This window comes from Brachybacterium sp. UMB0905, from assembly GCF_002871795.1.
Classification (GTDB): domain Bacteria; phylum Actinomycetota; class Actinomycetes; order Actinomycetales; family Dermabacteraceae; genus Brachybacterium.
In genome coordinates this window covers 260,755-315,667 of record NZ_PNHL01000001.1, presented here as the reverse complement: position 1 = coordinate 315,667, position 54,913 = coordinate 260,755, and the positions used below count along the sequence as shown (strand labels likewise).

Annotated in this window: 38 protein-coding genes and 1 pseudogene; 25 read left to right on the top strand and 14 right to left on the bottom strand. The window is 70.2% G+C overall.

The genetic code is table 11. The features are described from left to right. On the top strand, window positions 1-1,009 hold a 1,009-nt coding region (locus CJ197_RS15470; protein ID WP_233190577.1), incomplete at its 5' end, for a S1 family peptidase. An 18-nt stretch (window positions 1,010-1,027) separates the two neighbouring features. Continuing rightward, the gene (locus CJ197_RS14825) at window positions 1,028-1,432 is read left to right on the top strand and encodes a hypothetical protein (protein WP_146007680.1); all 405 of its coding nucleotides are present in this window, start codon (window positions 1,028-1,030) and stop codon (window positions 1,430-1,432) included. Between the two features lie 194 nt (window positions 1,433-1,626). Here the strand turns inward: CJ197_RS14825 and CJ197_RS01380 are convergent. Continuing rightward, a pseudogene (locus CJ197_RS01380) lies at window positions 1,627-2,880 on the bottom strand (IS1380 family transposase); the annotation flags it as partial. Window positions 2,881-3,030: 150 nt separating this feature from the next. On the opposite strand from CJ197_RS01380, the gene CJ197_RS01375 reads away from it, so the two are divergent. Continuing rightward, window positions 3,031-5,871, top strand: a complete 2,841-nt coding sequence (locus tag CJ197_RS01375) for a DNA polymerase III subunit gamma and tau (RefSeq protein WP_102234962.1) — start codon at window positions 3,031-3,033, stop codon at window positions 5,869-5,871. A 23-nt stretch (window positions 5,872-5,894) separates the two neighbouring features. On the opposite strand, the gene CJ197_RS15060 is transcribed toward CJ197_RS01375, so the two are convergent. Then, entirely contained in the window at window positions 5,895-6,425 is a 531-nt protein-coding gene (locus CJ197_RS15060; protein WP_158239330.1) for a transcriptional regulator, read from the bottom strand. Next, window positions 6,422-7,762: a glycoside hydrolase family 125 protein gene (locus CJ197_RS01365; protein WP_102234961.1), complete on the bottom strand. Its 1,341-nt coding sequence runs from the start codon at window positions 7,760-7,762 to the stop codon at window positions 6,422-6,424. The genes CJ197_RS15060 and CJ197_RS01365 overlap by 4 nt, the downstream gene beginning before the upstream one ends. Before the next feature lie 127 nt (window positions 7,763-7,889). Here CJ197_RS01365 and recR point away from each other — a divergent pair, with 127 nt between their 5' ends. Then, on the top strand, window positions 7,890-8,483 hold the full coding sequence (gene recR / locus CJ197_RS01360; protein WP_102234960.1) for a recombination mediator RecR: 594 nt from the start codon (window positions 7,890-7,892) through the stop codon (window positions 8,481-8,483). 23 nt (window positions 8,484-8,506) lie between these two features. Beyond that, entirely contained in the window at window positions 8,507-10,231 is a 1,725-nt protein-coding gene (locus CJ197_RS01355; RefSeq protein ID WP_102234959.1) for a hypothetical protein, read from the top strand. 44 nt (window positions 10,232-10,275) lie between these two features. Here CJ197_RS01355 and CJ197_RS01350 read toward each other — a convergent pair whose 3' ends face one another. The 6 genes from CJ197_RS01350 to CJ197_RS01325 all read right to left on the bottom strand — a co-directional run bounded on the left by CJ197_RS01350 (window position 10,276) and on the right by CJ197_RS01325 (window position 16,837). Continuing rightward, window positions 10,276-11,457 (bottom strand): ABC transporter permease, encoded by a 1,182-nt coding sequence (locus CJ197_RS01350; protein ID WP_233190576.1) that lies wholly within the window; start codon window positions 11,455-11,457, stop codon window positions 10,276-10,278. Then, complete coding sequence (locus tag CJ197_RS01345; protein WP_233190575.1) at window positions 11,457-12,443, bottom strand: ABC transporter ATP-binding protein; 987 nt, start codon at window positions 12,441-12,443, stop codon at window positions 11,457-11,459. The genes CJ197_RS01350 and CJ197_RS01345 overlap by 1 nt, the downstream gene beginning before the upstream one ends. Window positions 12,444-12,515: 72 nt before the next feature. Further along, on the bottom strand, window positions 12,516-13,856 hold the full coding sequence (locus CJ197_RS01340; RefSeq protein WP_102234957.1) for a sugar ABC transporter substrate-binding protein: 1,341 nt from the start codon (window positions 13,854-13,856) through the stop codon (window positions 12,516-12,518). Window positions 13,857-13,887: 31 nt separating this feature from the next. Continuing rightward, window positions 13,888-15,048, bottom strand: a complete 1,161-nt coding sequence (locus CJ197_RS01335; RefSeq protein WP_102234956.1) for a hypothetical protein — start codon at window positions 15,046-15,048, stop codon at window positions 13,888-13,890. 34 nt (window positions 15,049-15,082) lie between these two features. Beyond that, window positions 15,083-15,964, bottom strand: coding sequence for a carbohydrate ABC transporter permease (locus tag CJ197_RS01330; protein ID WP_102234955.1), 882 nt, complete (start codon window positions 15,962-15,964; stop codon window positions 15,083-15,085). A 9-nt stretch (window positions 15,965-15,973) separates the two neighbouring features. Then, complete coding sequence (locus CJ197_RS01325; protein WP_102234954.1) at window positions 15,974-16,837, bottom strand: carbohydrate ABC transporter permease; 864 nt, start codon at window positions 16,835-16,837, stop codon at window positions 15,974-15,976. 162 nt (window positions 16,838-16,999) lie between these two features. On the opposite strand from CJ197_RS01325, the gene CJ197_RS01320 reads away from it, so the two are divergent. The 7 genes from CJ197_RS01320 (at window position 17,000) to CJ197_RS01290 (ending at window position 25,298) form a co-directional block, all read left to right on the top strand. Further along, complete coding sequence (locus tag CJ197_RS01320) at window positions 17,000-18,517, top strand: mannitol dehydrogenase family protein (protein ID WP_102234953.1); 1,518 nt, start codon at window positions 17,000-17,002, stop codon at window positions 18,515-18,517. A 285-nt stretch (window positions 18,518-18,802) separates the two neighbouring features. Further along, a complete protein-coding gene (locus tag CJ197_RS01315) occupies window positions 18,803-19,786 on the top strand; it encodes a hypothetical protein (RefSeq protein WP_146007679.1) in 984 nt (327 codons plus the stop codon). Window positions 19,787-20,008: 222 nt separating this feature from the next. Beyond that, window positions 20,009-21,484 carry an aspartate kinase gene (locus CJ197_RS01310; RefSeq protein ID WP_102234951.1) on the top strand — a complete coding sequence of 492 codons (1,476 nt, stop codon included), beginning with the start codon at window positions 20,009-20,011 and terminating at the stop codon, window positions 21,482-21,484. Beyond that, on the top strand, window positions 21,481-22,626 hold the full coding sequence (locus CJ197_RS01305; RefSeq protein ID WP_102234950.1) for an aspartate-semialdehyde dehydrogenase: 1,146 nt from the start codon (window positions 21,481-21,483) through the stop codon (window positions 22,624-22,626). The genes CJ197_RS01310 and CJ197_RS01305 overlap by 4 nt, the downstream gene beginning before the upstream one ends. Next, window positions 22,623-23,477, top strand: a complete 855-nt coding sequence (locus CJ197_RS01300; RefSeq protein WP_102234949.1) for a TetR/AcrR family transcriptional regulator — start codon at window positions 22,623-22,625, stop codon at window positions 23,475-23,477. Before CJ197_RS01305 ends, CJ197_RS01300 begins: the two co-directional genes overlap by 4 nt. A 61-nt stretch (window positions 23,478-23,538) precedes the next feature. Next, window positions 23,539-23,937: a PRC-barrel domain-containing protein gene (locus tag CJ197_RS01295; RefSeq protein ID WP_102234948.1), complete on the top strand. Its 399-nt coding sequence runs from the start codon at window positions 23,539-23,541 to the stop codon at window positions 23,935-23,937. A gap of 32 nt (window positions 23,938-23,969) precedes the next feature. Then, window positions 23,970-25,298: an ROK family transcriptional regulator gene (locus tag CJ197_RS01290; RefSeq protein ID WP_233190574.1), complete on the top strand. Its 1,329-nt coding sequence runs from the start codon at window positions 23,970-23,972 to the stop codon at window positions 25,296-25,298. Here the strand turns inward: CJ197_RS01290 and CJ197_RS01285 are convergent. Beyond that, window positions 25,243-26,754: a polysaccharide deacetylase family protein gene (locus tag CJ197_RS01285; protein ID WP_102234946.1), complete on the bottom strand. Its 1,512-nt coding sequence runs from the start codon at window positions 26,752-26,754 to the stop codon at window positions 25,243-25,245. The two genes, CJ197_RS01290 and CJ197_RS01285, sit on opposite strands and share 56 nt — an antisense overlap. A 143-nt stretch (window positions 26,755-26,897) precedes the next feature. Here CJ197_RS01285 and CJ197_RS01280 point away from each other — a divergent pair, with 143 nt between their 5' ends. From CJ197_RS01280 to CJ197_RS01260, 5 genes are all read left to right on the top strand, one after another. Next, window positions 26,898-28,319 carry a phosphoglucomutase/phosphomannomutase family protein gene (locus CJ197_RS01280; RefSeq protein ID WP_102234945.1) on the top strand — a complete coding sequence of 474 codons (1,422 nt, stop codon included), beginning with the start codon at window positions 26,898-26,900 and terminating at the stop codon, window positions 28,317-28,319. Then, a complete protein-coding gene (locus tag CJ197_RS01275; RefSeq protein WP_102234944.1) occupies window positions 28,316-29,107 on the top strand; it encodes a sugar phosphate nucleotidyltransferase in 792 nt (263 codons plus the stop codon). Before CJ197_RS01280 ends, CJ197_RS01275 begins: the two co-directional genes overlap by 4 nt. Then, on the top strand, window positions 29,104-30,381 hold the full coding sequence (locus CJ197_RS01270; protein ID WP_233190573.1) for a galactokinase family protein: 1,278 nt from the start codon (window positions 29,104-29,106) through the stop codon (window positions 30,379-30,381). Before CJ197_RS01275 ends, CJ197_RS01270 begins: the two co-directional genes overlap by 4 nt. Beyond that, the gene (locus CJ197_RS01265; RefSeq protein WP_102234943.1) at window positions 30,378-31,733 is read left to right on the top strand and encodes a M20/M25/M40 family metallo-hydrolase; all 1,356 of its coding nucleotides are present in this window, start codon (window positions 30,378-30,380) and stop codon (window positions 31,731-31,733) included. Before CJ197_RS01270 ends, CJ197_RS01265 begins: the two co-directional genes overlap by 4 nt. Window positions 31,734-31,869: 136 nt before the next feature. Next, a complete protein-coding gene (locus CJ197_RS01260) occupies window positions 31,870-32,802 on the top strand; it encodes a hypothetical protein (RefSeq protein WP_102234942.1) in 933 nt (310 codons plus the stop codon). A 31-nt stretch (window positions 32,803-32,833) separates the two neighbouring features. Here the strand turns inward: CJ197_RS01260 and CJ197_RS01255 are convergent, their stop codons facing one another. After that, a complete protein-coding gene (locus tag CJ197_RS01255) occupies window positions 32,834-33,967 on the bottom strand; it encodes a Gfo/Idh/MocA family protein (protein ID WP_102234941.1) in 1,134 nt (377 codons plus the stop codon). Then, window positions 33,964-34,728, bottom strand: coding sequence for a sugar phosphate isomerase/epimerase (locus CJ197_RS01250; RefSeq protein WP_102235005.1), 765 nt, complete (start codon window positions 34,726-34,728; stop codon window positions 33,964-33,966). Before CJ197_RS01250 ends, CJ197_RS01255 begins: the two co-directional genes overlap by 4 nt. A gap of 170 nt (window positions 34,729-34,898) precedes the next feature. Here CJ197_RS01250 and CJ197_RS01245 point away from each other — a divergent pair, with 170 nt between their 5' ends. Beyond that, entirely contained in the window at window positions 34,899-35,564 is a 666-nt protein-coding gene (locus CJ197_RS01245) for a TetR/AcrR family transcriptional regulator (protein ID WP_102234940.1), read from the top strand. Here the strand turns inward: CJ197_RS01245 and CJ197_RS15465 are convergent, their stop codons facing one another. After that, window positions 35,565-36,539: an LPXTG cell wall anchor domain-containing protein gene (locus CJ197_RS15465; protein ID WP_102234939.1), complete on the bottom strand. Its 975-nt coding sequence runs from the start codon at window positions 36,537-36,539 to the stop codon at window positions 35,565-35,567. A 200-nt stretch (window positions 36,540-36,739) separates the two neighbouring features. Here CJ197_RS15465 and CJ197_RS01235 point away from each other — a divergent pair, with 200 nt between their 5' ends. From CJ197_RS01235 to CJ197_RS01225, 3 genes are read left to right on the top strand one after another with little or no spacing between them, the layout of a single operon-like run. Next, window positions 36,740-37,735: a MoxR family ATPase gene (locus tag CJ197_RS01235; protein WP_102234938.1), complete on the top strand. Its 996-nt coding sequence runs from the start codon at window positions 36,740-36,742 to the stop codon at window positions 37,733-37,735. Further along, a complete protein-coding gene (locus tag CJ197_RS01230) occupies window positions 37,732-39,000 on the top strand; it encodes a DUF58 domain-containing protein (RefSeq protein WP_102234937.1) in 1,269 nt (422 codons plus the stop codon). Before CJ197_RS01235 ends, CJ197_RS01230 begins: the two co-directional genes overlap by 4 nt. Continuing rightward, the gene (locus CJ197_RS01225; protein ID WP_102234936.1) at window positions 38,997-41,426 is read left to right on the top strand and encodes a transglutaminase domain-containing protein; all 2,430 of its coding nucleotides are present in this window, start codon (window positions 38,997-38,999) and stop codon (window positions 41,424-41,426) included. The genes CJ197_RS01230 and CJ197_RS01225 overlap by 4 nt, the downstream gene beginning before the upstream one ends. Here the strand turns inward: CJ197_RS01225 and CJ197_RS01220 are convergent. After that, window positions 41,386-42,822: an NAD(P)/FAD-dependent oxidoreductase gene (locus tag CJ197_RS01220; RefSeq protein WP_102234935.1), complete on the bottom strand. Its 1,437-nt coding sequence runs from the start codon at window positions 42,820-42,822 to the stop codon at window positions 41,386-41,388. The genes CJ197_RS01225 and CJ197_RS01220 overlap by 41 nt on opposite strands. 287 nt (window positions 42,823-43,109) lie before the next feature. On the opposite strand from CJ197_RS01220, the gene CJ197_RS01215 reads away from it, so the two are divergent. The 4 genes from CJ197_RS01215 to CJ197_RS15050 form a co-directional block, all read left to right on the top strand. Next, complete coding sequence (locus CJ197_RS01215; protein ID WP_158239328.1) at window positions 43,110-47,273, top strand: phosphodiester glycosidase family protein; 4,164 nt, start codon at window positions 43,110-43,112, stop codon at window positions 47,271-47,273. Between the two features lie 50 nt (window positions 47,274-47,323). Further along, on the top strand, window positions 47,324-49,243 hold the full coding sequence (locus CJ197_RS01210; RefSeq protein WP_102234933.1) for an S-layer homology domain-containing protein: 1,920 nt from the start codon (window positions 47,324-47,326) through the stop codon (window positions 49,241-49,243). A gap of 186 nt (window positions 49,244-49,429) precedes the next feature. After that, window positions 49,430-52,024 carry a 5'-nucleotidase C-terminal domain-containing protein gene (locus CJ197_RS01205; protein ID WP_102234932.1) on the top strand — a complete coding sequence of 865 codons (2,595 nt, stop codon included), beginning with the start codon at window positions 49,430-49,432 and terminating at the stop codon, window positions 52,022-52,024. Window positions 52,025-52,140: 116 nt separating this feature from the next. Next, on the top strand, window positions 52,141-54,913 hold a 2,773-nt coding region (locus CJ197_RS15050), incomplete at its 3' end, for an ExeM/NucH family extracellular endonuclease (RefSeq protein WP_102234931.1).

Below are 54,913 nucleotides of genomic sequence, written 5' to 3'. Positions count from 1 at the left end.
CCGTCAAGATGCAAGGAACATTATCAGCGACCAGGAGGTAATTCTTTCGGTTGCGAATGAACTTGGGTTTGAATTTGACGAGGACGAGTCAGTTTATTTCGAGCCACACGGGCGAACTCAGACCGCAGTCGTGCATTCGAGCGACGAAGAGCACATATCCGCCTTTGCCGTCCTGCCCATCTCTGTCAACACAAAGATGCGAATAGAAGATGTCGATATTGAGTCGAGGATTCCGCTAGAAGTGTCCGACGAAACTGTGGCTGAGGTCAAAGAAAGTATCCCCGGTGTTCAGGGTGTATACGTTCGCGAGTCGGATGGCGCTTTGATGGTCGACGCAGTACCAACAACAGATGGTGCCCGGGCCTCCCGGGATCCTGGCGTACTTAAGGTGCGCGGCTATTCTACAACCATCGTGTCATACGGTGATGAGGCCGCAGATTCCCTACCAATTAGAGGCGGAGCCGCGATGAGCAAATGTACCGCTGGGCTTCCCGCCAAATATGGATCTTACAAAGGGTTCATTTCCGCTGCCCACTGCGACGATGTAACCAGACTGTTCGGCTCAACAAAGAACTCGGGGGTTTCAACCCGAGCAACCATGCGGAAGCAAATCCATAACGCCAATGCCGACATCGCATTCTATAGCGTATCTAGTTCTAATACGTTAACGAGAACCCGCTATGCCTCCTCGGCAACCTCGCCCGTTCGCGTTGGAGCCCCTGCAAGTGTCGGACCGGGAACCGTAGTATGCCACCGTGGTATGACCACGGGGTATCAGTGCGGGAGGGTTACTTCCATTGCATACAAGCCAACCTATAGCGGCGCATGTCCCGGAGGGACCTGCAATTCCGTGTTCGTGAGGGTCTCGGCGAAGCAGGAAGGGGGTGACAGCGGTGGACCTTGGGCTGCAGGATCAAGGCCAATCGGTATCCACAAGGGCGGTAGCTCGACCTTCAGCATTTACTCCAAGCTCCATCGGGTTCCCTCGGGAGTTCAGATTCTGTCTTAGGTCCAGAAAGACTCGATATTGAACGCGAAGAACCGCTTCGGATTATTACTGCTAATTGCTGCCGTCGCTTTATCGAGCTGTGTGTCTGCTGACCAAGGCGGCCACCCGGGAACTCCCGACGATACCTCCAACTTAGAGTGGATCAAGTACGCGGATGCCGGGGATGGCGGTGATGGTGCAGAGGTGTCAGGGGTCATCGTCAGCGTGGACGGCTGTCTTGGAATTGATAGAGATGATTCTGACGACCGCGCGATAATACTGCTAGCTTTTAGTGTCAAGGATGAGCGCCCAGCGTCGCTTGCTGAGGGTGATAAATTCGTTGGAGCTGGAGGTGAGATTCCGGCGCCAAAGACAGACGATTTCGAGTATCCAGCCTCTTGCAGCACCACGGGTTCCGTCTTCGTAGTGTCAATGAAGAGTTAGTGTCGGTCAAGAAACCTAGCCTCGATGTTTCATCGGGGTCGTGAGCTGGCTCGGGTGGCGTCGTTGCCGGTGTCCCGGGGGCTGATTCTGGTATGTGGGTGTGACGTTGTGTCGCAGTGTCCGTTGCGGGCGGCCCGGGTTCCACTGCCGGGGGTGAGGGTGCTGCTGGTCGTAGGGACGGTGGAGCGGGCGCGTCAGGTCTGGGCCACGGTGGTGCGTAGTCGGTTGATGCCGGTCAGGACGGTGGCGGCTTCCGGGGCGTGGCGGGCGAGGTGAAGGACCTTGTGACGGCAGCGCCGCACGAGCGTCGCGGGGATCTCGAACAGCCTCGCGCGTAGCCGTTTGGGCTCCCATTTCCGGGCATCATCGCTGGTGAAAGCGATGGTCTGCATCCATGCGACCAGCTCGCAGGCGAGCTGGATGATCTGGCACCAGATCTGGTTTTGGGTGAAGGACTGCAGCGGTAGCTTCAGCAGGCCCATGTCCTTGGCGTGACGGATCCGGTCCTCACACCGTGCCCGGCGACGGTGGCGCAGCTCCAGGACGGGAAGCTGTCCGCGGACGGTGTTGGTCGCGAACGCGGTGCTGCGCATGCCCTCATGATCGGTGATCCGCAGCTGCGCTCCGGGGTGCGGGCGTTCCTTACGCACGATCACCCGCATTCCCTCCGGCCAGCCTGTCAGGTCCAGCAGCCCGGTCAGCTCCGCCACCCAGGCTCCTTCACGGATACCGTCGCTATCGGTGTCATAGGCGGCAGTCCACGCCCCCGCCTCATCGATGCGCTCCAGCAGGTCAGGGGTGTTCGCTGGGAGGGTGAACCCGACCGAGTAGGCCAGTCGCTGCCGGTTAAGCCAGCCCACGAAATCCTTCGTGCCACCAGCCCCATCGGTGTGGATCAGGATCTTCTTCGAGCCCCGCCCGTCCCGGGAAAGCAGTCCCGCGGGCAGCTGCGCGAGGGCCTCACGGGTGAGGGCGATGTGATCAGCAGCGGTGTTCGAGCCCGCGTTGCCCGGACGCAGCTGGATCGCCAGCGGTTCACCGGTCCCGCCGCTGCCATGGTCGAGGAACGCGCACAAAGGGTGGTAGCCGAAACCACGTGTGAACGTCGGGGCGGCCTGCTCCTTCTGGCTGTGGACGTTGATCAAGGTGGCATCCAGATCGATGACCAGCGGGGTCTTCGCACTGGCCCCTCCGGCTGGGGAATGCTCCCCAGCCAAAGCCCAGGCTCTCTCCCGCGCGGCCTGGCGAGCTGTGGAGATCGCTGCGATCATCGCCGGGGCGTCGTCGGCCAGGGTCCTGAGCGTGCGGGAGATCGTCGGGGTTGAGGCCACCGGACCGAACAGGCCCGGCTCGCACCGCAGCAGATCAGTATCCCGAGCGGTGTCGCCACCGATCGCGCACGTCAGGGCCAGGTCCAGCAGAACCTTCACCGCGTGATGCTCCGCCAACCCCAACTCGATGACCTAAGTCAGGTCGGACGGCTCCCGCCGCTGTCGCAGGGCGCCGAAGGCGCCATGATCCCGGGGCGCTCATGGCGATCATGTGAGCGCCGACGAGAGCTGTGATAGTCCGCGCGCGCCCTGAACTAGCCTGTACGGGTGGCCACCGCTCTGTACCGTCGTTACCGCCCGGAGTCCTTCGCCGAGGTGATCGGCCAGGACCACGTCACCACGCCGCTGCGGCGTGCGCTGAACGCGGGCCGGGTGGGTCACGCCTACCTGTTCTCCGGGCCGCGCGGCTGTGGCAAGACGACCTCCGCCCGCATCCTCGCGCGCTGCCTGAACTGCGCCGAGGGCCCCACCGACACCCCGTGCGGGACCTGCGACTCGTGCCGTGACCTGGCGCGCGGCGGTGCCGGCTCCCTCGATGTGGTGGAGATCGACGCCGCCAGCCACGGCGGTGTGGATGATGCCCGTGAGCTGCGTGAACGCGCCTCCTTCGCTCCCGTGCGGGACCGCTACAAGGTGTTCATCATCGACGAGGCCCACATGGTGACCTCCGCCGGCTTCAACGCGCTGCTGAAGCTCGTCGAGGAGCCGCCGGAGCACGTGAAGTTCGTGTTCGCCACGACCGAGCCGGACAAGGTCATCGGCACCATCCGCTCCCGCACCCACCACTACCCCTTCCGCCTCATTCCCCCGCAGGTGCTCGGCCCCTACCTCGAGGAGGTCTGCGCCGCGGAGGACGTCTCCGTGGGCGAGGGCGTGATGCCGCTCGTGGTGCGCGCCGGCGGGGGCAGCGCCCGCGATTCCATGTCGGTGCTGGACCAACTCATGGCCGGCTCCGGGGACGACGGCCTCGACTTCCCGACCGCGATCGCGCTGCTGGGCTTCACCGACACGGCCCTGCTGGACCGCGCCATCACGGCCGTGGCCGAGCACGACGCGGCGGCGCTGTACGGCGCGGTCGAGCAGGTGCTTGCCACCGGGCATGAGCCGCGGCGCTTCGTGGAGGATCTGCTGGAGCGGATCCGGGACCTCATCGTGCTGGCTGCGGTGCCGGAGCGGGGCGCGGATCTGCTGCCCCAGGTTCCGGCCGATGAGCTCGAGCGCATGCGCGAGCAGGCCGCCGCCTTCCAACCCGCGGACCTTTCCCGCTGTGGTGACCTCGTCAATGAGGCGCTGTCCACGATGACCGGTGCGACGTCGCCGCGACTGCACCTCGAGCTGCTGGCCGCGCGCCTCGTGCTGCGCGCCGAGCGCGCTGCGGGGGCAGCGCCAGCGGGTGCAGGGGTGCCGGCGGGCGCGGGGACGCCGGGCGGATCGGGGCCGACGGGGGAGCGCGGCCGGTCCGCCGCGCCGGGTGGTCCGGCGCCGACGGGTGCAGGCGGAGCCCGGGAGGAAGCCCGGCGGATCGCGCAGCAGAAGGCTGAAGCTTCCCGCCAGGCTCGTGGCGGCCGGCAGCCCCAGCGCGGGGCAGCTGAGGGGGCGCCCGCGCAGCAGCGCCCGGGTGCGGCGCCGCAGCAGGTCCCGGCAGAGCAGGTGGAACAGCAGCGCGCCCCGCAGGGCCCGCCAGAGGCGGGGCCGGGGCCCGAGGCAGCACCGGCGCCGTCCGCAGAGCCCGCCCCGCAGGCCAGCGGAGTCGGTGGTACCGGGGCTGCCGGGGTTGCCGGGGGTGCCGATGCTGCGGAGGAGCTGCGCGGGCACTGGTCCGCGATCCTCGATGAGCTGCAGCAGATCCGTCGGCCCGCCTGGGCGCTCGTCTCCCAGAACGCCCACGTGCATGCCGTGCAGGGCAGCACCCTGGTGCTGGGCTTCCGCACCGAGGGGCTCGTGGCCGCCTTCCACCGCGGCACCGCGGCGCAGAACGTGGCCGATGCCGTCCGGCGCATCACCCACCAGGAGCTGACCGTCGACGCTGTCGTCGGCGAGGATCCGGGCCCCGGCAGAGGCGGCCCCGATGGCGGGCCGCGGGGCGACGGCCCCGTCGGTGGGCCCGCCGGGGGAGGCCCCGGCCCGGGCGCGTCCCCTGCTGCCCCGCCGCGCCAGCAGAGCCCACGCGGCGGCGGGGCCTGGGGCGATGCCGCCGCGGCCATGACCCCCAGCCGCCCGGCACCCCCGCGCGAGGAGGCGCCTGCAGCCTCCGCCGGGCAGCGCGCTTCCGAGCGAGCGATGCGCGCCGCCGAACGAGCCTCCGCGGCACGAGCGAACGCCGGACCGTCGCCCGAGGACTTCCCGCCCGAGCCCGATGACCCCTACCCGCCGGAGCCCGAGGACGCCTACCCCCCGGACCCCCGCGAGGACACCTACCCGGCGCCTGCCCCCGGTGGCCCAGCACAGGCTGCTCCGGGATCGCGCGCCGAGGAGGGGCAGGAGGCTCGCGCGAGCAACGACGCCCAGCCGCGGGAGGCAGGCCGCACATCGCCGCAAACCCCGAACGACCCGGCACCCGAGGTCGAGGACGAGGGGCGAGATTCTCTGCCCGACGGTGAGCCGCGCACTTTCGGCCAGGCCGCGCTGCGTCGCGCGATCGCCGAAGGCCGCGTGATCCGCTCCCGCCCCGCACAGAATTCCCCGACCAGCCCCGGGAGCGGCCCCGCGCAGGATGCCGGGAATGACGAGGCTGACGCCCCGACCGCACCGCCGAGCCCGACGGAGTCCGGGCTCGCGGCCCCGCCCATCCAGGGACCGGCGGCGGACGGCCCCGCAGAGAGCACGTCGGCAGCGCCCGCCCCGACGGAGCCCGCGCCCGCTGAGCCCGCGCGCAGTGGGGCAGCGCTCGTGCGGGAGGCCGCGCAGGCCTCGCGGGCCGCGCATGCGCAGCGCGGCCGTGGCTTAGCGCGCACCGCCATGGCCCCACCGCCGGAGGAAGACCCCACCGGCGGTGCGACCCGCGATGACGAGGACGCAGTGATCACCACCCGCTCAGGCCGTGAGGTGATCGAGCAGGTGCTGGGCGGCCGCGTGCTCGAGGTGATCGACGAGACCGCGGGCCGCTGACCCCGTCGGCCCCACTTACCCGCTCAGCCCTCCCGCGGCTCGAGCAGGCTCACCAGATCCGTGCGCAGCGTCGCCGGGTTCACGTCCGGGCCCGGCATCGTCACGTAGAACTCCCAGAACGGGAAGATCATCTGCTCCCCGGCCTCCCCGATCTCTTCGGTGAACGCCCCCCACGCCTCGGCGAGCCCGCCATAGGCCCCGCGGTGGGAGATGCGAGCCACGCGCCCGCCCGGCAGCACCGATCCGGTGACCACATACCCGCTGGGCAGCTCGATCTCGCCCTCAAGCACCCGGCCCACCGGGAAGCCCACCTCGCAGTCCGCCGTGGAGACCGGCTGACGGTGATGCAGCGCCAACGCCGGGCCGATCGGCGCGATAGCTGCCCCGGCCAGCGCCTCGGCCAGATGCGTGAACGTGCCATCCATGAGGGAGGCCATGTCGTACATCGGGAAATCCTGCTGGCGCACCACCGCGGTGGGCACCTCGGGCGCCGTCTCGATCCGGCAGTGCTCCAGGGCCTCCGTATCGCCGTACGGCGTCGGCATCGCCGTCATCGCTCGGCCTCCTCGCGGGAGACACCGGCGAGATCCAGCGCCAGCTCGCAGAACATCGAGTTGGACCAGGAGAACCACTCGCGCGTGAAGATCGTCGGGTCATCCACGTGCACACCCTCATGCATCATCCCGGTGCCACCGTCGGTGCGCATCAGCTGCTCGAGCAGGCGCAGCTTCTCAGCCGGGTCGCTGAGCGTCAGCCCCTCGACCGACTTCGCGATCGGCCACACGTGATCCTTCGGGGTGTGCGGGGAGCCGACGCCCTCGAGGTACAGGCCTGCGAAGAAGAACGGGTTGGTGCGCGAGAGCACCGCGGCGCGGGTGGCGCGGTAGGTGGGATCATCCTGCTCCACGCAGCGCAGGTAGGGCAGGGACAGCAGGCTCGGCACGTTCGCGTCATCCATGAACAGGTGCTGGCCCATGCCGTCGATCTCATACGCCCAGATCTGCTCGCCATCGGGCCCGTCGATCCGGCCGTGCTCCTCGAGCGCCGCGCGGATCTCCCCGGCCAGGCGACGCGCGGTCGCGGCATCGTCCGCCTCCCCGGCGACGTGCTCCAGCAGGTCCCCCAGCCGCTCCAGCGCGAGCGCCAGGAAGAAGTTCCCGGGAATGTTGTAGCCCAGCTCGCAGCGATCATCGGAAGGCCGGAACCCCGCCCACACCAGGCCGTTGGGCACCGTCTTAGAGCCCTTGCCATCACGCGCCAGGGTGTCGGACGGCGGGCAGTTCTCGCGGCGGAAGAAGTACTTTGAGCGCTCCTCGTGATGCTGCTCGGTCTGCACCACCTCGAGGATCGCGCGGGCGGCCGGCAGGAACTGGTCATCGGCCCACGACGTATCCCCGGTCGCGCGCCACAGCCGCCACGCCAGATCCGGGCCGTAGGACAGCGAGTCCAGCTCGAACTTGCGCTCCCACGCCCACGGGTTGTTCAGCTCGGTGTCATCGCTGTCCCAGTGGGAGGCGTCCGCGGTGCGGTTGAAAGCATTGGCGTACGGGTCGATGACGAGGTACATCCAGTGCCGCCGCAGCAGCCCGGCCAGCACCTCCACCAGCTCCGCCCGGTCCGCGTCCGAGCCCACGCCGCCGACCACCAGGCGCAGCAGCGGAGTCAGCTGGGCCGCGGAATCCCGCAGCCACATCGCCGGGATGTCCCCGGTGATCACGAAGGTGGTGCCGTCCTCCTCCCGGCTGACGGTGGTCTCGGCCGTGTTGCGCAGGTAGCCGATGACCCGCTCGGCGATGGCCTCGCAGGTGGGGGCCGGGGCGTCGGTCGCCGCGGCGATGCCGGAACGGACGCGCTCGGCCACGTCATCGAGCAGTGCGGAAGGGAGCTGCACAGTGGTCACCTCGTCACAGGATGGTTGGTGGAGAACCAGGCTAGCGGCACATCACGCCGACGGGGCGCAGTGCCCCCGACGCCGACGGGGCGCAGCGTCCACCGCGCCGCCCACTACAGTGGCCTGCGTGTACGAAGGCATTGTCCAGGATCTGATCGACGAGCTCGGCCGCCTGCCGGGCATCGGCCCCAAGTCCGCCCAGCGCATCGCATTCCACCTGCTGGACGCGGACGATGCTGCCGTGCGCCGCCTCGCGGACGTCCTCATCCAGGTCAAGGACACCGTGCGCTTCTGCGAGATCTGCGGGAACGTCTCCTCCGCCGAACGCTGCCGCATCTGCGCCGACCCCCGCCGCAGCGAGGAGGTCATCTGTGTGGTCGAGGAGTCCAAGGACATCATCGCCATCGAACGGATCCGCGAGTTCCGCGGCCGCTATCACGTGCTCGGCGGCGCGATCGACCCCATCGGCGGCGTGGGCCCGAACGACCTGCGCATCACCCAGCTCATGAGCCGCCTGGGCACCGGGGAGTCCACCGAGGTGATCCTTGCGCTGGACCCGAACATCGAGGGGGAGGCCACCGCCGCGTACCTCTCGCGCCTGCTCGCGCCGCTCGAGCTGACCGTGACGCGTCTGGCCTCCGGCCTGCCGGTGGGCGGGGACCTGGATTACGCCGATGAGATGACGCTTGGGCGCGCCTTCCTGGGCCGCCGCAGCGTATGAGCTGACGACCGGACAGCGCCGACGTGACCTCCCCGATGCTGCACCCGAACCAGCGGGCCCTGCCGCCGCTGCGGAACCTCCCGGCCCCGCCACGGGTCCCGGAGGAACCGGCCTCGCTCGTGCCGCCCGCCGAGATCATGCTGTACTCCCGCCGCACCCTCGGGGCCCGGGTGCTGCGTCGCCTCTGGGCGCCCGCCCTCGTGCTGCTGGCCCTGTGGTACCTGCTGCTGGTGATGTACGTGCTGGGCCCCTCGCCCACCCTGTGGTTCTTCGGGGTGCTGTTCTCCCTGGCCGATGCATCCATGCTGACCTCGCTCACCACCCAGATGGGCTTCTCCGGGACGTCGCTGGCCTGGTCCTTCGCCCTCGTCCCGCTGATCGCGACGGCTGTGAGCCTGCTGCCGGCGCTCGCGGCCCCGCCGCTGCTGGGCGCGATGCGACCGCGCGAGCACCTGAGCGAGGAGACGTTCCGCCGCGCCGCCGCGAACCGCCTGACGCTGCTGCTCATGGCGGTCCCGATCCTCACCGTGGTGCTGCTGCCGCTGGTGACCGCGCTGCCGCTCGGCCAGCCCTGGCAGACCCTCGGGCCCGGCCACCTGTCCATGTGGTGCCTGGCGCTCGCGGTGCTGCCGCTGGCCTGGGTGCTCGTGCGCGCCACGCTCGCGATCCACCGTCTGCTGGGGCTTGAGCGCATGGAGACGCTGCGCAAAGCCGCGATGCTCGGCAGTGACCGGGAAGTGCTCGAGCAGCGCCGCGCTGCCCTGTGGGCGCAGGACCGTCGGCACCTGCCACCCACCCCCGGCAGCCCCCAGGACGGCGCAGAGCTGAGCGGCCGCGGCATCCTCACGGCGCTGCTGGCCATGGGCCGCTCCGCCCTGGTGTGGGTGCTGCCCGCCGCGGCACTCACCGGCTGGACGATCTTCGGCCTCACGGACTTCATCGCCCTGTTCACGGGGCTTGCCGCCGAGGACCTCACGCAGCTGCGCACCCCGGTGCGGCTGCCGCAGCTGCTGCTGGCCGCCCCCGTTCTGCTGCTCGCGACCGCGCTCGGGGGACTCGCCCCGGTGGCCGCGATTCGCCTGTCCACGGCGCAGCGAGCCGAGGTCCGCGATCAGCGCACCGTCCCGCAGTGGGAACGTCGGGCCCGTGCGAACCCGTGGGAGGCGCGCGTCTGCGGCCTCGCCGGCTGGCTGGTGGCCGCCCTGCAGCTCGGCGCGTGGCTGCTCGTCGGCGTGCTGCTGCCCGTCACCGGGCTTGCCAGCGGCGTCACCTGGGCCTGGGTGGTGTTCGCCGTGCTGCTGCTGGTGCCGCTCGCAGGCGGGGCAGCGGCCTTCGCGATGCGCCGCAACCTGCGCGATGTGCTCTACGGGCCCGCGGGTGCGTATATGCGTCGGCCCGCCCCGTATGCCCTGGTCGCCCCCGATATCGGCACCCGGGCGGACCGCGCGCGGGACCCTGCGGTGCGGGCAGCGCTGCGCCAGCGCCGACGGGCCGAGGGCGGCGAGTACGACCTCGAGGCCTTCGACCTCGATGCGGCCGATGACCGGCTGTGGGTGGACGATGATCTGCCCGGCGCGACCGACACCGAGATCCGGGAGGCGGACCTCGCCGCCGGGCGGCTGCCGGACTTCGGCGGCGAAGGGTCGGCGTTCACCGGCGGCGGGCGGGCGGCCGGCTCCCTCGAGGGGGCCGACGGGGGCGCGAGCCACACGATTCCCGAGCAGATCGGGCCGCCGTCCCGCGGCTGAGCAGCCGGTTGCGCGGGCCCGGGTCAGGTGCGCGCGAGCTCGACTCAGGCGATCCGGGTCCCCTTGCCCAGACGCCCGATCGGCACGCCGATACGGTGCACCGCGAGCACGAGCGAGCCACCCCCGGCGAGCATCCACATCGCCAGGCCCATCGGCCACAGCGGTCGGTTGGGCGGCGTCGCGAGATGCTCCGGGTAGCCGGGATCCTCTGGGGAACAGTTCACCCGGTGGGAGGGGTGGTTCGATGTGGCGACGGTCCGCATCCCCGCTTTGAGCAGCACGAGCGCATCCATGTCGGGGCCCTCACTGGCGTTGATGTCCATATTCACGCGGGGCGCGGCCTCCGCCAGCAGCACCACCGGGTTCGCCCACATCAGCGGCAGCGAGAGATCTGCCCGCACCACGCGGCGCTCCCGCATCTGGGGCTCGCAGATCCAGCGGTCGCTCGAGCTGTCGTAGGTCCCGCGATACGTCTGGACCGTCGTGTCGTACTGGAGGAACGCCGCGGAGGTCGCCCAGGTGATCGGCGCTACCGCTGTCACCCCGAACACGAGGGCATACATGAGCACCACGGAGCCCAGCTGCCGTGCCGTCAGCGCCGAGAGCCCCAGCCCGATCGAGGTCACGCACAGGGTGAGCAGGCTCAGCACCAGCACCAAGCGCAGCATGTAGAAGATACCTACCTGGCCCAGCAGCGCCAGCGGCACCACCGACGGCAGGGCGAGAACCTGGAAGGCGAGCCCGGTCGCGAAGCCCGCAAGGAGCTTGCCGAGCACCAGCTCGGCGGGGCTCAGCAGGCTCACCTGCAGCGTCGCGAGTGTCCCGGCGGTGCGGTCACCATTGATCGACCCGGCCGAGAGCGCCGGCACCACCAGCAGCATCGCGAACAGCACGAGGATCATCTGCAGGCTGAACAGCACCCGCGCGGTGACGCGCACGTCCACCCAGGAGCCGCTGTACATCATCGGGCCCAGCGCCAGGAGGCCGATGCCCAGCAGCACCAGCGTCCACACGCCGAGCGCGATGTACCAGCGCAGGGAGCGCAGGCGCTGCTTGAGCTCGAGCGCGGTCACCAGCCACACGCCGCGCGGCCGCAGCTGCCAGCGCCCATTGGCGAGCGGCCGCTTCCGCAAAGCCGCGGGTGGGGACGGAGGCAGCGCATCCCCGCCGGGCGGCAGCGCGGAGCCGGGCGGGGGCCCGGAGGGTGAGGGCATCATCGCGGTCATCACAGGGCTCCCTCACGTCGGGCGGCATCGGAGGCGAGGTAGGCGGCCTCCAGGGTGCCGGTGGCGGGCGCGAACTCGATCAGCTGCGCCTGCTCAGCGGTCAGATCGGCGAGCAGTCGGGCGGCGGTGCGGTCATCGGGCAGGGAGATCAGCGCCTCAGCATGCCCGGAGATCGTCTGCTGCGCGGGCATCACTCCGCCATGCCGCACCCCGAGGCGATCCAGGGCCACCTCGAGCGCCTGATGGTGCAGCGAGCCCACCCGCCAGGTGCGCGGCCGCGCGGCGAGCTCGTGCACGCTCGCGGCGTCCACCACCTCGCCGGCATCCATGAACACCACGTGGTCGGCCATCTCCTCCAGCTCGGAGAGGATGTGGCTGGACAGCAGCACGGTCGATCCCTGGGCGGCGCGCGTCCGCACCACCCGCAGCAGGCGGCGCCGGGAGGCCGGATCCAGCCCCGAGGCGGGTTCATCGAGGATCAGCACCGAGGGGTCATGGACGAGCGCCCGCGCGAGCCCCAGCCGCTGCTTCTGTCCGCGTGAGAGCACATGCGCCCGCTGCTGCGCGAGGCTGGTCAGATCCAGCAGCTCGAGCAGATGATCCACGCGCTCACGTAGCTGCGCGGTGGGTAGGAAGTAGGCCCGCCCCATCGTCTCGAGCACCTCGAGCACCGTCAGCGAGTCCCAGGCGCCGAACTGGTCCGGCATCCAGCCCACGCGGGCCCGCACCGCGGGGGAGTCCTCGGCGGGGTCGATGCCGTCCACGAGCACTCGGCCGGTATCCGGCCGCAGCAGCGAGGCCAGCATCAGCATGAGCGTCGACTTCCCGCAACCGTTCGGCCCCACGAGCGCGGTCACCGCCCCGCGCGGCGCGGTGAAGGACAGGTTCGCGACGGCCTGCACCGCCCCGAAGGCCCGGGAGACCTGCTCGGCCCGCAGCCCGTCGGCCGCGGGGCTCTCCGGACCGGGCTGAGGGGATCCGGGCACGCCGAACCACGGCCCGTCGGCCTCGTATCCGTGGGTCCCCGGCCTGTCTTCCCCCACCCCGGTCATGGGACCTCAGCCCTCCATCGCCGCGTTGCCGGCTTCCTGCGCCTGCGGGACGCCCTCCTCGGCGGGCAGGCGGCCGATGAAGATCTCCTGGAAGATCGGGATCGCGGCCATCAGCCCGTCGTTCGCGCGCTCGCCGGTGTCCGCGGGCGCTGGATCCTTCGCCGCCTCGACGAACACCGAGACATCCACGCCCTTGTCCGCCCAGAAGTCGATGAACGCATCCTGCGCATCCACATGGCCGGGGAAGGAAACGCCCTGCTCGCCCAGCGGCAGCTGGCCCTCCTTCGAGCCCAGCCAGGTCAGCAGCGCGGCGATGCCCTCCTGCTGGTCCTCGTCGGCCTTCGCGTTGCCCACCGCGACCACGCCGTGGACCAGGGACTTTGCGCCCGCCGGGCCCTTCACGGGCGGGGCGATCGCCCACGGGAACGAATCCGCGACCCCCTCGCTGATGGCCAGCAGGTTGTACGGACCGGACTGGAACAGCCCCAGCTTCCCCTGCGTGAACAGGTCTCGGGAGAAGTCACCGTTCTCATTGGTGTCCGCGGCCGACGGGGCCACGTGATCCTCGTTCACGAGCGCCTGCATGTAGTCGAAGGCCGCGATGCCCTCCTCGGAGGCGAAGACGTAGCGGTCATCCTCCTGCCAGGTCGCACCGTTGGAGGCGAGGAAGGGGCCGATGATGGCCTGTCGGTCTGCGGCGGAGTTGAAGCCGTACTGCTCGCGGGCATCGGCCGCGAAATCGTCCTCGCCCGGGTGGCGGCCGTCCTTGTCGAGGGTCAGGGCCCGCGCGGCGTCGCGCAGCGAGTCGGTCTCCGCATCCGGATCGAACTCCAGGGCCTCGGGGTCCACGTCGGCGGCCTCCACCAGGTCCTGGTTGTAGAACGTCGCGATCGAATCCCAGATCTGGGGGACGCCCCACAGCTTGTCGTCTCGCGTGTACAGGTCCACGACGGACTTCTCCCACTGGTCGGCGCCGCCCTCGACGACGTCATCGATCGCCAGCAGATGCCCGGCATCCGCGTAGCGCACGAAGTTCGCGGAGTTCATCCAGTACACATCCGCGGCGTCACCGCTCGCGGTGTCCAGCGGCAGGCGCGTCCAGTAGTCGTTCCACGGGACCACATCGATCGTCACCGACCAGCCGGTCTCCTCCTTGAAAGCGGCGAAGGACTCCTCATAGGCGGGCACGGCGTTCTGCTCCCACAGGCGGAAGGTGAGGCTCTTCTCCCCGCTGGCCTCACCGCCGCCTTCGTCGCCGCCTCCGCTCGAGGACGGAGAGCAGGCGGCGGCCACGCCGAGCAGACCAGCGGCGGCAGTGGCAGAGAGCATGGTGCGGCGAGTGAACATGGAGAGGTCCTTCCGATGGGCGATCACCCCATTATCTCTGCCTAGACCCGGTCGTGGGGGACGTGAGGGCGGCGGGGATGGACCACGCGCGAGCCAGCGGCGGCGGCATCACCCGCGGATCATGCGGCAGCACCCGGGCGAACAGCCACCGCGAGAGGTGCCGACGCATCCCGCGGCGCAGCGTGAGCGCCTCCTGCGGTGTCGCGCTCAGCTGGATCAGCCGGCCGGTTCCGGTGACGGTCACACGGTGCGGGGCCCGACGGATGCGCGCGTGCGCGTACGGCTCGCCGAGCCACAGCAGCCACAGCGGCCGCGGACTCAGGCCATGCCATCCGCTGCGGTGCCGCAGCGTGGACAGGCTCTGCGGCGAGGCCTCTGGGGAGTACCAGGGGGTGGCGCCGCGGATGCTCACCCCGCTGATCGGGGCTGCCTGCGCCGCGAACGCTCCGGTGTGCTCCGCGACGCGCACCAGCAGCTCCGCGACGGCATCGCGCTGCCGGTCATCGCGCAGGGCAGAGACAGGGACGGTGGCCGAGGCGCGCCAGAAAGCCCGCGCGACGGTGCTCGCATCCGGGATGAGCACCGCGCCGGGCAGCAGCTCGGCGCCGATGGTGCGTACAGCCGTGGCGGGGTCCGGGGCGGGGGCAGTGTCGCCAGGGGAGGGGGTGGCGTGCAGGCCGTACCAGCTGAGGGTCAGCACCAGCCCGGCGGGCGGATCATCGGCCGATGAGTGGGCGTGCGCGACGTCGGAGTCCGGGGCAGTGGGGAGGCGCCTCAGCGGCACCTCCTCCTGCGCGCTGCGCACCCAGAGCGCCTCGGCGTCATCGAGCAACGCGCCGCCGTGCTCTGCCGCGAGGTGAGCGCAGGCGTCCAGCACTCGCTGCAGCTCCTCATCGGTGCGGGCCTCGATCCGCGCTGTGAGCTCCACCAGAGCGGTGCCCGGGGTGATGTTCGCACCGCGCAGATCCCAGGCGGTGGGTGCGGCCGGAGCGGGATCCTGCTGGAGGCTCACGCAATGGATCACGGGCCGGCCCGTCGCGCCATCGATCACCTCGGTGCCGCCATCCAGGCCAGCCTGCACCGTGTCGGCGCTGTGTGCGGTGACGGTCAGGCCGCCGACGCCCTCGAGCGCTGCGACCTGCGCGTCCTGGGGTATGCGCGCGGGAGAGAGGAGCGCCAGCTCGATGCTCATGGCGCCAGCGTACGGGGCCGCTTGCCCGTCGGCCCTACCGGAGCGTCTCGCCCACCGAGCCCGTGATCTGCTTCTGGAACACGATCATGAGGATCACCAGCGGCAGCACCGCAAGGGTGGTGCCGGCCATGACGAGGGTCCAGTTGTTGTTGTACTGCGACTGCAAGGACGCTGTCGCCACGGTGATCACGCGCCATTCGGGCCCGGAGGTGATCACCATCGGCCACATGAAGCTGTTCCAGTGCGTGACCACCGTGATCAGCACGAGCGTGACGATGATCGGGCGGTTCAGTGGGACCACCAGGCTCCACAGCAGCCGCAGCGTCCCCGCACCATCGACCCGCATCGCGTCGATCAGCTCGCCGGGCACACCGCGGAAGTTCTCGCGCAGCAGGAAGATCGCGTACGGCGAGCCCAGCACGAAGGGGATCACGAGCGCCCAGAACGTGTTGCGCAGCCCCACCTCGGACAGCATCAGATACAGCGGCACCACCACCACGACCTGCGGCACCATGAGCGTCGCGACATACACCCAGAACAGCAGGTCACGGCCAGGGAAGCGCAGCAGCGCGAAGGCGTAGGCGGCGAGCACCGAGAACACCATCTGGCCGACCAGGATCACCGCGACCATCTGCACGGTCACGACCACGGGGGTGAGGAAACCATCGGGCGTGGTCAGCAATTCGACGACATTGTCCAGCACCGGCGGGGCGGGGATCGAGAGCGGGCCCTGCTGCGCGAACTGGCGCGTCGAGGTCAGGGCCGTCATCACCGAGACCGCGAACGGCCCCAGCGTGAGCAGGACCGCGACCAGCAGCACCAGGTAGGTGGCGACGTAGCCCAGGAGCCGACCGGGGGAGCGGTGACGGGATCCGGTGCGGGGCGCGTCGGGCTGTGCTGTGGTGTCGTGAGGCATCGGCGCTCCCTAGCTCATGTCGTAGGTGATGCGCGAGGAGAACCAGCGCTGCTGGATCAGCGTGATCACCACGAGCAGGACGAACAGGATCACAGCCACCGCACTCGCGCGGCCCAGGCGGCCGGAGACGAAGGCCTCGTTGTAGATCAGGGAGGCGATCACCTCGGTGCGACGCTGCGGACCGCCGCCGGTGAGCGCGAAGACCATGTCGAACACCTGGAAGCTCGCGACCACCTGCGTGACCGCGAGGAAGAACGTGGTGGGGCGCAGCAGCGGGATGGTCATCGCGGTGAGCCGACGCAGCGGGCCCGCGCCATCCAGGGTCGCGGCCTCGTAGATCGAGACGGGGATCCGGCCCAGGCCCGCCTGGAAGAACAGGGAGATGTAGCCGACGTTCTGCCAGATCGCCACAAACGCCACCGCCGGCAGCGCGAGCGACGGATCCGTGAGCCACTCGATCCGCACCCCCAGGATCTGGTTCAGCGCGCCGACGGAGGGCTGGAAGATCCACTTCCACACCACGCCCAGGGCCAGCGGTGCGCACACCCACGGGATCACCACGACCACGCGGGCCACCGCCGAGCCCGGCAGGGCGCGCACCAGCTGGGTCGCGAGAATCAGCCCCAGCACCAGCGAAACCGGCACCGAGATGAGCGTGAAGATCGCGGTGACCAGCAGGGAGTTGGCGAGCACCCCGTCGGCCAGGAGGCTGCGGTAGTTCTCCAGGCCCACGAATTGCTGTTCGCCCAGCAGGCTCCACCGGAACAGCGAGACCACGAACGCGAGTGCCACCGGCAGGATGAGGAACGCGGTCACGCCGATCAGGCTGGGCGCGATGAGCAGCCAGCCCGCCAGGGGACGACGCGGGCTCACGCCGCGCTCCCGCAGATGGTGGAAAAGTCATTCACCTGCACCACGGTAGTCCTCCGCGGCAATCCGCGCGGCGCGGGCCCGTGCGGCCCGGGCCCGTCGGCCCCGCGCCCGGCGACGTCGGCCCGATAGCCTCGTGAACCAGACCACCCCGGAAGGACCCCCATGACTGCGCTGACCGCCGCCGCCCTGCCCCAGATCGCCCAGGAGGGCCGCGTCGCTGTCCCGGATTACCCGCTCGAGCAGCGCCAGGTGGGGATCGTGCACATCGGCGTGGGCGGTTTCCATCGGGCCCACCAGGCGATGTACCTGGACCGCCTGATGCGCGCAGGACGCGACCTCGACTGGGCGATCTGCGGGGTCGGCCTGCTGCCGGGCGATGCCCGCATGCGTGATGCCCTCGCCACCCAGGACGGCCTGTACACGCTGGTCACCAAGGCGCCCGACGGGTCGCGGGAGCCACGCGTGATCGGCAGCATCGCCGAGTATCTTCACGCCCCCGAGGACCCCGAGGCCGTGCTCGCGCGGATGGCGGACCCGGCGGTGCGGATCGTGTCCCTGACCGTCACCGAGGGCGGCTACAACTACAACCCCTCCACCGGCGAGTTCCAGGAGTCCACGCCCGAGGTGGCCGCCGACATCGCCGCGGACGTCACGACGAGCGCGCCGCACACGATGTTCGGGTACGTGGTGGAGGCGCTGCGGCGTCGGCGCGAGGCGGGGACCGCTCCGTTCACTGTCATGTCCTGCGACAACGTGCGCGGCAACGGGGATCTGGCCCGGCGCATGATGCTCGCCTACGCCGAGCTGCGCGACGGTGCCGGCGGCGCCGGGAGCGAGCCGATGGCGCCGTGGATCCGCGAGCACGTCGCCTTCCCCAACTGCATGGTGGACCGCATCACCCCCGTGACCGCGCCCGAGGACGTGGCGATGGTGGAGCAGGACTTCGGGATCGCGGACCGTTGGCCGGTGGTCAGCGAGGACTTCGTGCAGTGGGTGCTCGAGGACCATTTCCCCACCGGCCGACCCGCCTGGGAGAAGGCGGGCGTGCAGATGGTCGGCGATGTCGAGCCCTACGAGCTGATGAAGCTGCGCCTGCTGAACTGCTCCCACCAGGCGATCGCGTACTTCGGGCTGCTGCTGGGGCACACCTACGCCGACGAGGCCGCCGTGGATGCGGACCTGGCGCCGTTCACGCGCGTGCTCTACATGGAACGGGAGGGGGCGCCGACGGTGCCCGCCGTGCCCGGCTTGGACCTGGACGCCTATCAGGACCAGCTCATGGAGCGTTTCGCGAACGTGCATGTCAAAGACACGCTCGCGCGGCTCGCGGCGGAGAGCTCCGACCGGATCCCCACCTGGCTGATGCCCGTGATCCGCGAGAACCTCGCGGCGGGTCGGGACGTGAGCGCCTCGGCGGCGATCGTGGCGTCCTGGGCGCGCTATGCGGAGGGCACGGGAGAGAACGGCGAGCAGTGGCCGGTGGTGGATCGCCTGCGCGACCGCGTCATGGGTGCGGCCGCCCAGCACGACGAGGACCTGCTGGCGTTCCTGCGCGATGAGGAGCTGTTCGGTGACCTTGCGGAGCACGAGGCCTTCACGCGGCCGTACCTCGCGGCGCTGACCACGCTGCGCGAGCGCGGAGCCCGCGCCCTCCTGCGCGAGCTCGTGCAGACGCTCTGACCCGCGCGGGGCCCTGCCCTGCCTGGCCTGCCTGGCCTGCCCCGCCCTGCCCCCTCGCCCCGTCGGACCTCCTAAAGCGCAGACGGCTACGTTTTCGTGGGAATCGATGGTCAATTTCCACGAGAACGTAGCGGTCTGCACTGGGGCTTCCGCGCTGGGGCTCGGGCGCATCGCGGGGGAACGCACGGGTGTCGGACCCGGGCGCGGGCACCGCACGATAGGTCATTGACCTGCGAATTGTGGATAACTGTCGGAATGCTCTCCGGGCTGCGGGATGCTCGGGTCATGTCTCGACCTCCGACGCTCCTGCCGTCGCAGCTTCTCGCCTCTGTGTTCACGTCGGCCGAGGCAGCTGCGCTCGGCGTGGATCCCAACCGGCTGCGCGCACAGGACCTGCAGCGCATTGGTCAGGGCCTCTACCTGGCCGCCGGTGCGGTGCCCACGGAGATTGGCGTGGCGTCGGCATTCACCCGAGCTGATCCGCGTGTTGCCGCGCGGGGACTCACTGCGGCGCGGCTGTGGAATCTCCCGCTTCCGCGGCAGCTCGGCACGTGGAGTCCACCGACGGCGGGAGACATCAACGCGGGGTATGAGATCGGGGTTGATCCGCGGATCCAGTTGGCTTCCGGTGGTCATGCGCGACGCAGTACGCAGCTCGTGCGCTGGACAAGGCATCGGCTCCAGTCGCACGAGGTCGAGATGCATGGCGGCGTGCGGACCACCGGGCGGCTGCGCACGTGGCTTGATCTGGGCCGGACACTGTCGGTCGATGACCTGGTCGCGATCGGAGATCATCTGCTGCGCATCCCGCGCCTGTGGGCGGAAGGACGCGATGAACCCCATGCCACGCCGCGACAGCTGAAGGAGTCCCTCGAGGCCTATACCGGCAATGGCACTCCCGGGCTGCGTCAAGCAGCGGAGCTGATTCGCGTCGGATCGGACTCTCCGGCGGAGACGCGGTTACGACTCGCGGTGGTGCGTTCAGGGCTGCCGGAACCGGAGCTGAACCGCCCCATTCTCGTGGGAGCAGTGTCGCTGGGGGAGCCGGATATGTCCTGGCCAGCGTGGAAGGTGTGTCTGGAGCACGACGGCGCTCATCATCGTGAAGCTGAGCAGCAGCACCGAGATATCCAGCGCCGTGAGCGTCGCGAGCGGTATGGCTGGATCGAAGTGCAGACGGTAGCGAAGGATCTGCGCAGCTCCTGTGAGGCTGCGACCAGTTGGGTGCGCGATGCCCTGATCCGACGAGGATGGACCCCGACAACCTGAGGTCGCAGAGCCCTACGAACCCCTCGACCTGCAGACGGCTACGTTTCCGTGGGAATGAGTGGCCTATTTCAACGGAAACGTAGCCGTCTTGGCGGGGTAGCGGGCGCGTGCTTGGCGGGGTAGCGGGCGCGTGCCCGTGGGACGGCTCGGCAGGTCCCGGCGGGGCGCTCGTAGACTGGCGGACGCCCCTGCCCCCGCACCCCACGCCGAGAGGAACCGCCGATGAGCCTGGTCGTCCAGAAGTACGGGGGATCCTCCGTGGCCGATGCGGATGCGATCCGCCGCGTGGCCCGCCGCATCGCCCTGTATGCGCAGGCCGGGCATCAGGTAGTCGTGGTGGTCTCGGCGATGGGTGACACCACCGATGACCTCATCGACCTGGCCCACCAGGTGGCCCCCACCCCGCCGCCGCGCGAGCTGGACATGCTGGTCACTGCCGGGGAGCGGATCTCGATGGCGGTGCTGTCGATGGCCCTGAACGCCCTGGACGTGCCCGCCCGCGCCTACACCGGCTCGCAGGCCGGGCTGATCACCGATGAGGAGCACGGCCGCGCCCACATCCTCACCGTCACCCCGGGCCGTATCGAGCAGGCCCTCGAAGCGGGGCAGGTCGCGATCGTCGCCGGCTTCCAGGGCGTCTCGAGCACCACGAAGGACATCACCACCCTGGGCCGCGGCGGCTCGGACACCACGGCGGTGGCGCTCGCGGCGGCGCTCGGCGCCGATGTGTGCGAGATCTACTCGGACGTCGACGGGGTGTTCACGGCCGATCCGCGCATCGTCCCCTCGGCCCGCCGCGTCCCCTGGATCACGAGCGAGGAGATGCTGGAGCTCGCGGCGAACGGCGCGAAGATCCTCATGGCCCGCAGTGTGGAGTACGCGCGGCGCTATGACGTGACGCTGCATGTGCGCTCGAGCTACTCGGGGCGACTGGGCACCGTGGTGTCCGATGATCCTGCGCGCGAGATCCCGGTGGACCCGACCGTCACCGTCCGCACCGCCGAGGTCGCCCGCCGCGACGCCGCCGATCCCAGCAAGGAGATCCCCGTGACGACACCGTCGCCCCAGAACCAGAACCAGAACCAGAACCAGAACCAGAACCAGAACCAGGACCAGGACCCGACCGCCGCGCCTCAGCCCGGCAGGGATCCCCACTGCCCGGATTTCACCGCGGAGGGCCTCGAGGCCCCGCTGATCTCCGGCGTCGCACATGACCGCAGCCAGGGCAAGATCACCGTGGTGGAGGTCCCGGACAGCCCCGGCAAGGCCGCGCTGCTGTTCGACGTGGTCGCCGCGACCGGCGCGAACATCGACATGATCGTGCAGAACACCTCCACCACCGACGACACGGTCGCGATCTCCCTGACCCTCCCGGAGGCCGACGCTCCCGCGGCTCTGGAGGCGATCGAGCAGGCGCATGAGGCGATCGGCTACGCGGAGGTGCGCTACGACGACCAGATCGGGAAGGTCTCGATCGTCGGCGCGGGCATGCGCTCCCACCCGGGCGTCTCCGCTCGCCTGTTCCGCTCCCTCGGGGAGGCTGGCATCAACATCGACATGATCTCCACCTCGGAGATCCGCATTTCGGTGGTCACTGACCGGGGCCGCCTAGATGATGCGGTGCGCGTGATCCATACGGCGTTCGGCCTCGACGCCGAGCAGACCGAGGCCGTGGTCTACGGAGGGACCGGACGATGAGCACCCAGCAGCCCACCACCCAGCACACCCCCGATTTCTCGGCCACCCCCGGATACGCGGCCGACGGGCCCGTGATCGGCGTGGTCGGTGCCACCGGACAGGTGGGCCGGGTCATGCTGACCCTGTTGGCCGACCGGGCGGTCGCGCATTCGCGGATCCGTGTCTTCGCCTCGGCCCGCTCGGCCGGCAGCACCGTGCGCTACGCGGACCTCGACCTCGTGGTCGAGGACGCCGCGAGCGCGGACCTCACCTCGCCCGGGCAGCAGGTGGACATCGCGATCTTCTCCGCGGGCGGCGCCACCTCTCGCGAGCTCGCGCCCCGCTTCGCTGCGGCGGGGGCGACGGTGGTGGACAACTCCTCGGCCTGGCGGCGGGACCCTGACGTGCCGCTCATCGTCTCCGAAGTGAACCCGCAGGACCTGGCTAAGCGTCCCAAGGGCATCATCGCGAACCCGAACTGCACCACGATGGCGGCGATGCCGGCCCTGAAGGCCCTGCATGACGAGGCGGGCCTGACCCGCCTTGCGATCTCCACTTACCAGGCGGTTTCCGGATCGGGAGTCGCAGGCGTGCAGGAGCTCGCCGCGCAGATCCGCCGCGCCGCGGACCGCCTCGAAGAGCTCGCGCTGGACGGCTCCGCGGTGGATCTCGGGCAGCCGACGGTGTACGCGGAGCCGATCGCCTTCAACGCTGTCGCGCTCGCCGGCAGCCTGGTCGATGACGGCTCGGGGGAGACCGATGAAGAGCAGAAGCTCCGCCACGAGTCCCGACGCATCCTGGGCCTTCCTGACCTGGCCGTATCCGGGACGTGCGTGCGCATCCCGGTGCTGAGCGGCCACGCCTTGACCATCCATGCCGAATTCGCCGAGCCCCTCGCCGCCGAGCGCGCCCGGCAGCTGCTGGAGGCGGCCGACGGGGTGAACGTCATAGACCTGCCGACTCCGCTCAGGGCAACCGGCCATGATGGCACATTCATCGGACGGATCCGGCAGGACCAGGCGGTTCCAGGGGGGCGTGGCCTCATCCTCTACGTGGTTGCCGATAATCTGCGCAAGGGTGCGGCGCTCAACGCGGTCCAGATCGCGGAGCTGCTCGCCGCGCCCTCACCAGCGAGAGACGTCAGGCGAAGGAGCAGACCATGATGCGCGCCGCGGGAAGTGGCCCCACCGGAACGGGCCCGGTCCCGGCGCCACTGTCAGCCCAGGCCTCGGACCGCACGCACACGGAGGCTCCCGGCTCCCGAGGACCGGCAGCCGGGGATCCGCTCACGCGGGCGCTGCGGGCCTTGGACTCGATCTCCTCGGTCGACTTCGAGGGCGGGGACGGACTGCGCACGGCGACGTCGGTCCCGAACACCCCCGGGACGGCCGACGGCTCCAAGGCCTCCTCCTCGCAGTCCTCGGGGCGGCGCGAGGCGATCCTGGATGCGGCCTCGGCACTGTTCGCCGAGCGCGGATATCACGGGGCGAGCCTGCGGGAGATCTCGCGTCGGGTGGGGATCTCCCATCCGGGCATGCTGCACCACTTCTCCTCCAAGGAAGTACTGCTCAGCGCGGTGATCGACCGGCTGGAGGCGCATGCGCAGGGCCTGCTGAACTCGGTGGATTCCCTCGCGGGATCCCCGCAGGTGCTGCTGGCGGCGCTGGCGGGACCGTGGGATCCGCGCGGGCATCAGATGGCGCTGATGGCGACGCTATCCGCGGAGATCGTCAACCCGGATCATCCGGGCCGGTTCCGGATCGCGCGGCTGCGCCTGGTGCATGAGCATGTGCTGGAGAAGGCGCTCGAGGGCCTCGCGGAGGCCGGGTATCTGCGGGAGGGCGCGGGGCCGACGTTCCTGGCCCGCACCGTGTTCTCCGAGCTGCTGAGCCTCACGGTGCGTGAGCACACCGTCCGTGAGCTGCAGAAATCTGCGGTGGCTGATCCGATCGACGATGTGCGTGAGCTGATCGGCCTGCTCTTGGTCGACGCGAAGGACGAAGCGCAGAACTGAGCTCCGCCCACCGGCGCATCCGGGCCCGCGGCAGGGAGCCGGATCGCTAGGATCAGGAGCTGTGAGCACTGCACCCTCTAAATCCCCGGCGCCGCCGCTGCGCCCGGCTGACCTCGAGGGCGTCACAGTGCACGGGGCCGACGGGGTCGTCGTCGGCCGCGTCCGCGACATCTACCTGCGCGATGCCACGGGCGAGTTCGCCGCCCTGGCGGTGATCCGCCGGCAGCTCAGCTCGCGCACGGTCCTGCTGCCGGCCACGGTGATCGCCGCCCTGCCGCGTGAGCCGGATCGGGAGCGCGCCGAACCCGACGGGCTGCACCTGAGCATCCCCGCCGCGATCGCCCGCGGCGGCCCGTGCCCGCCCGCGACCGGGCACGTCGGCGCCGCAGAGCTGCGCGAGCTCGAGCAGTGGTACGCCCGCGCCGCCCGGCCGGACGGTGCGACCCACGCCGCATCATGAGCCCGGCCGCCCGCCCGCGGAGCCACGCCGCAATGCGCAGCGCGAACCTCTCGCTGCTGCTGCGCGATCTGGCCGATCACGGCCCGAGCACCCGGGCGAATCTCGCCCAGCGCACCGGCCTGTCGAAAGCAGCGGTGACCTCGCTGGTCACGGATCTGTCGGAGCGCGGGCTGGTGCGCGAGGGCCCGACGCAGCGGCAAGGCGGCGTGGGCCGACCCGGCACCGCGCTCCACCTCGATCCCACGCGGGTGGCCGGCATCGGCATGGATCTCGCGGCGGATCAGCTCACCGTGTGCCTGCAGGACCTCGGCGGTGGCGTCCGGTTCACCACGGCGCGCCCTACCCCGTTCATCGCCGGCGGAAAGCGGGGACGGGACGCCGCCGCTCAGGGGGCCGACGGGCAGCCTGCCGCCGACGCTGAGCCCGCCCGCACCTACCCCGCGGCCACGGTCCTGGATCTTGCGGCGCAGCTGATCTGCGAGGCACAGCAGGTGGCCGAGGCGGCCGGACTGTGGGTCGCGGGCGTGGGCGTCGCCGCGCCCGGCCCGATCGACGAGCAGTCCGCGACGGTGCGCTTCGCCTCGAACCTCGGCTGGCAGCAGGTGCCGCTCGCCGCGGAGCTCGACCAGCGCCTCATGGGGGAGGAGCTGCCGGTCGCGGTGCAGAATGACGCGAAGCTCTCCGCGCTCGCGGCCGCCCCGCGCCTGGCCCGCCGCGGGGTTGCGGACCTCATCTATCTCACCGGCGATGTCGGCGTGGGCGCGGGCATCATCGTGGGCGGCAACCTGCTGCGCGGCTTCTCCGGCAGCTCCGGCGAGGTGGGGCACATCAGCCTGGGCGCACCGACCCCCACCGCCCCGCTCCGTGCCTGCCGCTGCGGCCGCCGCGGCTGCTGGGAGACGCTCGTCGGCCTCGAGGCGGTCCTGGACCTGCTGCCCGCCGAGGATCCCGGGCGCACCGCGGACTGGTCGATGGCGCGGCGCCTCGCCCGCCTGCGCGAGCTCGCCGCCGCACGAGAACCCGCCATCACGGAGGGCATGGCGCAGCTGACCACCGATCTCGCCCGGGGCCTCGGGGTGCTCACCGATGTGCTGAACCCGCAGGTCGTGATCCTCGGCGGGGCCTTCGGCGAGCTCGCCGAGCTGCTGGTCAGCCCGGTGCAGAAGGCGCTGGATGCGCGGCTGCTGGACCCGGCAGGTCGCGTCGAGGTACTCGGCTCATGGCTCGGGCTCCAGGCCGCGGCTCGCGGCGGAGCGACGCTCGCCCTGCAGCGGGTGCTCGAGGATCCGCTGCGCGTCCCGGTGCTCAGCCCGCCTGCGAGTAGCGCTCGCCCGGGACCGGATCCGGCAGCAGCTGGCTGACGGTCACGAAGGTGAAGCCCGCGGCCTTCAGATCCTCGATCACCTGCGGCACCGCGTCGACGGTGCTGGCGTGGATGTCGTGCATGAGAGCGATCGAGCCGCTCGCCGGATTCTGCATCGCCGTGCGCGTCTGCGCAGGATCGTGGTGGCGCCAGTCCTCGGTGTCGATGTTCCACAGGATCTGCGCGACCCCCAGCTCCGCGGACACCTCATCGACGGTGCCGTTCGTCGCGCCGTAGGGCGGGCGCAGCAGGGTGGGCCGTGCGCCGGTGATCTCCTCGATCGTCGTGGAGGTGCGGTCGATCTCCTCCCGCACGGCCTCGGCCCCGAGGCCGGAGAGATCCGGGTGGGACCACGAGTGGTTGCCGATCTCATGCCCCTCGGCGACCTGCCGCACGAGCACATCGGGGAAGGCCTGCGCCTGGGAGCCGAGGACGAAGAACGTCGCGGGCACCTCATGCTCGGCGAGGATGTCGAGCAGACGCGGTGTGGTCGAGCCGGAGGGCCCGTCATCGAAGGTTAGCGCGATGAACTTTCCGTCGCTGGGGTCCACTGGCGGGTGGACGGTGACCTCGGGGCGGTCGGGCAGGTCGGCCGGGGCCGGGTCGAGCGTTGCGGCGAGCCCCGTGCGGCCCGTCTCAGTCAGCCAGCCCGCACCGTCCGGGTCGGGCAGGGCGACCGCGGGGGCGCCCGCGGATCCGGGGCCGACGGTGTGCGAATCGAAGCCCACCAGCAGGTCCCCGTCGGCGGTGAAGGCGATCAGCGCGCTGCCCTCATCCAGCGCGGAATCCACCCATGCGGAGTCGACGTCGTCGATGTGGTCCCCGAGCTCCGCGGTGACGGCCTCGGCGATGTCCCCGAGATGCTCGGACACGAACAGGTCGCCGGGGGAGAGCACGCGCCCGGCCCGAGTGTCGTACCAGAGGCTGCGCCGCTCCTGCCCGATGCTCGCGCCGGGGGAGTAGCTGGTGGTCAGCACGAATCCGGCGATGTCCGCGCTGAGCGCGGTGGCCTGCCAGGTGCCGGAGATCCAGATCGGCGGAGTCTCGCTGTCGCCGCCATCGGAGGGGGCGGGCGGCAGGCCGTCGCGGAAGTCCTGTTCCTGCCCCTCGGCGAATTCTCGCGTCGCGGTGTTCAGGGTGTCGTGGCCGCCCAGCTGCGGGACCACGATGTGCATGCGCAGGGTGTTGTCGGAGATCGTGAGCACGTCGAGGTCCGGCAGGGCAGAGGGGTCGACGGCGGCTGGCTGCGGCCACGCGGGGGCCGGGGTGCCGACGATGTCCTCCCCGTCACCGCTGGTGCCCCCGTCGGAGGGGCCGCCACCATCGGAGGGGCCGGGCGATGCAGTGGGGTCGGTGCCTCCGCGGTCGGTGCAGGCACCGAGGGCGAGGGATCCCCCGAGGGAGGCCAGGAGCACACGGCAGAACTGGGAACGCGGCAACTCGGAACGCAGCACGCCGCCAGGTTACTGCGAATAACACAGGGGGGAACCTGTCGAAAGTCTTGACGGCATGCGCCCGTCGTCGTAGTTTGTTCACAACGTGAACGTATTGGCGGGAGGCTGCCCCACCCCGCCGCCCCGCCCGCGAAGGAGCATCCATGATCAGGTTCGGCACCGGTGGCTGGCGCGCCATCATCGGTGATGAGTTCACCCGCGCGAACGTCCGCTTGCTGGCCCAGGGCCTCGCGGACCGCATGCACGATGAGGGCGTCGCCGAGCGCGGCATCGTCATCAGCTACGACCGGCGGTTCCTCTCCGACGTCGCCGCCTGGTGGGCGATCGAGGTGCTGGCCGGCAATGGCATCCCGGTGCGCGTGATCACCCGCCCCGTGCCCACGCCGATGTGCATGTGGACGGTGAAGCAGCAGGAGGCGCCCTACGGCCTCGCCGTCACCGCGAGCCACAACCCGGCCCTGTACAACGGCATCAAACTCTTCACCGCCGGCGGACGCGATGCGACCCTCGAGGTCACCGATGAGCTGGGTGAGCGCATCGCCCCGCTCACCGAGGCGGACGTGAAGGCCCTGGCCCCGCATGAGGCACGCAGCAGCGAGCTGGTCACCGAGCAGTCCTCGATCAACTGGTACCTCGACGCGATCATGGAGCAGCTGGACCTGGAGACCATCCGCCACGCCCATCTGCACGTGGTGCTGGACCCGATGTTCGGCGTCGCGCAGACCAGCATGCAGACCATCCTCATCTCCGCCCGCTGCCAGGTGGATGTCATCAACGCCCGCCACGATCCGCTGTTCGGCGGCCGCATGCCCTCCCCGGCGGAGGGGTCGCTGGCCCCGCTGCGGCAGGCCGTCCTCGAGCAGGGGGCGGATCTGGGCATCGCGACCGACGGGGATGCGGACCGCCTGGGCATCATCGATGACACCGGCGAATACCTGAGCCCCAACCAGGTGCTCGTGCTGCTGTACGAGTACCTGCTGAGCACCAAGGGCTGGTCCGGCCCGGTGGTGCGCAACATGTCCACCACCCATCTGCTGGACCGGGTCGCCGCCGCCCACGGCCAGGAGTGCCATGAGGTGCCGGTGGGCTTCAAGTGGATCAGCGCGAAGATGGCCGAGACCGGCGCGATCATCGGCGGTGAATCCTCCGGCGGCCTCACGGTGGCCGGGCACATCCCCGGCAAGGACGGCATCCAGGCCGGCAGCCTGCTGGTGGAGATGGTCGCGGCCTCCGGAAAGAAGCTTTCGCAGATCTACCAGGACATCGTGGACCGCTACGGGCGGCTCGAGATGGTCGAGGCTGCCTACGCGTACACTCCTGCCCGCCGCGAGGAGCTGCAGCAGCGCATCTTCGTCGAGCACGAACTGCCCTCCTTCGACCGCGATATCGCGCGGATCAGCTGGGAGGATGGGGCCAAGGTGTACTTCGCTGACGACTCCTGGCTGACCATCCGCTTCTCCGGCACCGAGCCGGTGATCCGGGTGTTCGCGGAGGCCCCGACCCTGGAGGAGGCGCAGCAGCTGGCGAGCGCCGTCGCCGACCGTTTCGACCTGGGAGAGTCATGATCACCACCGCCGTCGTCCTGGCCCGGGGACTGGGCACCCGTATGCGCGCCGCGGGCGGGGAGAACCTGAGCGCCGAGCAGGCCGCCGCAGCGGCCAGCGGGCATAAGGCCCTGATGCCCATCGGCGAGCACCGCCTGGTGGACTATTCGCTGTCCGCCCTGGCCGATGCCGGGATCACCCGGGCGGTCCTGGTGGTCGCCCCCGAGCATGCCGAGTTCGCCGAGCACATCGCGCAGGTGGCCCCACAGCGCCTCGAGGTCCTCTTCGCCGTGCAGGAGGAGCCGAGGGGCACCGCCGATGCCGTGGCCGCCGCCCGGGAGGCGGTGGGGGAGGAGCCGTTCCTCATGGTCAACGGCGACAACCTGTACCCGGGCGAGGGTGTGCAGCAGCTCCTGGCCGCCCCCGGCAATGCCCTGCTGGGCTTCGAGCGCACCGCCCTGGTGGAGCAGTCGAACATCCCCGCGGACCGGGTCGCCGCCTTCGCGATCATCCAGCAGCAGGACGGGATCCTCACCGGCATCCTGGAGAAGCCCTCCGCGGAGGATCTCGCCGCCGCGGGTGAGAACGCCCTGGTGAGCATGAACTGCTTCGCCTTCACCCCGGAGATCTTCACCGCCTGCGAGCAGATCACCCCGAGCACCCGCGGGGAGCTCGAGATCGTCGATGCCGTACGGGCCCTCGCGACCGTGCAGGTGATCCCCTTCGCCGGGGGCGTGCTGGACCTCTCCCGCCGCGAGGACATCGCCGATGTGCAGCGCCGCCTGACCGGAGTGGAGGTCTCCCTGTGACCGGCCCCGCCCGCACCGCCGCGACCTGGCGGATGCCCGGCCGCATCGAGGTGCTGGGCAAGCACACCGACTACGGCGGCGGCCGCGTGCTGGTGTGCGCCGTCGACCGCGGCATCACCGTCCGCGGCGAACTGACCGGCGGTGAGCCCGGGACCGTGCGAGCCCGCACCGATGTGCACCCCGATGCGGTGAGCCTGCGCAGCGGCGAGGAGCCGCCCCTGCCACCTGGGCATTGGGGCCGCTACGTCCACACGGTGCTCGAGCGGCTGACCAAGAACTTCGGGCCCCTGCCGGCCGCGGAGCTGAGCGCCACCTCCAACCTCCCACCCGCCTCGGGCATGTCCAGCTCCTCCGCGCTGCTGACCGCCACGGCGATGGTCCTCGCGGACCTTGCGGGCATCACCGACTCCCCAGCCTGGACGGCGCAGATCACCGACCGGGTGGCGCTCGCCGGCTATGCGGCCTCGATCGAGAACGGCAAGACCTTCGGCACCTTCGCGGGCCGACCGGGAGTGGGCACCTCCGGTGGTTCCCTGGACCACACCGGCATGCTCACCGGGCGCGACGGCATGATCTCCTACGCCGAGTTCGACCCGATGCGCGTGATCGACACCGTGCCGCTCGCCAAGGACTGGTCCTTCGTGGTGGCCGTCAGCGGGGTGCTCGCCGAGAAGACCGGCGCCGCGCGTGAGGCCTACAACCGCGGCCCCGCCCTGCTGACCCAGGTGGTCCAGGAGTGGAACCGCCGCACCGGCCGACGGGACGCCTCCGTGCAGGCCGCGGTCCGCTCCCTGGTGGGGGAGGACCTTGAGGAGCCGCTCGCGGCGGAGGATCCGCGACTGGACCCGCTGCGGGAGATCCTGCCCGTCGGCGCCGAAAGGGACCGCCTGGAGCAGTTCCTGCGCGAATCCGGGGAGATCGTGCCGCGTGCCCACCAGGCTCTTCGCGCTGGGGACATCGAGGCGTTCGCCCAGCAGGTGGAGGTCTCCCAGCAGCTCGCCGCGACGCACCTGGGCAATCAGGTGCCCCAGACCATCCAGCTCGTGGACCTCGCCCGGGAGTTGGGTGCGGCGTCCGCAAGCTCCTTCGGGGCGGGCTTCGGCGGCAGCGTGTGGGCGCTCGTGCCCACCGCGGACGCCCCGGCCTTCGCCGCGGAATGGCTTGAGCGCTACCGCGCGGGCGGCGATGCCCCCGAGGGCGCCGATGTGCTCATCACCCGCCCGGGCGTGGCCGGGACGCGAGTGGACGGGGCGGCGGATAGCCTGGGTCGATGACCCTCGCCGAGCCGACCGCTGAGCAGCTGACTCTCCTGCAGGACGAGGCGGTGCGGATCACCCGCGAGCTGATCCGCATCGACACCACGAACTACGGCGGCCACGACCCGCAGACCTGGGGCCCGGGGGAACGGGAGGCCGCGGACTACGTCATGCAGCTGCTGCAGGAGGTGGGGCTCGAGCCGGAGCTGCTGGAGTCCGAGCCGGGCCGGGCGAGCGTCGTGCTGCGCCTCCCGGGCCAGGACCGCGAGCGCGGCGGACTGGTGATCCACGGGCATCTGGATGTGGTGCCCGCGCACGCCGGGGACTGGTCGGTGGACCCCTTCGCCGCGGAGATCATCGACGGGGTGCTCTATGGCCGCGGTGCCGTGGACATGAAGGACATGGACGGCATGATCCTCGCGGTGGTGCGGCACCTGGCCCGCACCGGCCAGAAACCCCCGCGGGACCTCGTGATCGTCATGTTTGCTGATGAGGAGGCGGGCGGCACCTACGGCTCCCGCTGGATGGTCGAGCACCACCCCGAGGTGTTCGACGGCTGCACCGAGGCGATCAGTGAGGTGGGCGGCTACTCGATCACCCTGCCCACCCCATCGGGCACTGCGGAGCGCGCCTACCTGCTGCAGACCGCAGAGAAGGGCATGGCCTGGCTGCGTCTGCGGGCGTCCGGCCGTGCCGGCCACGGCTCGGTCCCCAATGACGAGAATGCGATCGTGCGCCTGGCCCGCGCGATCGCCGCGATCGACGCCCACGAGTTCCCCCGCGAGTACGTGGCGAGCGTGCGCACCCTGTTCGATCGGGTCGCCGACATCACCGGGCAGGACTGGGATGAGGCGGACCCGGAGGCGTTCCTGCCGCTGCTGGGCGGGGCCCGCCAGTTCGTGGCCGGCACCCTGGCCGACAGCGCGAACGTCACCACCTTCCATGCCGGCTACAAGGGCAATGTCATCCCCCAGACCGCCGAGGCGCAGGTGGACTGTCGGTTCCTGCCCGGCCACGAGGATGCGCTGCTGGCGCTGATCGACGAGCTCAGCGGCGAGCACGTGGAGGTCATCGTGGAGACGCTCGGGGTGGCGCTCGATGCGCCCGATGACACCCCATTCGTCCACGCCATGCACCGCGCCATCCTCGCCGAGGACCCCGGGGCCCATCTGCTGCCGTACTGCCTGAGCGCCGGGACCGACAACAAGCAGCTCTCCCGGCTGGGGATCGCCGGGTACGGGTTCGCGCCCCTCCAGCTGCCCGCGGACCTCGATTTCGCCCCGCTGTTCCACGGCGTCGATGAGCGTGTGCCGGTGGAGGCGATCCGCTTCGGGGCCCGCGTGCTGCTGCGCCTCGTGGCCGACTGCTGAGGGACCTGCGGAACCTTAGAAGGCGCCCTCGGGGTCTCGATGCTAGGAACCGGTGTTCACGATCTCAGCCGAAGGGGTGAATGCGCGAACTTCAGGCTCCGGCACTACGCTGCGGGGACCGGGAGGAGCTGAGGTCATGTATGAGGAGCAGACGCCGGGTGAGGCAGGAGCCGGCGTCGGGGATCCGGAGCGTTTCGCGCAGGTGCTGCGCGAGGCGATCGCGGGCAGCGGGCTGACGCTCGCGGCGATCAGCCGCACTCTGCGCCGCCGTGATCTGCCGGCGAGCCCCGCCACCCTGTCCTCGTGGCAGAGCGGCGCCCGGCACCCCGACTGGGAGCGTTCGCGCGAAGTCCTCGAGGCTCTTGAGGAGGTCGTGAAGATCGAGCCGGGGACGTTGTCGAGCCTGGTGGCGCCGCGGCGCCGACGGGGTCGTCCGCCGGAGCGCGGGGACCTGGCCATGCTCATGCCCCCGGGGACGAGCGCTGTGCGCGAGGCCCTGGTCGAGCTCGGGTTCAGAACTCCGGAGGACTTCCCGATGGAGCAGACCATCGTGGAGCACGCCCTGGTGGACACCGACGCCTCCACCCTCGAGATGACCTTCCTGACGCAGGTGAAGGCCACGGCCGATGGCATCTGCGCCCTGCCGAACGTGCATCTGCTGGAGACCGCGGGAGGTCCCGACGGCCCGCAGATCGGCGCGCTCGGCGGCTGCCGTGTGGCCCGTCGGGTGAGCAAGCGGGACGGCACCGTGGTGGGGGCCCGGATCGAGGTGGACGGCCCCCTCCAGCAGGGGCAGGTGGCGGTCGTGTCCTACCGGGTGGCGCTGCCGGTGCAGATGGATGAGGTCACCGACATAAAATACTCCGTGTCCCGGCGCATCCTGAGCCTCATGGTCGAGGTCGAGTTCCGGGGCTCCCGGCCCCTGCGCGATCTGCGCACCGTCATCCATCCCGAGCCCGGGGAGGTGACCTGCCGCCCCGCCGTTCTGGATCAGCGCGGCCGCGTCCAGTGCGCCGTGACCGGTTTCGGCCCCGGGCTTGTGGGCGTGACCTGGAACTGGGCGGACTGAACCGCGCAGTCCCAGGTCACTGCCGCTCAGCTCACAGGGTCTGCGCGGTCGGGTCGAAGTCCGCGGGGACCACCGGGATCTCAGGAGCCGCGGAGTCCACGCGCACGAACTCGCCGCGCTCGGCGGATTCCTCGGCGCTGAGCATCACATCCAGCACGTGGTAGCCCACTGCGCCGCTGGCCACATGCGGGCGGTCCTGGGCGATCGCGCGGACCATGTCCAGCAGCCCCAGGCCCCGGCCGGTCGTCGGCCCCGCGGGCGGCACCTCGATCCACTCCTGCTCCCCGGGCGTCTCCCCGGAGGGCTCGAAGGGCCGCACATACGCCACCCGGCCCTCGAACATGTTCGGATCCGGCACCACGAGCGAGCCTTCGGTGCCGTGGATCTCCACGACCCCTTGCCGCGCGAGCGGCGAGTCGAAGCTGACCAGCGAGGTGCCGGTCTGCCCGCCCGCGAAGCGCGTGAGCACCGAGATCGTCGACGGCGGGATCACCGGGAAGCGCTGCCCGGCCTTCTCGCCGACCAGGATCTCCCGCTCCTCGCTGGCCTTCAGCCCCATCGCCGCCACCTCGGTGATGGATCCCAGCAGGTTCACCAGGGCCGTGAAGTAGTAGGGGCCGATGTCCAGCAGCGGGCCCGCGCCCTTGGCGAACAGGAAGGCTGGATCGGGGTGGAACACCTCGGGGCCCTGCCACTGCATGGAGGTCTGGGCGAACAGCGGACGGCCGATCAGCCCGTCGACGATCGCCCGCCGCGCGGTCTGCACTCCCGCGCCGAGCACCGTGTCCGGGGCGCAGCCCACGCGCAGCCCCGCCGCTTCGGCATCACGCAGCAGCTGGGCGGTGGACTCTCGGTCCAGGCCCAGTGGCTTCTCGGTCCACACGTGCTTGCCCGCGGCGATCGCGGCAGCGGAGACCTCCGCGTGCACGGCGGGGATCGTGAGGTTCACGACCACCTGCACCTCGGGGTGTTCGAGCACGGTCTGCGCGGTGCCGTGGACGGGAATGTCGTATGTCTGCGCCTGGGTGGCGGCGCGCTCGGGCAGTAGGTCGCCGATCGCGAGCACGCGCACATCGGGGAAGGTCGCGAGGGTGCGCAGGTACTGGTCGGAGATGAACCCGGCGCCGATGACGCCGATGCCGACGGGGCTTTCGAGGGTGGTCATCGGGCAAGTCCCTTCTCGAGGAGGAAGCGGTGGCTGTCGGCGATGTCGGTGAAGACGTCACCGGGGGCGTGGTCGTACTCGATCACGGCGTACTGCACCTGGGTCGCAGCCTGCATCGCCTCGACGGTGGGGACGTCCCCCTCACCGGCGTGGCGCTGATCCAGGCTGTCGGAGGTGAAGGCGGGGGCGCCGGGAGCGAAGGGGTTCGACGCCGGGGCCACGCCGTCCTTGACGTGGATGGCGGTCAGCCGCGGGCCGATCTCGCGCACGAGGCCGACGACGTCCTGTCCGCCCACAAGCGCCCAGAACAGGTCCAGCTCGATCTGCACCGCATCGTCGGTGAGCTCGAGGAAGCGCTGGTAGGCGGTCTTCCCGTCGAAGTCGGCGAGGAACTCCTGGGCGTGGTTGTGGTAGCCGACGGCCAGCCCGTACTCGGCGGCCTTCTGGGCGGCGGTGTTCAGCCGCTCGGCGGTGTCCTTCACCCCGTCCTCGGTGAGCCAGCGCTCAGTGGGGACCATCGGGTCGATCACGACCTGCATCCCGATCTCGGCGGCAGCCTCGAAGACCACCTCATTGCTCGGGGTGGGGATGGAGCCATCCGGGGTCCACAGCTCATCGGACAGCAGAGGCGCATGCCCGGTGGGGGAGGTGAGGCCGGTGGCATCCAGCGCCTCGCGGATCTGCCGCGGCCGGCCCACGAAGTCGAAGGCCTCGACATGCTGCAGCCCGATCTGCGCGAGGCGCTCGAGGGAGCCGTGCATATCGGCGGTGAACTCCTCAGCCAGGGTGTACAGCTGGACGGAGGCGAGGGGCAGCTCGGTGGGGTCCTGGGGTGGTGTCACGGTGACCTGCTTTCGTCCTATCGCGTCAGGGTGCGTCGAGCCTAACAGTGAAACCACCGCGTGGAGGTTTTTATGGCAGGCTCGGGTCCATGAGCACTGAGGGGAAGGACGCCGACACCGCGGAGCCCACGCGGGGCCGCGGTGCGATCGGCCGCGCCGGCTCCTATCGCAAGGGCATCGCCCGGCGTCAGGAGATCCTGGATCGCGCGATCGAGGTGTTCCGCGCCCGCGGCCCTGAGGGCACGTCACTGCGGCGCATCGCCGAGGCGATCGGCGTCTCCCACGGCGCCCTGCTGCACTACTTCGCCTCCCGCGAGGAGCTGCTGGTGGCGGTATACCAGCACCATGAGCAGCGGGAGGGGCAGGAGCGGGCCGATGGAGGCCGCGAGCGCGCCGCCGAGGTGATGGCCAATGCGGCGGTGCGCAATGTGCACGTCCCGGGCCTGGTCCAGCTGTACTCGACGCTGCTGGCCGCCGCCCTAGAGGCGGAGCAGGGCCCGGCGAACGAGTACTTCACCGCCCGGTTCGGGCGGGTGCGCGGGAACCTCGCGCGTCGACTGCGCGAGGATCAGGCAGCAGGACTGGTGCGAGCCGATGTGGATCCCGCACGGATGGCCGCGCTGATCGTGGCGGCATCAGACGGGCTGCAGATCCAGTGGCTGCTGGATCCCTCCGTGGCACTGCAGCGCACCCTCAAGGATTTCGCGGTGCTGCTGGCCCCAGGCACAGAGCAGTCAGCGCCAGGGCAGGGCTGATCAGCTGCGGCGACGCCGCGCGTACCAGAGCATCCCGGCCCCGCCGAGCAGGGCGAGGGCACTCAGGCCCACGAACGCGCTGGCCTCGATGCCGGTCTGGGCGAGCTCACCGCCGCCATCGGACGCCTCCGCATCGGAGCCCTCGCTGGAGCCGGTGCTGTCCGCGCCGGTGCTCTTCCCGCCGAAGGACAGGAACGCCCGCAGGATCTCTACGGCGCTCAGCCGCTGCTGCTCGGTGACGGTGGGCCCGGCGGCTGGGAAGTCATTGGTCGCCGATCCGGGAGACGCCGGTGCAGGAGGCTGCGCGGCCGGCTGCTGTCCACCGGCCTGCACATCGCCATCGCGGTTCCCGCGGTCATCGCTGTTCCCGCGATCGTCGGAGCCCTCGCGGTCATCGCTGCCCCCGCGGCCATCGGAGCCCTGCTTCTCATCGCTGCCCCCGGTCTCGGGAGCGGAATCGCCCGGAGCTTCTTCACCGGGCTCTTCGTCGCCGGACTCGTCTTCGCCGGACTCGTCGTCGCCGGGGTTGTCGTCGCCGGGGTTGTCGTCGCCGGGGTTGTCGTCGCCGGGGTTGTCGTCGCCGGGCTCGTCCTCGCCGGGCTCGTCCTCGCCCGGATCCTCCGGCGCGAGCACCTCGAAGCTGCCGTTGGCGTCCTCGCCGTTGATCACCACGGTGACGGTGTGCGAGCCCGCCTCCTCCGTCGTAAACGTCTTGGTGAAGGACCCGGAACCGTCCGTGGTCACCGGAAGGGGCTTCGGACCGCTCGGGGTGTTGACGTTCAGGTCGCTTGAGGCACGGGTGGGGAAGCACGTGCCGGTGATCGTCACGGTCTCACCGACGCTCACTCTGTCGGGCGAAACACTCACCGAGGTCGGCTGGCCCTGACAGTCGCCCAGCTCCTGCTGCGGCTCGGCGGGGAAGGTCGCCAGAGCGCTCGCCGAGGTCGGCATCGCGATGCACGCGGCTACCAGCATGGCAGCAGCCCCCCGTCGCATCGGTGCAGTGCGACCTCGCGCGCTCATCTCTGGTCCTCTCCTGTGTCGACGAACCGCCCGGCGGGCGGGAACCACCCGTCATACTGTACGGACCGGGAAGGCGCAGGTGGAGCCCCAGCCCGGATGGAAGACGAATTCTTCGTGAACATCGACGTCACAGCGGGGCAGGAGGCGCGGGAATGCTCGACCGGGCGGCAGAGGTGCCGATGCTGAGTGAGCCGCAGGCCACGGCCATCGCGGAGGCGGCTCATGACGTCATCGCCCAGATCACCACGGTGGTCGAGGGCAAGGAGGCGACCGCCCGCACCGCGGTGCTGGTGCTGCTCGCCGGGGGCCACCTGCTCATCGAGGACATCCCCGGGGTGGGCAAGACCATGCTCGCCAAGTCCCTCGCCGCAGCGCTCGGCGCGAAGCGCCACCGCATCCAGTTCACGCCGGACCTGCTGCCCGGGGATGTCACCGGCGCGAGCGTGTTCAACCAGGCCACCGGAGAGTTCGAGTTCCGACCCGGTGCGGTGTTCACCCAGATCCTGCTGGCTGATGAGATCAACCGCGCTTCCCCGAAGACCCAGTCTGCGCTGCTCGAGGCCATGGAGGAGCGGCAGGTCAGCGTCGACGGCACCACCTACGCGCTGGACGAGCCGTTCATGGTGGTCGCCACCGCCAACCCTGTGGAGATGGAGGGCACCTACCGCTTGCCGGAGGCACAGCGCGACCGCTTCCTCGCCCAGACCTCGATGGGATACCCGTCGGCCCCCTCCGAAGCGCGGATGCTCGCCGCCCAGACCGCGCCGGTGCCCACCGGGGACCGGGACCTGCTGGATGCGATCACCCCGCGCACCACTCCGCAGCGGGTGGCCGAGCAGGTGCACGCTGTGCGCCACGTCTACACCTCCCCGGTGCTGCTGGATCATGTGGTGCGCCTGGCCGCCGCCACCCGGCAGCATCCGCAGGTGGCGCTCGGCGCCTCTCCGCGCGCGGCCGTGCACCTGGTGCGCGCCGCGAAGGCCCATGCTGCGCTCGCCGGGCGCACCTTCGTCACCGGGGAGGATGTCGCGGAGGTCATCATGCCGGTGTGGGGCCACCGTCTGCACCTGACGCCGCAGGCCCTCTCCCGCGGGGCCGATGCGGGCGATGTGCTGCGGCAGGTCCTCGTGAGCACCCCGCAGACGTGACCCCGCGCCCCGGCACCGTGCTGCGGCCCACCGGCCGTGGCATCGTCCTGGCCGTGGCCGCGCCGTTGCTGTGGCTTGCCGGTGACATCACGGGCCTGGTCGCAGCCCGCCAGATCGCCGCCGCGCTGCTGCTGATTCTGCTGCTCGGCGCCCTGTGCATGGCCGTGATCAGCCCCGGCCTGCACCTGCGGCGCGAGCTGCTCGATGACGCCGTGCCCGCCGGGGGCACGGCCCGGGTGCGGCTGCGCCTGGCCGCGCGCGCCCCGATCACGATCCTGCCGCTCGGCCGCGGCGTGGTGCGCGAGCACCTCCCGGCGGCGCTCGGCGGGCAGGGCGATCTGCCGCTCGGGCCGCGCATGGACCACCTGCTCGCCGTCGAACGTCGCGGCACCCACCCCCTGGGGCCGCGCAGCATCCTGGTGCGCGACCTCCTCGGCGTGCTGCACCTGCGCCGCACCGAGACCGATGACCTGCAGCTGATCGGCCTGCCCGCCGTGGAGCAGATCAGCGCCCCCGCCCTGCGCCGCGCCGGGATCGCCGCCGAGGCAGGAACGGAGGCGCACGGCGCGGCCGGACCCGGGGAGATCGGGCCCCTTGCCCGCCCCTATGCCACCGGGGACGACATCCGCCGCGTCCACTGGCGTGCGAGCGCCCGCACCGGCCGCCTCATGACCCGCGAGGAGGAGCCTGCCTCCGCCCGGAGTGCCGTGATCATCCTGGACACCACCGGTCGTACCGCGCTCACCCCCGCCCTCGAGGACCGCCTGGTCTCCCATGCGGCGAGTCTCCTGCAGGCTCTCAGCCAGGCCGGCTGGGAGACCCGTGTGCTGGACGCCTCCGGCGATGAGATCACCCGCACCCCCGGGCGTGATGGCCGCAGCACCGGCTCCCCGCTGCGCACCGAAGCCGATGCCCTCGCCGCCCGTACGGGCCTGCTGGCCCTCGCCGATACCGGCTTCGACGACGACCCCGCGAGCGGACGCGGACGTGACCACGCCGCCGGGCACACCGCCTACGCGATCGCCCTCGGCATCGATGACCGGGAGCCGTTCGCGGGCCTGGACCTCGACCGTTTCGCCGGCCGCGCCGCCCGCCGCATCGCCCTGGCTCTTGCCCCAGAGCCCGCGGACCCGTCGGCCCCAGAGCCCGCAGCCGAGCCGGTGCGCGGCCGCCGCGGGGCCTGGGAGCTCGTGCGCGGCAGCACCGGCCACGCGCTGGATGCCCTCCTGGCAGTCACCGCACCGGATCATGAGGTGCGCCGATGAGCCCCCTGCTGGGCCGCCCCGCCCTGACCGGTGCGCACCTGGTGGGCAGGGCGCTGCTGCTGATGCTCGCGGTGCTGCTGGCTGCTGCGCCGCTGGATCTGCTCATCGCCGACGGCGCCTGGTTCGCCCGGATCCTGCTGCCGTCCGTCGTCGTGATCGGCGGCGGGGTGGTACTGCGCGTGATCGTGCCGCGACCGCTGCTGGTCCCGGTGCTGCAGGGCCTGCTCGTCGTCGCTCTGCTGGCCTGGCTCGAACTGAGCCAGGGGCTGCTGGAGGGTGCCGAGGGACTGCGCGGTCTGCTCGCCGCGCAGCCGCAGATTCTGCGCGCCGGGATCGCGGAGCTCGCCACCGGGGTGGCGCCCGTGCAGCTGCAGGGCCCGGGCACCGTGCTCGTCGTCGCCCTGTTGGCGCTGCTGGTGCTGATCCTGGACCTCGCCTACCTGGACCTGGGCTGGCACACCCCGGTGGCGCTCGCCCTGCTGGGCGCGATTGCGCTGCCGGCGCTGCACCATCCCGGCGGCGTCACCGGCTGGGCGGTCACCGGCCCAATCCTCGGCGCCACCCTGATCCTGCTGACCCGCACCCTGCACGGGGATCCGCGCTACCTCGCGGGCGATCCTCGCCCCCAGGCCGGGCCGCTGCCTCGCCCGCTGCTGACCCTGGGGGCGGCGGCGCTGTGCGTCGGCCTCGTGGCGGCCCTGACCCCCGGGCTCGCCCAACGTCTGCCTGTCCTCACCGCCACGCGCTTCCCCGTGAACCTGGACACCGTGAAGCAGGGATCGGGGGTGGGGCCGGCGCTCGGACCGGTGATGATCGACGATGACGTCTCGGTGCGCCGCAGTCTCCTGCAGCCGGATTCCACGGAGGTGCTGCGCTTTTCCACCGACGCCGCCGAACCCTCCTATCTGCGGATGAACACTCTGAACCGCTTCGACGGGGAGGCGTTCACCGCCGATGGCGCGACGCATCCCGACGACGACCTCGGCAGCGAGTTCTCCGCGGCACGCGATACCGGCTCTCCGATCGGGGGCGGCGAGCTGGTCACCTACATGATCGAGCCCACCGACATGGGCGGTGGCCGCCTCCCGGCCCCCGATGCGGTGCGCGCCATCGCCGCCGATCAGCCGCGGCTCGAGAACGCCATGTACGTGCGGCAGGGGGCCGGGCAAATCCTGGTCTCCGGGCGCAACCTCACCCTCTCAGGACAGACGTACTGGGTGGGGGCCGAGACGAACCCCTTCACCCCCGATGACCTGCGCGCCGTGAATCCGGGGGTGCTCGCAGCCCCCTTCGAGAGCGGCTATATCGACCCCGACGAGGTCCCGCAGCCCGCCGCCGACCTCGCCGCCCAGGTCGTCGAGGAGACGGGCGCCGACACCGCCTACGACACGGCACTCGCCTTCCAGCAGTACTTCCGCAGCTCCTTCGGCTACTCCCTCACGGTCCGCACCCCGCCCGGGCAGGACCCGCTGGAATCCTTCCTCGAGGAGCGGATCGGGTACTGCGAGCAGTTCGCCGCGACCTTCGCTCTGATGATGATCGCCCAGGGCTACCCCACCCGGGTGGTCATCGGTTTCACACCGGGCACGGCCGACGGGGACGAGTACGTGGTCACGACCGCGAATGCGCACGCCTGGCCGGAGGTGTGGTTCGGCCCCCAGATCGGCTGGGTGCGCTTCGAACCCACCCCGGCGGCCGCGGGAGGCGCCATCCAGCCCGCACCCCTCAGCACCCCCGAGGGAGGCGAGCCCGAGCCGGACACCCCGGATGCCGGGTCCACGACCGCGCCCGAGCCGCAGGTTCCGGAGGCCCCCGAGGAGTCTGAGACCAGTGAGGAGTCCGAGTCCGAGGACCCGAGCACGAGCGCGGAGGAGACGACGACACCGCAGGGGAGTGCCGACGGGGAGTCGGGGCCCCGGCGTGAGGGCTCGAGCCTTGCCTGGGGGAGCGGCCTGCTGATCCTTGCGGCGCTCTCCGCGGTGCTGGGCTGGCTGGCCGTCCGGGCACGGTCCCGCACCGCGCGGGAGCAGGCCTGGGCGCGAGCGGGCGGGGCCGACGGTCCGGCGCAGGCGCGCCGGCGCGAGGCCGCCCAGCTGGCCTGGGGCGAGATCCAGCAGGCCACCGCCCGCCGCGGGGCCGGGGGGCTCCAGCTCGATCCTGCGCTGCCACCCTCCGTGGCTCTGAGCGACCTGCTGGATCAGATCGCCGCGCGCGGCATCACCGTGGGAGACGCCGATCGTGATGCGGCCGCACGCCTGGCCGCCGCCCGCAGCGACGCGCTGTACGCACCGCCCGTCGGCCCGGAGAACGCCGACGGTGCGGAGCAAGCCCGGGAGGCGGACCCCGTCGGCCCTCTGCGGGAGGACGTGGACCGCCTCCTGGCGCTCATCGGGGCTCGGGCGCCTCGCCGTCGCGCCCCTCGATGACCTGATCGGAGTCCTCGCGGGCTCCGGCGCCGCGGCCGAACTTCCGCGCCTGGGCCTCCGCCTCGAACACGCGCGCGGCCTCGAGCGAATCCACCTCGCCGACCACCGGGTTCGGCTGATGCGTGGCGCGCGTGCCGCCGTACAGCGACAGCAGGTTCATCGCCACTGCCCGCTGATTGCGGTGCCCGATCATCTTCGTGATGTGCACACCCAGCCAGGAGAACCAGCCGATGGAGCCGGAGAGCCCTTTGATCAGCGGGAACGGCAGCTCCGCGATCGCGGCGTGGCGGCCGATCGTGGCCATCGTGCCGAGGTTCCGGTAGCGGAAGGGCCGGGCGGGCTTACCGGCCACGTCGGCGGCGATCGAGCGGGCCGCCCCCTGCCCCGTCTGGATCGCGGGCTGGGCGAGCTGCGGCAGGGCATGCTCCCCGCCGGCCACATCCCCGGCCGCATACACACCCGGGAAGCCCTGCACCTGCAGATGCTCGTCGACGATGATCCGGCCGCGGTCATCCTGCGGGAAGCCCCAGTCCGTGACGTCATCGGCGATCGCGACCCCGGCCGCCCAGATCGTCACATCGGACTCCAGCACCCGCTCGTCATCGAGGATCACGTGGTCGTAGCCCACTTCCTTGACGCCATGCCCCAGGCGCAGCAGCACCCCGCGATCTTCGAGCTCTTGCGCCGCGTAGTCGCGGTAGGTGTCGGCGAATCCCTTGAGCAGATCCTGGCCGCGCTGGATCACGGTGATCTGCAGTGTGCCGGGATCCATCTCGGGATAGAGGATGTCCAGCTCCTGCTGCCGGAAGTCGGCGAGCGCCCCGGCGATCTCTACGCCTGTGGGGCCGCCGCCCACGATGCACACGTGCAGGCGGTCGCTGCTGGGCGCAGCCTCGCGGGAGGAGCGCTCCAGCTCGGAGAAGATCCGGTCGCGGATCGCCAGGGCCTGGCTGCGGGTGTACATCGGCATCGCGTGCTCCTCAGCCCCCGGAGTGCCGAAGAACGTCGTGGTCGCACCGTTGGCGAGCAGCAGGTAGTCGTAGGCCAGCTCCTGCGGGGCCTCCTGCCCCTCCTCCAGGCGCACCACCTTGCGCTGCGGATCTACGCCCACCACCTCGCCCTGGCGGTAGCGCATATTGGGCACCTTCAGGCTCAGCCCGCGCAGGAACATCGTCACATCCCCCGGGTTCAGCCCGGCGGTGGCCACCTGGTAGAGCAGCGGCTGGAAGGTCTTGTACACATTGCGGTCGATCAGCGTCACCCGCACTCGTACATCCCGCAGCGCCATCACCGCATGCGCCCCGGCGAAGCCGCCGCCGATGATGATCACATGCGGCCAGCTCGCGCCGTCCTTCGCGGGCACGGTGGGGCGGCGGCTGAACAACGGCATGACCATGGCGGGCTCCTGCGGGGAGGTTGGGAGAGCGGCGGGAGAGGGCGGTGGGAGAGTGCGGCCTCCCGATCGTAGCGAAGCGCCGTCGGCCTGTGTTCGTGTGGGGGCCCGGAAGGGGTCGCATGGTGTTCACCGAAGGGATCACCACCGGTAACGCGCGTCGTCTTCACTGGTCATGCGCGGTCTGCCAGGAATGCCGCGCTCCCTACCATCCCCCGTCGCCCGCTCGTGCCCTGCCGCGCCGTCGCGCCCGTTGTACGAGCTGCGTCCTGCCCTGCGAAGGATCTTCCGTGAGCACTCGTCGCCCGATCTTTGACCTCGATCTCCGCCGCCGCCTCGCCTCTCTGGCCACATTCGCCCTGGCTGCTGGGTGCCTGGGCGCCTACGGTCCCCTCGCCTACGCCGATCCGAGCACGGACCCGGAGCCGACAGTCACGGCGCCCGCAGACCCGACCGCTCCCGATGCCCAGGTCGACGAGCCGACCCTCGCCCCCCGCATGGTCGCCGTGGCCGACAATCCCGGTGCGCTGCCCGCGGGCGCCCCGGACACCGATGTCGAGCCCGGCAGCATCGTCGGCGGACACGGATACCTCGACCTGACGATGGGCGGCCGGGCGGTCGTCACCCAGCAGGAAGAGACGGTCATCGGCCCCGGGGTGGTCCTCACGCAGTGGGAGCGCCTCGAGCCGGGCGGCTGGCAGCGCGGTGCCGTGCTGGATATCGATCTCTCGCATGAGGCCGTCTCGATGGACTACCTCTACACCGGGAAGGTGGCTGACACCGGCACCCTCACGGAGCTGACCGACGCCTCCCAGGGCGTCGCCGCCGCGGTCAACGGCGACTTCTTCGACATCAACGATTCGGGCGCGCCGATTGGGATCGGGCTCGACGAGGAAGACGGTCTGATCAAGTCCTCCGATGGTGCTCCGAACGCCCTCATGATCAGTGAGGACAACGTCGCCATGATCACCGAGGCCATCACCCGCGGCAGCGTGGTCGCGGGCGGCGAAACCCTCATGCTGGGCGGCGTGAACCCGCTCGGCATCGAGAGCGATGAGGTGGCACTGTTCACCCACCACTGGGGCGAGCATCAGCGTCTGACCCGCAACGACGACGCTGCGGCGTCCGGCATCGAGGTGTGGGTCGATGCCCAGGGCAAGGTCATGCGGAGCCAGCCCGTCTCGGACGAGGTGATCCCCGAGGGCGTGCGTGTGGTGGCCGCCCGACCGGGGCCCGCCGCCGATGTGCTCGCATCCCTCCCCGACGGCGCCTCGGTGCAGATCGAGCACTCGATCCTCACCGACCTCGCGAACCCCGTGGTGGGCATCGGCTCCGGGGCATACCTGGTGCAGGACGGCGCCGCCGTCGTCAGCAAGGACCCCAACGCGCATCCCCGCACCGCGGCCGGCGTCAGCCAGGACGGGCGTCGTCTGGTGCTGGCCGTGGTGGACGGCCGCAGCACTGACTCGCGCGGCATGACCCTCACCGAGCTCGGCGAGCTCATGGCCCAGCTGGGCTCCCACACCGCGCTGAACCTCGACGGCGGCGGCTCCACCACCCTCAGCGCCCGCGAGCCCGGCGAGAAGGATCCGGAGGTCCGCAACGACCCCTCCGACGGGAAGGAGCGCAGCGACGGCAACGGCATCGGGGTGGTCATCACCCCCGGGACGGGGGAGCTGGATGCCTTCCGGGTGCGCCCGGTCACGGCGGCCGATGGGGCCACTCGCGTGTTCCCCGGCCTGCATCGCGACTTGGTGGCCCGCGGCGTCGACGACCATCTCACCCCGGTCGAGGGCAGCCCTGAGGAGTGGGGCGTGGATGACGCGACGCGGGCGAGCGTGGATGCGGACGGTGTGGTCACCGGAGCGTCCCGCGGTCCGGTGCAGGTTCGCGTCAGCGGCGGTGGCGCCGAAGGAACGCTGGATATGGAGGTCCTGGGCGACCTGGCCCGCCTGACCTCCTCCTCCCTCACCATCAGTCTGGAGAACGCCGACCAGACCGGAACTCTCGCCCTGACCGGCTACGACAGCGATGGATACGCCGCTCCGATCGATGTGCGCGATATCGACGTGGACGTCCCCGAGGGATACACCGTCGAACCGCTGGACGGGAACACCCTCGTCATCGGTGCGACGATCGACTCCGGCTCCACGGTCCTGACCTTCACGGTCGGCGAGCATCGCATCCAGATTCCGGTCACCGTCGGCTCCTCCTCCGCTCCGATCACGGACCTGGCCGATGCCGCGCAGTGGGCGCATGCGTCGGATCGCGCCACCGGTTCGCTGGCGGTGGTCGAGGATCCTGAGGGTGATACGGCGATCGAGCTGAACCACGACTTCACCCAGTCCACCGGGACCCGCGGCTCCTACGCTGTGGCGCCCGGCGGGGGGATCGAGATCGAGGGCCAGCCCACGCGGATCACCATGCAGATGCGCGGCGACGGCACCGGTGCCTGGCCGCGCCTGCAGATGCGCGCCGGTGACGGCTCCACCGTCCAGGTGAATGCCTCCGCTCCGCAGTACGTCACCTTTGAGGGCTGGCAGACCGTCAGCTTCGACATCCCCGCCGGCACCGCCTATCCGCTGACCCTGCAGCGGGTGCGGCTGATGGAGACCGGCTCGCGCAAGCAGTACGAGGGCTCCGTGGCGTTCAGCGATCTGGTGGCGCACGGCGCTCCCGAGGTCGAAATGCCCAGCGGCACCATCTACCACGACCCCGCGGTCTCCCCGGCCGGATCGGTCGACGACAAACCGCTGCGCATCGCCGTGATCTCTGATCTGCAGTTCGTGGGGGAGAACCCGGATTCAGCACTCGTGCAGACCGCACGGGAGGGCCTACGAGAACTCGTCGCCGAAGCGCCGGACCGGATCATCATCCTGGGTGACTTCGTCGACGAGGGCGAGGTGGACGATATCGAGCTCGCCCAGCGGGTGCTCGATGAGGAGCTCGGCGACTCCGGCATCCCGTGGCAGTACGTCCCCGGCAACCATGAGGCGATGAAGGCCGAGGACCTAGGGCCGTGGCAGGACGCGTTCGGCGACCTGTACACGGTCACCGATGTGGACAGCACCCGGATCATCACCCTGAACTCGGCGCCGTACATCATCTCGCACATGCCGGAGCAGGTGCAGTTCCTGCGCGAACAGCTCGACGCGGCCGCCGAGGACGACTCCATCACCGGTGTCGTGCTCGCGATGCACCACCCCACGCGCGATGCGATCCTGGATCAGTCGGCGCTGCGAGACCCGCAGGACGCGGCGATGATCGAGAAGTGGACCGCGGAGCTGCAGGCGGCTGGGAAATCCACCGTGGTGCTCGGCGCCGGGGTGGGAGCGTTCGACGTCTACCAGGTTGACGGTGTCACCCACGTCGTCAACGGCAACGCCGGCAAGTCCCCGAGCTCCACCCCCGGGCGCGGCGGGTTCTCGGGCTGGACGATGCTGGGCATCGACCCCTCGCAGGGGCTGTGGCGCGACAACCATGGCACGTGGCTCGACGTCGAGGTCAACCCCTTCGTCGAGGACATCAAGATCCTGGGCCCGTGGGCACTGCGCCCCGGCCAGGTCGCACAGCTGCAGGCCTCGGTGCTGCAGGACGACCGTTCCGTGCCGGCCTCCTGGCCGGTGTCCGTGCGCTGGTCCGCTCAGGACGGTGCCTACCTGGGCGATGCGCAGGATGCCGGTGCCGCTGATGCGGTGGCGGTGAACGGCAGCGGTCAGGTCACGGTGCTGGACCGCGCCATCGTGGACGGCGAGGTGGTGCCACTGACCGATGACCTCGAGCTCACCGGCGGCTACGCGACCACCCTCGCGACCGTCGCGGTGCTCGTGAACGACGTGGAGCACACCCGCACCCTGACCGTGACATTCCCGGTCGCCGAAGCGCCCGCCCCGGTCTCGCCGTTCGTGGACGTGGACCCGTCCGATGAGCACTTCGCGGCGATGCTGTGGGCCTACGAGGAGGGGATCGCCAAGGGCTGGGCCGACGGCACATATCGCCCGCTGGAGGGCGTGAACCGAGACGCGATGGCGGCCTTCCTGTATCGGATGGCGGGTGAGCCCGCCGTGGACCTTCCGGCATCGTCGCCCTTCACGGATGTGAAGCCGGGAGATGAGCACTATGCAGCCATCGTGTGGGCGCATCAGGAGGGCATCACGACGGGGTGGTCGGATGGATCGTTCCGTCCGACGCAGCCGATCGCGCGCGATGCGATGGCGGCGTTCCTGTACCGGTACGCGGGCTCGCCGGAGGTCTCGGCGCCGAGCACGGATCCGTTCTCCGATGTCTCCAGGTCTTCGAAATTCGCGCTGGAGATCGCCTGGATGAAGGAGGAGGGGATCTCCACCGGCTGGTCGGACGGGACCTACCGGCCGCTGCAGGACGTGAACCGCGATGCGATGGCGGCGTTCCTGTACCGGATGCAGGTCGAGCGCGGCATCGAGCGCGCCGACTGACCCCTTCAGAAACCGTGCAGACCCCCGAAACGACTCCAGGAGAGACTGTCATGACCACCACCTGTGAACTCCACCTGCGACGCCGCACCCTGCTGGGCGCCGGCACACTCGGCACCGCCGCGGTGCTGGGGCTGGATCCGGCAGCGCGAGCCGCCGGCTCGGAACCCGGGCTGCAGCCTGACCACATCACCCTGAACCCCACCGAGGACAACACCACGACCCTCACGGTCACCTGGCGGACGTCCCCCGAGGTGCAGACACCCCACCTGCAGGTCTCAGCGGATACCGCGAACCCCTGGGGCTTCGACACCGTCACCGTCGATGCGAGCGACTCCGTCACGCGCGACAGCGGCGCGGGGTACGAGCACACCCATCACAGCGCGACCGCTACAGGGCTCCAGCCCGGAACCACCTACCTCTACCGGGTGGGCGATGGGACCAACTACTCCGGCTGGATGCCGGTGACCACCTGCGACCCGGACGCCCAGCGCACCAGCCTCATCGCGATGGGGGATATCCAGACCGGGCACACCGAGCACTGGACCCGAGTGGCGCTGGCCGCGCTGAAGGACCGGCCGCAGGCGCGTGCGCTCATCACCGCGGGCGACCAGGTGAACACCTGGGACTCCGCCGCGGAATGGCATGCCCTGAACCGTGCGGCCGGCAAGCTGCCGCGCACGATGATCTGGAACCCCGCGGTGGGCAATCACGAATACCGCTCGACCGACTCCGGTGAGCTCTCGGCCCAGTACCGCGATCAGTTCGACCTGCCGTTGAACGGACCGGACGACTTCGAGCACTTCGCCGAGACCGTCTACTACCACGATGTGGATGACATCCGGGTGGTCACCATGAACACCTACTACCGCATTCCGCGGAACACCGCCGACGAGCTGCGCTGGCTCACCTCCCAGGCGGCGTGGCTCGACGAGATCCTCACGGACAGCCCGCGCGAGTTCACCATCGTGGTCATGCACTACCCGGTGTACTCCTCGTCGCCGGACCGGGGAAATCCGGAGCTGCGGGCGTACATCGAGCCGGTCCTCGAGAAGCACGGGGTGGATCTGGTCCTTGCCGGGCACGATCACGCCTATGTCTCCGGGCAGCGGGAGATGGCGGGTGAGGACACCGGCCCGGTGTTCGTCACCTCTTCGTCCTCGAACCGTCAGTACCCGCTGCAGGTCACCGACTGGTACGACAACGGCGCGCTGCCCCGTACCGCGTACCACTCCCGGTCCACCTACCAGCTGATCGATGTCGAGGACGGGACGCTTAGCTACACCGCGAAGGACTCCACCGGCGCCGTGACCGACGAGTGGGAGATCATCCACCACCCGGAAGGCGGCCGCACCGTCACCCATGTGGGAGGCGTCGGTATTCCGGAGGAGCACCTGCCGGAGGAGGACCCCACCTCGCCCTTCGTGGACGTCGATCCGTCGGACGAGCATTTCGAAGCGATGCTGTGGGCCTACGATTCGGGCGTGGCCCGCGGCTGGGCGGATGGGACGTACCGTCCGCTCACCGCGGTGAACCGCGATGCGATGGCAGCATTCCTGCACCGTCTGGCAGGGGAGCCGGCCGTGACGCTGCCGAAGACATCCCCGTTCTCGGACGTGGCGCCGAGCGCCGAGCACTACGCCGCGATCATCTGGGCGCACCAGGAGGGCATCACCACCGGATGGAGCGACGGGACGTTCCGCCCCACCGCTCCGATCGCACGCGATGCGATGGCTGCCTTCGTCTACCGCTTCGCCGGCTCGCCGGACGCCGCGGCGCCCGACGTCGATCCGTTCACGGACGTGTCGAAGACGTCGAAGTTCGCCAAGGAGATCGCCTGGATGAAGGCCGAGGGCATTGCGGAGGGGTGGTCCGATGGGACCTATCGCCCGCTGCAGGATGTGAAGCGTGACGCGATGGCCGCGTTCCTGTATCGGCTGCAGGTCGAGAACGGGATCGAGTACGCCGGCTGACATCGGAGCCGATCGGGGCCGGGCGGCGTGCACCGCCCGGCCCCGACGTTCGAGACGACAGTATCCGACCCTGCCAGATGAACACTCGGTGACGCCGGGATACCGATCTCGGGAAACGCCGGGCGTGTCACCTCCGGATGGGGTGAGATATGAGTGCACATCCCGATCCCCTCTCCAGGAGCCAACATGACGGACGCGTTCGCGCACCGCATCGCCCGTGGCACCACAGTGGGCCTCGGGGCGGCAGCGGTCGCCTTCTCGACCCTCGTCGTCCCCCTCGGTCCCGCCGCTGCGGCCGATGCCGGTGACCAGATCAACCTCATCGGATTCAACGACTTCCACGGCGCGCTGGGCGCCGCTGATGCCTTCGCCTGCTCTGTGGTCACGGAGCAGGCCGAGCATGACCGCAGCCTGTTGCTGTCGATGGGCGACAACGTGGGGGGCAGCGCCTTCCCGTCGGCCATCCAGAATGACGAGCCCACCATCGACTTCCTCAACGCCCTCGGTGTGGATGCCGCTGCGATCGGCAACCACGAGTACGACCAGGGGCAGCAGGATCTGCTGGAGCGTATCGCGCCGCGCACCGACTTCCCGGACCTGGCCGCGAACGTCTACAAGGCCGACGGCACCCGTCTGCACGATGCCTACACCGTCATCGAGGCCGATGGCGTGAAGGTGGCCGTCATCGGTGCCGTGACCACGAAGACGGTCTCGAAGGTGAGCCCCGCGGCGATCGAGGGCCTCGAGTTCCGTGACCCGGTGGATTCGGTCAACGCCGCTCTCGAAGAGCTCAAGGCCTCCGGCGAGGAGTTCGACGTCGTCGTCGCCGCCTACCACGAGGGCGCGAGCGTGGACGCGAAGGACGGCGAGGCCCCGGCGAACACGGATCCGATCTTCGACAAGATCGTGACGGAGACCTCCGGTGAGATCGACGCGATCTTCAACGGTGACTCTCACCGCCGGTACATCTACCAGGCACCCGTTCCCGGCCAGGACGGCGAGGAGCGGCCGATCATCCAGACCGGCGCGTCCGGCGAGAACATCGCCTCCGTCACCCTGGAGCTCGGTGACGACGGGGACTGGGACGTCGTCAAGGACAGCATGAAGATGATCCCCACCGAGGGTGCGGACCTGGATGCCTGCGCGGGCAACCCGGTGTACGACGCCGCCGCCGGCGTGGCGGAGCAGGCGCTCGCCGACGCCGAGGAGATCGGTGCGGAGCCGGTCGGCAGCATCACCGATGACGTCACCACCTCCTGGGCCGACTCCAAGGCCGAGTACAAGGACGGGGTGCGCGTGCCCTCCAAGCCGGTGAACGACCAGGCCACCACGAAGGGTGACAACCGCGGCCGCCACTCCGCCGCCGGCAACATGCTGGCCGACTCCATGAAGTGGTACCTCGAGGAGCGCGGCACCAACGCGGGCGAAGAGATCATCGGGTGGATGAACCCCGGCGGCATCCGTGCCGAGCTCTGGTACGACCAGGCCGCTGACGAGGGCGACGGCGTGATCACCTACGCCGAGGCCAACAACATGGTGCCCTTCGGGAACACGCTGAACTCCGGCAAGGTCACCGGTGCGCAGTTCATCCAGATGCTCGAGGAGCAGTGGGCGGCCGACGGCGCCCGCTTCCTGGCGTTCAGCGTCTCGGAGAACATCGAGTACACCTTCGACTCCACGCGCGAGCGCGGCGAGCGCATCCTCGATGTGCGTGTCAACGGCGAGCCCATCGATCCGGATGCGACCTACACCATCGTCGCCGCCAGCTTCCTCTTCGAGGGGGGCGACGGTATGGAGACCCTGGCGCAAGCCACTGATATCGCCGACACGGGCGTGCTGGACCGGGACGCCTTCGTCGAGTACCTCGCGGCGAACGAGGGCATGGACCCTGATTACTCGCAGCGTCAGCTCGACATGCAGCTGGAAGCGGGCCCGAGCTCCACGCTCACCATCTCCGGCCTGGAGTCCCAGAGCCTGGGTGCTCCCGAGCTGACCGAAGCCACCGTGGACCTCGGTGAGCTGGGCACCTTCACCGCCCCGGTGGAGAAGGACGCCGAATCCGGTCGCCTGAGCGCCGCGGTCGAGCTCACCGATGTGTGCCTGGAGGAGGGTGAGACCGCGACCGCCGTGATCACCGCTGCCCCGGACACCGGCACGTCCGTCACCGCCCAGATCACCGGCAGCGCCGATGCCTCGTGCGAACTCGTGTTCTCTGATGTGAATGTCGGGGATATGTTCTATGACGAGATTATGTGGATGGCTGAGTCGGGGTATTCGACGGGGTGGAAGGAGGATGATGGGACGTCGACGTTCCGTCCTCTGGAGCCGGTGAATCGTGATGCGATGGTGGCGTTCCTGTATCGGATGGCGGGGTCGCCGGAGGTGTCGTATCCGCGGTCTGAGCCGTTCCGTGATGTGAAGCGTGGGGATGAGCATTACGATGCGATCATCTGGGCGTATCAGCAGGGTGTTGCGCGGGGTTGGTCGGATCGGACGTTCCGTCCGACGGAGCCGATTGCGCGTGATGCGATGGCGGCGTTCGTGTATCGGTATGCGGGGTCTCCGGATGTGCCTGAGCTGACGGAGGATCCGTTCTCGGATGTGTCGAAGGATTCGAAGTTTGCTGCGGAGATTGCGTGGATGAAGTCGGAGGGTATTACGACGGGGTGGCCGGATGGGTCGTATCGCCCCCGGGCGTCGACGAAGCGTGATGCGACGGCGGCGTTCCTGTATCGGATGAATGAGGAGCAGGGCATCACCTACCTCTCCGAAGCGGACTGACCAGCGCGTGGGTCGGGAGCGATGCTCCCGGCCCGCGCCGTCTTGCCCCCTTATTTTTTCTTGATCTTTCCCGCGACGGCTGACGCCGTCCTCACTCCCCGCACGAGGAGATCCCCATGACCACCCGTACCACCGCGGCTGGGAACCGCTCCCGACTGCAGCGTCTCGGCGCCACCACGGCCACCTTCGTCCTGGGCCTGAGCCTGCTGCCGGCCCTCGCCCCCACCGCCCAGGCGGCCACCGTCAGCCTCGGCGATGTGCAGATCAACGAGATCTACGGCGGCGGCGGCAACTCCGGCGCCACTCTCACCCATGACTTCGTGGAGCTCGTGAACACCGGCACGGAGGACATCTCGCTGGACGGCTGGACCCTCCAGTACTCCTCCGCCACCGGGAAGTTCCAGGCCGGCGGCAAGGTCACCCTCAGCGGCGTCATCCCCGCCGGCGGCACCTTCCTCATCCAGCTCGCGCAGGGCAGCGGCGGCACCGAGGCGCTTCCCACCCCGGACGCCACCGGTGATGTCACCGTCTCCGGAACCAAGGGCGTGTTCGCCCTCTCCGACGCTGATGGCCTGCTGGCCTGCACCGGCACCACCTGCGCCGAGGACCCGGCCGTCGTGGACCTCGTGGGCTGGGGCGGCGCGACCACCTTCTCCGGTGATTCCCCCGCACCCGCCACCTCCAACACCACCTCGATCTCCCGCATCGACGCCACCGGCGAGAACTCGAGCGACTTCGTCGCGGGCGAGCCGACGCCCACCCCGTCGGGCGGCGCGACCGACCCCGAGGACCCGAGCGACCCGGAGGACCCGACCGATCCGGTGCCCGGAGAGCAGGTGTCGATCGCGGAGATTCAGGGCACCGGTGCGAGCAGCCCACTCGACGGCCAGACCGTCACCACCGAGGGCGTGGTCACCGCGGTGTACGCCACCGGCGGTCTGAATGGCTACGTCATCCAGACCGGCGGCACCGGCGGGGCGCTGGACTTCTCCTCCCATAAGGGCTCCACCGCGCTGTTCGTCTACTCCCGCGACACCATGGACCAGGTCGCCATCGGCGACTCCGTGCGCGTGACCGGTGAGGTCTCCGAGTACTACGGCTCCACCCAGATCACCGTGGGCGCCGACGGGCTGGAGATGCTCGAGCAGGATCTCGAGGCCGTGGAGCCGCTGACCCTCGAGGGCGGCTTCCCCACTGCTGAGGAGGACCGCGAGAGCATCGAGCACATGCTCTACCTGCCCGGCGAGGGCGACTTCACCGTCACCGACGTGTACAACACGAACAAGTTCGGCGAGGTGGGGCTCGCGATCGGCGATGAGCCGCTCAAGCAGGCCGGTGACATCATGCGCCCCGGCGCCGAGGCCACCGAGTACTACGACGCCCAGGCTCAGAACCTCGTGCTGCTGGACGATGGTCGGACCACCAACTTCCAGAAGAACCCCACCGAGCCGATGAGCTGGCTGACCACGGAAGAGCCGGTGCGCGTGGGCGCGGCCGCGTCTTTCACCGAGCCCGTCGTCATCTCCTACTCCTTCGACCAGTGGCGCCTCAACGTCACCACCCCGTGGGAGTCCCATGACACCGACGGTGTGGACTTCGAGAACACCCGCCAGGACGCCCCCGCCGAGGTGGGCGGCGATCTGCAGCTGGCGACGTTCAACGTCCTGAACTACTTCACCACCCTGGGTGAGGACACCCCCGGCTGCGAGCCCTACACGAACATGGAGGGCGATGGCACCAACGTGCGCGGAGGCTGCGATCCACGCGGCGCCTGGGACGCCGAGGACCTCGAGCGCCAGCAGTCGAAGATTGTCGACGCGATCTCCGGCACCGAGGCTGAGGTGGTCGGCCTGATCGAGATAGAGAACTCTGCACGCCTGGGGGAGACCCCGGATGAGGCGACCGCCACCCTGGTCGAGGCCCTCAACGCGAAGGACGGCGAGGGCACCTGGGCATACGTGCCCACCGGCGATGCCTACGCACAGCTGGGCCTGGACGGTGGTCAGGACGTCATCACCAACGCCCTGATCTACCGCGCCGATGCCGTCAAGCCCGTCGGCGACCTGCAGATCCTCGCCGACGACCCGGCCTTCGACAACGCCCGGGAGCCGCTGGGCCAGGTGTTCGCGCCGCTCGGTGCGGAGGGCCAGGAGGGCAAGCCCTTCTTCTTCACCATCAACCACTTCAAGTCCAAGGGCTCGAAGGACGCGGAGGACGCGAACCTGCCGGAGGATCCGGTGCAGGGCAACGCCCGCACCTCCCGCCTCCAGCAGGCGGAGCGTCTGCTGGAGTGGGGTGATCAGACCGCCGCCGACCTGGGCGTCGAGGACGTGTTCCACGGTGGTGACTTCAACGCGTACACCCAGGAGGAGCCGCTGCAGCTCTTCTACGATGCGGGCTTCACGAACATGGCCGAGGCCCACGACGCGGACGGCTGGTCCTACAGCTTCGGCGGCATGGTCGGCTCCCTCGATCATGTGCTGGCCAATGAATCCGCTGCGGCGCGCGTCACCGGCGCCACCGATTGGCAGATCAACGGCGCCGAGTCCGTGATGACCACCTACGCCCGCTACAAGAACAACGCGGTGGACCTGTACGAATCCGGCCCCTTCGGCTCTTCCGATCACGACCCGATCGTCGTGGGGCTGAAGGCGGAGGCCTCCGAGTCTCTCGTGTTCTCTGATGTGAATGTCGGGGATATGTTCTATGACGAGATTATGTGGATGGCTGAGTCGGGGTATTCGACGGGGTGGAAGGAGGATGATGGGACGTCGACGTTCCGTCCTCTGGAGCCGGTGAATCGTGATGCGATGGTGGCGTTCCTGTATCGGATGGCGGGGTCGCCGGAGGTGTCGTATCCGCGGTCTGAGCCGTTCCGTGATGTGAAGC

Bases quoted from the DNA above. Each gene is read 5' to 3' on its own strand.
- CJ197_RS01315 (WP_146007679.1), top strand. From the start codon at position 18,803: ATGTCTCGACCTCCGACGCTCCTGCCGTCGCAGCTTCTCGCCTCTGTG.
- CJ197_RS01245 (WP_102234940.1), top strand. From the start codon at position 34,899: ATGAGCACTGAGGGGAAGGACGCCGACACCGCGGAGCCCACGCGGGGC.
- CJ197_RS01250 (WP_102235005.1), bottom strand. From the start codon at position 34,728: ATGCACGGCTCCCTCGAGCGCCTCGCGCAGATCGGGCTGCAGCATGTC.
- CJ197_RS01205 (WP_102234932.1), top strand. From the start codon at position 49,430: ATGACGGACGCGTTCGCGCACCGCATCGCCCGTGGCACCACAGTGGGC.
- CJ197_RS01340 (WP_102234957.1), bottom strand. From the start codon at position 13,856: ATGTTCACTCGCCGCACCATGCTCTCTGCCACTGCCGCCGCTGGTCTG.
- CJ197_RS01275 (WP_102234944.1), top strand. From the start codon at position 28,316: ATGATCACCACCGCCGTCGTCCTGGCCCGGGGACTGGGCACCCGTATG.
- CJ197_RS01310 (WP_102234951.1), top strand. From the start codon at position 20,009: ATGAGCCTGGTCGTCCAGAAGTACGGGGGATCCTCCGTGGCCGATGCG.
- CJ197_RS15060 (WP_158239330.1), bottom strand. From the start codon at position 6,425: ATGACGGCGATGCCGACGCCGTACGGCGATACGGAGGCCCTGGAGCAC.
- CJ197_RS15465 (WP_102234939.1), bottom strand. From the start codon at position 36,539: ATGCTGGTAGCCGCGTGCATCGCGATGCCGACCTCGGCGAGCGCTCTG.
- CJ197_RS01330 (WP_102234955.1), bottom strand. From the start codon at position 15,964: ATGCCTCACGACACCACAGCACAGCCCGACGCGCCCCGCACCGGATCC.
- CJ197_RS01290 (WP_233190574.1), top strand. From the start codon at position 23,970: ATGCGCAGCGCGAACCTCTCGCTGCTGCTGCGCGATCTGGCCGATCAC.
- CJ197_RS01320 (WP_102234953.1), top strand. From the start codon at position 17,000: ATGACTGCGCTGACCGCCGCCGCCCTGCCCCAGATCGCCCAGGAGGGC.
- CJ197_RS01210 (WP_102234933.1), top strand. From the start codon at position 47,324: ATGACCACCACCTGTGAACTCCACCTGCGACGCCGCACCCTGCTGGGC.
- CJ197_RS01265 (WP_102234943.1), top strand. From the start codon at position 30,378: ATGACCCTCGCCGAGCCGACCGCTGAGCAGCTGACTCTCCTGCAGGAC.
- CJ197_RS01300 (WP_102234949.1), top strand. From the start codon at position 22,623: ATGATGCGCGCCGCGGGAAGTGGCCCCACCGGAACGGGCCCGGTCCCG.
- CJ197_RS01260 (WP_102234942.1), top strand. From the start codon at position 31,870: ATGTATGAGGAGCAGACGCCGGGTGAGGCAGGAGCCGGCGTCGGGGAT.
- CJ197_RS01235 (WP_102234938.1), top strand. From the start codon at position 36,740: ATGCTCGACCGGGCGGCAGAGGTGCCGATGCTGAGTGAGCCGCAGGCC.
- CJ197_RS01220 (WP_102234935.1), bottom strand. From the start codon at position 42,822: ATGGTCATGCCGTTGTTCAGCCGCCGCCCCACCGTGCCCGCGAAGGAC.
- CJ197_RS01350 (WP_233190576.1), bottom strand. From the start codon at position 11,457: ATGACCGCGATGATGCCCTCACCCTCCGGGCCCCCGCCCGGCTCCGCG.
- CJ197_RS01305 (WP_102234950.1), top strand. From the start codon at position 21,481: ATGAGCACCCAGCAGCCCACCACCCAGCACACCCCCGATTTCTCGGCC.
- CJ197_RS01225 (WP_102234936.1), top strand. From the start codon at position 38,997: ATGAGCCCCCTGCTGGGCCGCCCCGCCCTGACCGGTGCGCACCTGGTG.
- CJ197_RS01335 (WP_102234956.1), bottom strand. From the start codon at position 15,048: ATGAGCATCGAGCTGGCGCTCCTCTCTCCCGCGCGCATACCCCAGGAC.
- CJ197_RS01255 (WP_102234941.1), bottom strand. From the start codon at position 33,967: ATGACCACCCTCGAAAGCCCCGTCGGCATCGGCGTCATCGGCGCCGGG.
- CJ197_RS01280 (WP_102234945.1), top strand. From the start codon at position 26,898: ATGATCAGGTTCGGCACCGGTGGCTGGCGCGCCATCATCGGTGATGAG.